Below are 57,671 nucleotides of genomic sequence, written 5' to 3' on the forward strand. Positions count from 1 at the left end.
ACCCCACCCCGCCCCGCCCCACCCCCACCCCACCCCGCCCCGCCCCGCCCCGCCCCGGCGATCTTGCACTTTCCGCCCCCGCCAACGCGACAAAAGCCGCATCCCCCGGGCCGCAACTGCAAGATCGCCCCGCCTCGGGCCCCCGGCCCCGGCGATCTTGCACTTACGGCCGGGGCGAATGGCGCGAAAGCCGCGGAGCGAGGGCCGAAAGTGCAAGATCCACGCGCCGAGGAGAGGGCCGGGGGCGGGGCGGGAGGGGGGCGAGGGCGGGGGCGGGGGCGGGGTGGGGGTGTCAGGCGGGGAGGGGGGTGCGGGGGGCCGGGGCGGTGGGGACGTTCTTGGCCTTCTGGGCGTACATGTCGACGTACTCGCGGCCGGAGAGCTCCATCAGCTCGTACATGATCTCGTCGGTGACGGCGCGCTCGACGAACCGGTCGCCGGCCATTCCGGCGTACCGGGAGAAGTCCAGCGGCGGGCCGAACCGGATCCGCACCCTGGCGATCTTGGGAATCAGCTTTCCGGGCGGCTGGATCTCGTCGGCGTTGAGCATCGCCGTCGGGACGACCGGGGCACCGCTCTCCAGCGCCAACCGGGCCACGCCCGTCTTGCCCCGGTAGAGCCGCCCGTCGGGCGAGCGGGTGCCCTCGGGGTAGATGCCGGCGACGCCGCCGCCGCGCAGCACCCGCAGCTGGGTGTCCAGGGCCGCCCTGGCCGCCCGGCCCCCCGAGCGGTCGACCGGGATCGTGCCGGCGCCGACGAAGAACATCTTGGTCAGCCAGCCCTTGAGCCCCTTGCCGGTGAAGTACTCGGCCTTGGCGATGAAGGTGACCCGGCGCCGCACCACCAGCGGTGTGAAGATCGAGTCGGAGAACGACAGGTGGTTGCTGGCGAGGATCACCGGCCCGGTCTCCGGCACGTGGTGCAGCCCTTCGACCTGCGGGCGGAAGACCAGCCTCAGCAGCGGGCCGAGGAGGACGTACTTCATCAGCCAGTACAGCACCGGCGTCCCTTCCAGAGGCGGTCGCGACGCCGCCGCGCGCGCCGCGGGTCCGTCGTGGCATGAGCCTACGAAGCCGGTGCCCGTCGCCACAACGTGAGCCCGCCCGTCGCGGCGGCGTCGCGCCACCCTCCATCCCGGACGGCGGGGCTAGCCGGCGGGGCGCGCCGGTCGGTGCTCCGGCGCCCCGGCAGGCAGGAACCGGTCCAGCAACCGGGGCAGCCACCAGGCACGCCGGCCGAGCAACTGCATCACGGCGGGCAGGATGAGACACCGGATGACCAGGGCGTCGACGACGATCGCCACGGCCAGCCCGAGGCCGAACTGCTGGAGCATCCGGGTGGGGCTGAGCATGAACGCGGCGAAGACCACCACCATGACGGCCCCCGCGGCGGTGACGACCCGACCGGTCGTCGCGATGCCCTCGCGTACGGCCACGGACGCGTCCCCGTCGGCGCGCCACACCTCCCGCATCCGGGCGAGCAGGAAGACCTCGTAGTCCATCGAGAGGCCGAAGGCGATGGCGAAGACCATGACCGGGACGTACGCCTCGACCGGTCCCGGTTGCACGCCCAGCGCGCCCCGCTGGAAGACCAGGGTCGTCACGCCCAGCGCCACGGCGACGCTGAGCAGGTTGAGCAGCGCGGCCTTCAGCGGGATGAGCAGGGACCGGAAGACGACCATCAGCAGCAGGGCGGAGAGCCCGACCACGACGAGCACGAACAGCGGCATCCTCGCCGCCACCGCCCCGGCGAAGTCCACCGTGGCGGCCGTGCCGCCGCCGAGCAGGAACCGGGCGCCGGTGTCCCGCGCCAGCGGCGGCAGCACGTCGTCGCGGAGCCGGTGGACGAGGTCCATCGTCGCCTCGTCCTGCGGCTTCGACTCCGGCAGCACGACGATGGTGGAGACGTCCGGGCCGACCGTCGAGGGTGCGGCGGCCTCGGCGACCCCCGCCGTGGCGGCGATGGCGTCCCGGGCCGCGGCGGCGCCGGCGGCGGGTCCCTCCACGACGACCACCAGGGGGCCGTTGAAGCCCGGGCCGAAGCCCTCCGCCAGCAGGTCGTAGGCCCGGCGGCTCGGCGTGGCGGCCGGGTCGTTGCCGGCGTCGGCGAAGCCGAGGTTCATCTCCAGCGCCGGGGCGGAGAGGGCGAGCAGCGCGACGACCGGGACGACGGCGTTCGGCCAGGGGCGGCGCTGCACCCAGGCGGCCCAGCGGCGCCACCACGTCCCCTCGGGACGGCCGCCGCGGGCCTGGCGCGCCCGTACCGAGCGTTCGATGCGCCGGCCGGTCAGCGACAGCAGTGCGGGAAGCAGGGTGAGGGAGGCGAGCATGGTCACCAGGACCGTCAACGCGACGGCGACGGCGACGCCCCGCAGCGAACCGAGGCCGAGGACGACAAGCCCCAGCAGGGCCACGATCACGGTGCAGCCGGCGAAGAGGACCGTCCGGCCGGCGGTCTCCTGCGCGATCCCCGCGGCCTGCCGGCGCGGCACGCCCCGGACGAGTTCCGAACGGTAGCGGGAGAAGATCAGCAGCGCGTAGTCGATGCCCACGCCGAGGCCGACGAGCATCATCAGCGGCGCGGTGAAGTCGGCGATCGTCGCGAGGTGCGAGGCGAGGGCGATCAGCCCGAGGGCGGTGCCCACGGCGAAGACCGCGATGACCACCGGCAGGCTGGCGGCGACGAGGGAACCGAAGAGCAGCACCATGATCACGAGTGCGGCGAGGAGACCGGTTCCCTCGGCGGCGCCCCCGCCGCCCTCCTGCACCGCCCGTACCGGCGCCCCGCCGACCTCGACGCGCAGCCCGTCGCCCGCCGCGCCGGTCGCGGCGGCCATGACGGCGCGGACGTCGTCGGCGGGCACGTCCGCCGAGGCGCCGTCGAGGGTCACGGTGGCGTAGCCGACGGTGCCGTCGGCCGAGACACCGGAGCCCCCGTACGGGCCCTGCACGGCGACCACGTGCGGCAGCCGGCCGACCTGCGCCAGCATCGACTCGACCCGGCTGCGGGTCACGCCGTCGCCCAGCCCGTCCTGGTCCCGCAGGACGATCTGGATCGTCTCGCCGGACGAGACCGGCGCGCGCTGCCGAAGCGTGTCGAGCGCCCGCTGGGACTCCGTCCCGGGCAGGGAGAAGTCATTGCGGTAGTCGTCGCCCACGGCCTGGGCGGCGACGCTCGCGCCGACCAGCACCACCACCCACAGCACGAGTGCCGTCCAGCGACACCGGTAGGCCCAGTCGCCCACCCGTCGGAACACGCTCGCCCGCCCGGTGGGCGGGTGGACGGTCTCGGTCGCCATGGTCGTACCTCCTGGATGCCGGGATCTGCTGCGCGCCCGCTCCGGGGCGGCGCGGGGCCGTCCGCCCGCCGCCGCGGCGGGCGCGGACACCGCCGACGAGCCGGTCGACGAGGCCGAGTGGCCGGCGGGGCGGTCGCCGCCCCTGGGCGCCGGCGACCACGCTACGAAGCGCGCCGGGCCCCGCCATCGGTCCGCGGGCGGCAACCGGTGTCGCCTGCCGACGTACCGCCCGTCGCCGGGGATACGGCCCGGGGCGACGGCCGGTGGGTACGCCGGCCGACTCCGACGGGGACCGGCGACACCTACCCTCGACAGCGTGCGGGTGGACGAGACGGAGCACGGGCCGGAGCTGGCCCCGCGGGGACCGGTCCGGCCGCCCCGGGCGGCCCTGCTGGACCTGCTCATCGGCGTCGCCGTCACGGCCGTCGTGGCCGTGGCGATCACGGCGAACCTGGGCGGCGACCGCGGCCGGGACATCGTGGCCTACCTCTTCGCCGGCTGGCTCGGCGCGCTCATGCTGCTCCGCCGCCGCGCGCCCACGGCGGTGCTGCTGGCCAGCGCCGCCGGCCTGGTGGCCTACTACGTGGCCGGCTACCCGCCGGTCGGGCTCGCCCTGCCCCTCGCCGCGGCGCTCTACTCGGCGGCCGAGGCGGGACGGCCGCGCTGGGCGGCGCTCGTGGGGCTCGGCCTGCTCGTCACGTCCACCGCGTTCCGCACGGCGCAGGGCGAGAGCGTGGCGTACCTCTTCGGCTTCGAACTCGCCTCCAGCGCCGCCAGCATGGCGGCGGCCGTCGCCCTCGGCGACGGGGTCCGGTCCCGGCGGCTGCGGCGCCGGGAGCAGCGGTGGCGGCTGCGGCAGCTGGAGCGCGAGCACGCCCGGGAGGCGGCGCGCCGGGTCGAGGAGGAACGGCTACGGATCGCCCGCGACCTGCACGACGCCGTCGCCCACCACATCTCCGTCATCTCGTTGCACGCCGGCGTCGCCGACGAGGCCCTCGACGACGATCCGCCCGCCGCCCGCGCCGCGCTGGGACACGTCCGGGCGGCCACCACCCAGGTCGCCCGGGAACTGCGCGCCGTCCTCGGGCTGCTCCGCGACCCGACCGTCGCCGGGCCCCGGCAACCGGTGGCGGGGCTGGCCGGGCTGGACGCCCTGGTCGCCGGCACCCGCGCCACCGGGCTGCGGGTCACGGTCCACCGGCGCGGCGAGCTGACCGGCCTGCCCGCGGCGGTCGACTCGACCGCGTACCGGCTCGTCCAGGAGGCGGTGACCAACGCCCTGCGGCACTCCGGGGCCACCACCATCGAGATCGACGTCGTCCGGGACTCGCGTACCGTCGCCCTCGCCGTCCGCGACGACGGCCGCGGGCGGCCCCGCGACGTCCCGGGCGGGCACGGGCTCGGCGGCATGCGGGAGCGCACCGCCCTGCTCGGGGGCACCGTCACCGCGGGCAACCGCCCCGGCGGCGGCTTCGAGGTACGCGCCGAACTACCCCTGGGAGGGGCCCCGTGATCCGAGTCGGACTCGTCGACGACCAGCACCTGGTCCGCGCCGGGCTGCGGGCCCTGCTGGACCGGGCGCCGGACATCGAGGTGGTCGGCGAGGCGGCCGACGGCGACGCGGCGTACCGGTTGGCGCGCACCGAGCGGCCGGACGTGCTGCTGATGGACGTCCGGATGCCGGGCACCGACGGCATCGAGGCCACCCGCCGGATCGTGGCCGACGACCGGCTCGCCGACGTACGGGTCGTCGTGCTCACCACGTTCGACACCGACGAGTACGTCTTCGAGGCGATCCGGGCCGGCGCGTCCGGTTTCCTGCTCAAGGACGCCGGCCCGGACGAGCTGCGGCAGGCGGTGCGGATCGTCCGGGCCGGGGAGGCGCTGCTCTCCCCCGCGGTGACCCGCCGGGTCATGGCCGCGGTGCGCGCCGGGGGTCGGCAGCCGGATCCGGGCCGGCTGCGCCCGCTGACCGTCCGCGAGCGGGAGGTGCTCGTCGAGGTCGCCGCCGGCCGGTCGAACGACGAGATCGGCGCGCTCCTGCACATCAGCCCGGCGACGGCCCGCACGTACGTCAGCCGGCTGCTGACCAAGCTCGCCGCCCGGGACCGGTCCCAACTCGTCGTGGCGGCGTACGAGAGCGGCCTGGTGCGGCCGGGGTCGCCGCCCGACCCCCGCTGACCCGGTTCCGGCGCCCGGCCCGGTTGAGAAGCATTCAGCAAGAACGGACATAGACCCCCGGTCCCGACCTGCGCCAGGTCTGGGACTTCGTACGCCGCGCCACAAGGCACTCCCGGAACCGGCCCCGGACGTGTCACGATTCAAGGCACGGCGCCCGGTCGGCGCCGAGGGGGCTCAGGCGGCCGCGCCGCGGGCGCGTGATGAGGAGGATGTCGGTGTCAGCGGGTGGTGCCCGCCGGGGACGGCGGGACAACGGGCTCGACGCGAGCGAGTACGCCGTCGCCGGCGACGTGGACCCGCGCGTCGGCGAGCACCTGCTCGACGTCCTCGCCGCCGGCGGGATCGCCGCATACCTCCAGCCCTCGGCCGACCTGAACCCGGTCACCCGCACCACCACCGTGCCCGCCCGCCCCGTCGACCGGCTCTACGTCGACCGGTCGCACCTGACCACCGCGCGTGACTACCTGACCCAGCTCGCCGACGAGACGGCCACCGAGCGGCCCCGGGAGGACGAGCCGGACATCGAGGCCGAGTGGGCCCGGATCGTGGCCGGCTTCCACACCGCGCCGCGTGGCGGCGACAATCCCTGGCCGGCCGCCGAGGACGTCGACGACGCACCCGGACCGGCCGGCGACCCGGTGGCCCTCGGCACCTCCGACGAGCCCGCCGGGCCGACCGCCACCGACGTGCGCCGGCTGCCGTACGCGGCGGACGTCTCGGGCGTCTCCCTCTCCCCCCGGGGCGGCACGACGGACGAGCCGTCGCTGCTCGACGGCCTGGACACCTTCGGGGCGGACCTGCCGGACGACGAGGGCGGGGACGAGCGCTACACCCCGCCGCCGCCCCCGCCCCTGCCCCGCTTCTCGAAGTACGCCGTGGTCGGGATGCTGGCCATCGTGGTCGGCTTCGTGCTCTTCCTCTTCCCCTCGGTCTTCCCGGTGGCCGACCCCTCGGTGGTCAACCTGTTCGGCTTCACCGGCATCCTCGCCGGCTTCGTCGCGCTGATCTGGCGGCTGCGGCCCGGCGGCGACGACGACGAGCGCGATCCGGACGACGGCGCGGTCGTCTGACCGCCCCCCCGACCGTCGGCGTCCGTCGTCCGCATCCCGGGACGGCGGCTCACCCATGCCCGGCGGGCAACACTGGTGTAACTTACTGTCAGTAGGAATACCGCCGTCCGTCACATCCCTCGCTGACTGCCCGGTTCTTCCTCCGCTGCGGCGGTCACTCCCTGCTGATCGGAATGCCCGAGATGCGACAGAGTTCCCTCGTGGTGGTCGCCAACCGCCTGCCCATCGACGACAGTGTGGCGCCCGACGGTGCCTGCGAGTGGCGCCGCAGCCCCGGCGGCCTCGTCAGCGCCCTGCACCCCCTGCTCCGGCACACCCCGGCGACCTGGGTCGGGTGGGCCGGCGGCACCGGCCCCGCGCCCAAACTTCCCGACGTGGACGGCGTCCGGATGCACACGGTCCCGCTGAGCGCCGAGGACCTGCGCGACCACTACGAGGGCTTCGCCAACGCCACCCTCTGGCCGCTCTACCACGACTCCGTCGAGCAGCCGGAGTACCACCGGCGCTGGTGGGAGTCCTACCAGCGGGTCAACCAGCGGTTCGCCCAGGCCACGGCCGACGTGGCGGAGCCCGGCGCGATGGTCTGGGTGCAGGACTACCACCTGCAACTCGTGCCCGGCCTGCTCCGGGCCCTGCGACCGGACCTGCGGATCGGCTTCTTCCTGCACGTGCCGTTCCCGCCGCCCGAGTTGTTCATGCAGCTCCCCCGCCGGGCCGAGCTGCTGCGCGGCATGCTCGGCGCCGACCTGATCGGCTTCCAGCGTTCCCAGGCCGCGCACAACTTCGCCCAACTGGTCGCGAAGGTGCTCGACCTGCCCGCCACCGACCGGCAGATCACCGTCGGCGACCGGGTGGTGCGCATCGGCGCCTTCCCCGTCTCCATCGACACCGTCGAGATGGCGGCGCTGGCCACCCGGCCCGACGTGGCCGACCGGGCCGACCGGCTGCGCCGCGACCTCGGCAGCCCCGAGCAGGTGATCCTCAGCGTCGACCGGATGGACTACACCAAGGGCATCGAGCAGCGACTCAAGGCGTACAGCGAGCTGATCGCCGGCGGGCACGTCAAGGTGCGCGACACGGTGCTCGTGCAGGTGGCGGTGCCCAGCCGGGAGCGCGTCGGGCAGTACCAGATCCTCCGCGAGCGGGTGGAACGAGAGGTCGGGCGGATCAACGGCGAGTTCGGCCGGGTCGGCGAGCCGGCGATCCACTACCTGACCCAGCCGTTCGACCGCGCCGAACTGGCCGCGCTCTACCGGGTCGCCGACGTGATGGCGGTGACCCCGCTGCGGGACGGGATGAACCTCGTCGCCAAGGAGTACGTCGCCGCCCGGGTCGACGACACGGGCGCGCTGCTGCTCAGCGAGTTCGCCGGCGCCGCCGCCGAACTGCCGCAGGCCTACCTGGTCAACCCGCACGACCTGGAGGGGCTCAAGCAGGGACTGCTCTCGGCGCTGCGGGCGGGCCCCGACGACCTCGGCGCACGGATGCGGGCCATGCGGGCACACCTGCACCGGCACGACATCCGGGCGTGGGCGCGCTCCTACCTGACCGCCCTCGACGAGAGCGGCTCCCTGCTGACCCGGCTCGGCACCGCCGGCTGACGCCGGGCCGGGCCCCGCCGGCAGGACCGGCCGCGCCACGGGGGCCCGCCCGTCGTCAGGGCCGGCCGCCCGGCGCCGGGTCCTTGCCCAGCCAGTCCAGGATCGCGTCGACCGGTTCCCGCCACCGGACGTCGAGCATCATGTCGTGCCCCATGCCGGGGAAGAGCAGCGGCGCCGAGCCGTGCCGCCGGGCCGCCCGGGTCAGCGCCGCCGCCGGGACGATCCGGTCGTCGGGGCTGCCGAGCACCAGCACCGGCGGGTCGCCGACGGCCGGCTCCGCGTCCCGCCCGGTCAGCAGCTGCCACTGGGCGCGCCGGCCGGCCCGGCCCAGCCGGCCCACGTACCGGCGGGCCTCCGGTTCCGGCAGCTCCCGGCTGAACAGCTGGCGGTGGCTCAACCGCAGCCGCCCGCCGAACACCGCCGGCAGCGTGCCGAATGGATTGCGGCGCAGCGCCGCGCCGAACGTCGCCCAGCCGCCGAGCACCGGCGCCACCAGCACCGCGGCCCGCGCCGGGTAGCGGGCCAGCGCGTGGGCCACGACGAGGGCCCCGGCGCCGTGCCCCACCAGCACCGCCTGCCGCGGCAGGCCCGCCGCCACCTGGGTCACGTCGTGGGCGTACGCGCGCAGCGTCGCCTCCGGCGCCGGGCCGCTGCCGCCGTGCCCGCGCAGGCTCAGCGCGTACGCCGGGAAACCCCGGGACGCGGCGTGGCCGAGCCAGTGCTCGGCGAACGCCCAGGCGCCGTGCCCGAAGCCCGGCACGAAGAGCAGCGGTGGACGCCCCTCCTCCACCTCCGGGGCGGCGACGAGCACCTCACGGCGCACCGGGCGGACCGGGCGGGCCCACTCCCGCCCCCGCATGATCCGCACCTGACTCACTGTTCCGGCCTTCCGTTCGCGACCGCGGGGCTCCGCTGCGCTGCACTCCTCGCGCTCACCGAACCCACCCTTCATTCGCGACTGCGGGGCTCCGCTGCGCTGCACTCCTCGCGCTCACCGGGAACCCTCCAGGTCGTGCAGGGCGCGCTGGACGGCGCGCAGGTAGTCGGCGTGACCGACCTCGAACCAGTGCCGGCTGCTCTCCTTGACCGGCCCGGCGTAGCGCTCCCCCGCCTTCGCCGACACCCGGGCCGCGAACGCCGCCGCCCGGTCGGGGCGGGTCACGCGCAGCCGCAGCAGCCGGGCGAAGAGCACCGTCTGCCAGTGCGACAGCGGGAAGATGCCCGAGTCGGGCTGCACCAGCCCGGCCACGGCCAGCGTGGGATGGCCGGGGACGAAGGCGTTGAGCCAGAGCCGGGGGCGGCCCTCCGCCGCCTCGTCGCCCAGGACCTTCGGGTCGAGGAACTCGAAGCGCGGCAGGTATCCGGTGGCGAAGACCACCAGCTCCGGGTCGATCTCCCGACCGTCGGAGAGCTCGACGGCGTACGGGTGGAAGCGGGCGACGTCGGGCACCGGCGCGATTTCGCCGTGGCCGACGTAGTAGACGAGCTGACTGTTGGCGATCGGGTGCGTCTCGTAGACCCGGTGGTCGGGCCTGGCCAGCCCGAAGCGGGTCAGGTCCCCGACGGTCAGCCGCAGCGTCCAGTGGTAGAGCCACTGCCGCACCCGCAGCGGCACGCGCAGCGCCAGCAGCGCGTCGTTGACCTGGTCGGCGGGGCGGCCGAGGACGTACTTCGGGGCGTACCAGTAGCCCCGGCGGGTGGAGTGCCAGCAGCGCGACGCCTGCTGGGCGGCCTCGACGGCGATGTCGCAGCCGGTGTTGCCGGCGCCCACCACGAGCACCCGCTTGCCGCGCAGCTGCGCCGGGTCCTTGTAGGACGAGGCGTGCATGACCTCGCCCCGGAACTCCTCCAGCCCCTCGTAGCGGGGCAGCTTCGGCGACCAGTTGTGCCCGTTGGCGACCACCACGGCCGCGTAGCGGGAGGTGCGTTCCGGGCCGTAGCCGCCGGTGCTGCGGGTGGTCACGTCCCAGCGGTCGCCCGCCACGGGCTCCACCCGGACCACCTCGGTGCCGAACCAGATGTGCCCGCGCAGGTCGAAGTGGTCGGCGTACCGCTCAAAGTAGGACAGCAGCCGGCTGTGGTGCGGGTAGTCCGGCCAGTCGTCCGGCATCGGGAAGTCGGGGAACTGGGTGAACGGCCGCGACGAGATCAGGTGCGTGCTCGCGTACACCGGGCTGCGGTCGTGCCGCCAGTTCCAGGCGCCGCCGACGCCCGTCTCGCGCTCGTAGCAGTCGACGCCGAACCCGTGCTCCTTCAGGTTCTTGATGGCGGTCAGGCCGCTGGCCCCCGCGCCGACGACGCAGACGGTGTCGCCCCGGTCGGAGACCGGCCGGCCGTCGCGGGTCAGGGCGAGCGTGCTCGCCTCCGGGTCGGGCCGGCCGTTGTCGGTGGAGGTGGACACCGGGGATCTCCTTTTGTGCGGCACGAGTGCCGGGTCGCGCAGCATCCTCTCCACTACGGAGCGGGTTGTCCACCCCGGACGCGGCGGACGGTCAGTCGGCGGCGGGCAGCAGCAGGTCGACCAGGACCGGGAAGTGGTCGCTGGCGCGGCGGGTCTGCGGGGTGTCCACCACGTCGTAGTCGGCCACCGTGATCCGCGGGTCGACGAAGAGGGCGTCGATGCGTCGTCGCGGGTTCGCGCAGGAGTAGGTGAGCCGGTCTGCCCGGTCCGCCGCCACGGCGGCGTCGGTCAGCCCGCGCGCCACGGTGGCCCAGGCCGGCCCGTCCGGCCCCTCGTTCAGGTCGGCCGCGGCGACCACCGGCGCGGTGGCGGCGTCCAGCTCGCGCTTGAACAGCGCGGCCTGCGCGGGCCGCTCGGCCGGGTCGGTGGAGAGGTGCGACCCCGCCAGGACGAACGGGGCGGCGCCGGCGACGACGCACTCGGCGTACGCGGCGCCGCGCAGGTGCCGGCCGGGGGTGAGCGGGAAGCGCTGGCACCTCTCGGCCACCACCCGCACCCGCAGGCTGGTCAGCAGCAGGTTGCCCAGCGCGGGCAGCCCACCGGCGGCCACGACCAGGCCGAACGACTCGGCCAGCGCCGCCGACTTCTGCCGCCACCGGAACCGGCGCGGCCCCTCCTGCACGATCACCACGTCCGGCCCGACCTCGCGGACCACCGCCGCCAGCGCGGCCGTGTCGTCCCGCTGGCTGTGGATGTTGTACGACACGACGCGCAGCGGCACGCCCGGGTTCTGCGTCACGGTCACCGCCTCAGATCCGTCGGGCCAGGTCGGCGGCGCCGATGACGCCGGCGGTGTTGCCCAGCTCCGCCGGGCGGATCTCGGCGACCGGGAGGCGGCTGCGCTGGGCGAGGGCGTCGGCGAACGACCGGCGGGTCGGGCCGAGCAGCAGGTCCCCGGCGTCGATCACCCCGCCGCCGACGACGAGCACCTGCGGGTCGAGGATCTGCGCCATGTCGGCGAGGCTGGTGCCGAGCCACCGGCCGACCTGCGCGAACGCCTCGGTGGAGACCGGGTCGCCGGCCTGCGCGGCGGCCGTGACCATGGGCCCGGTGACCGCCTCGGCGTCGCCGCCGGCCAGTTCCAGCAGTGCGGTGGCGCGGTGCGGCTCCTGCCGGGCGGCGGCGCGGGCGAACCGCACCAGGGCGCTGCCGCTGGCGTACTGCTCGATGCAGCCGAGGCGGCCGCAGCCGCACTGGTGGCCGTCCGGCACCGTCAGCATGTGGCCAAGCTCGGCGGCGATGCCGTTGGCGCCGCGCAGCAGCTCCCCGCCGAGCACGATGCCGCCGCCGACGCCGGTGCCGATGGTGAACATGACCATGGAGTCGTCGGCGTCGCGGGCCGCGCCGTGGCGGAACTCCGCCCAGGCGGCGACGTTCCCGTCGTTCTCCACGATCACCGGCAGGCCCGTCGCGGCGCTCACGTAGTCCCGCAGGGGTTCGTCCCGCCACGCCAGGTTCGGGGCGAACAGCACGGTGGAGCGGCTGGCGTCGATCCAGCCGGCCGCGCCGACGCCGACGGCCTCGACCGACCTCCCGCGGGCCAGCTCGGCGACCAGCTCGATGATGACGTCGCGGGTCTTGGCGACGTCGTCGGCGGGGGTGTCCCGTCGGGCCTGCACGAGGACCGTGCCGGCGGCGTCCACCACACCACCGGCCACCTTCGTGCCACCGACGTCGACTCCGATGGTCAGCGTCACCGCTGCCACTCCCCTCTGCTGTGCCGCCCGCACCGGCGCCGGCGGGCGGCCGGCGCGTGGTCGGGATGTGCGTTGGTCAGGCCCCGTCGCCCGGGGGTGGCCCGTCCGCGTCGCCGGGCGCCCGGGACGCGGGGACCGCGGGCCCGTCGGGCGACGTCGGGACGGTCACCGCGGCGGCCGGCCCGGCGACGTCGACGGGCGGTACGGCGGCCGGGACGACCTCGTCCTCCGCGCGGGTGGCGGCGGACCAGACGTCCCGCTCCGGTGCCGGCTGAGAATCATGCCCGCTACGGGTGGCATCGCGCCACACCTGGTCGTCCGCGCCACCGGGGCGGGGCGTCGCGGCCGGTGCGGCGGGCGCGTCGGCGGAGGGCTCGGGCGGGGTGAAGGCGCGCAGCAGGCTGGCCACCCCGGCGGCGAGGTCGCCCGCGCCGGTGGCGAGACGCTCGGCGAACTCGGGGCTCGGGTCGCGCAGCGCCGCGATCCCGCGACAGACCGGGCAGACACAGCACTCAGCCGTGCCGGTGGCGAAACCGCCCGCGGACGGCCCGGTCGACCCGCCCGGGCCGGCGCTGTGACCGAGGACACTCGTCACGATCCCACCGAGCGGACCCCACTGGCCGGCCTTCGAGCCGGCCGCGGCGAGGCGGGCGGCGGCCAGCGCCGTGGCGACCAGACGCTCCGCCTCTTCCCGGGCCGAACCCGGATCCGTTGCACCCATGGCCGGCTCCCCTAACCCGTCGGACGCGTCACTGCGCGGCACCGGACGCTTCTACCCGGAGCTTGAGCTGCTTCAACGCCGTATCCATGATCATCTTCTCGGCCTTGCGGCGGAACATGCCGAGCATCCCGACGGAGAGCTCGACCTCCAGGGTGTACGTCACCGTCGTGGTGCCGTCCGGGTTGCCCACCAGGTCGTACGAGCCCCGCTGGGACCTCTGCATCTTCGAGGGCGCCACCAGGTGCCACTCGATCCGGGAGAGGTCCTCGGCGTACTCGTAGGCCAGCACGTACTCGTCGGCCAGCACCCCGGCGTCGATGGTGAACCGGACCTGGCTGGCGTAGCCGTCCTCGTACTCCTCGATCACCTCCGCCCCCCGCATCGCCTCGGTCCACTCCGGGTAGCGCGGGAAGTCGCAGATGACCGCCGCCACCCGGTCCGGTGACGCGCCGATGATGATCGACTGGGTGGAGGAGTCCGCCATGGGGCGAGGCTACCCGGCGCCGGTGGCGCCCACGCCGCGCCGCCCCCGGCGCGCCGGTGCCCCGCCCCGCCCGACCCCGCGACGACTCCGGCGACCGCCCCCCGGGCAGGTGGACGACCTGCGTTTTCACCCCGCCGACCGGGGCGGGTAGGTTTCGACAGAGCCGCCCCGTGGCGGCCGGCCCGGCCAGTGTGAGCACGAGGGAGTGCAGGTGCGCGAGTTCTCCGTCCCGCCGATCGTCACCGTGGGCGACGCGGCCAACCTCACCGACCCCGTCTGGGACAACGCCGAGGTCGCCCCGGACACGATCCAGTTCGTCCGCCCCACCGGGGCGGCGGAGGGCACGGGGGCCACCTGGGCCGACGTCACCTGCCGGCAGTTCCGCGACGAGGTCGTCGCGGCCGCCAGGGGCCTCGTCGCCGCCGGCGTCCAGCCCGGCGACCGGATCGGCCTGATGAGCCGCACCCGCTACGAGTGGACCCTGCTGGACTACGCGATCTGGGCGGCCGGCGCGGTCACCGTGCCGATCTACGAGACCTCCAGCGCCGACCAGGCCGCCTGGATCCTCGCCGACTCCGGCGCCGTGGGCTGCGTGGTGGAGAGCAACTCGCACGCCACCCTGGTCGCCGGCGTCCGGGACCGGCTGCCCGACCTGCGCCACGTCTGGCAGATCGAGCTCGACGCCGTGCCCGAGCTGACCCGCGCCGGCGAGTCGGTCGACCCGGCGGAGATCGACCGGCGGCGCGGCGCCGTACGCGCCGACGACGTGGCCACCATCATCTACACCAGCGGCACCACCGGCCGCCCCAAGGGCTGCGTGCTGACCCACCGCAACATGTACGCCGACATCGCCAACGCGGTGCCGGTGCTGCCGAACCTGTTCCGGCCGGGCGCCTCGACCCTGCTCTTCCTCCCGCTGGCGCACGCCTTCGCCCGGCTCATCCAGATCGGCGTGGTGCAGGCCCGGGCCACCATGCGGCACTGCGCGGACCCCAAGAACCTGGTCGCCGACCTCCAGGAGTTCCGGCCCACCTTCGTGCTCTCGGTGCCCCGGGTCTTCGAGAAGGTCTACAACGGGGCCAAGCAGAAGGCCGAGGCCGACGGCAAGGGCAGGATCTTCGCCCGGGCGGAGCAGGTCGCCATCGCGTACAGCGAGGCGCTGGAGACCCGCGGCGGCCCCGGGCTGGCGCTGCGCGCCCAGCACGCGCTCTTCGACAAGCTGGTCTACCGCAAGCTGCGGGCGGCGCTCGGCGGCCGGTGCCGCGACGCCATCTCCGGCGGCGCCCCGCTCGGCGCGCGGCTGGGCCACTTCTTCCGCGGCATCGGCGTGAACGTGTGCGAGGGCTACGGCCTGACCGAGACCTCCCCGGCCGCCGCCGCGAACCTGCCCGACGCCACCCGCATCGGCTCGGTCGGCCGCCCCCTGCCGGGGGTCACCATCCGCATCGACGACGACGGCGAGATCCTGATCGCCGGCGACCTGATCTTCCAGGGCTACTGGCGCAACGAGGCGGCGACCGCCGAGGCGCTCAGCGCGGACGGCTGGTTCCGCACCGGCGACCTCGGCCGGCTCGACAACGACGGCTTCCTCAGCATCACCGGCCGGAAGAAGGAGATCATCGTGACGGCCGGCGGCAAGAACGTCGCCCCGGCCGTCCTGGAGGACCAGGTCCGCGCCCACCCGCTGGTCAGCCAGTGCGTGGTGGTCGGCGACCGGGCGCCGTTCATCGCCGCGCTGGTCACCATCGACGAGGAGGCGCTGCCGCGCTGGCTCGCCTCGGCCGGCCTGCCCGAGGACACCCCCGTCGAGAAACTGCGCGACCACGAGGGGCTGCGCGCCGAGATCCAGGGCGCCGTCGACACCGCCAACCAGGCGGTCTCCAAGGCCGAGGCGATCAAGGTCTTCCGGATCCTGCCCCACGACTTCACCGAGGCGACCGGCGAGCTGACCCCCTCACTGAAGGTCAAGCGGCAGGTCGTGCACAAGTCGTACGCGGCGGAGATCGCCGAGATCTACCGCGGCTGACTACCATCCGTCACGTGCCCGCCTCGACGACCACCCGCCCCCAGCCGCATCCCCTCGCCGCCGCCGCGCGCGTGGTCATGCTGGCGCTCGTCGCCGTCCTGACCCTGCTCGCCACGAACGACCCCGGCCAGCTCTGGTGGATCGCGCTGCTCACGGCCGCCGGGCTGCCCGCCCTGCTCGCGCCCGAGCACCGGCCGGTCGGCCCGCTCAGCCGGGTGGCCGAGGTGCTGGTGCTGGGGCTGGCCGCGAGCCAGGTGGCCGCGGTCGCCACCATCGGCGGGGACCTCGGCGGGCTCGGCGCCTCCGCCGTGCTGCCCTACCTGGCCGTACCGGTGACCGTGACCGCGCTGCGCCGCCGCTTCCGTGAGGGCGTCGCCCTGCTGGCGGTCGCCACGGCCACCCTGCTGGTGGCCGGTGCGCTCACCGAGGTCGACGGCGAGCGGCAGCTCGCCCAGCTCGGCTACCTGGCGGTCTGTGCCCAGTGGCTGATCCTGGCCGGGCTCGGCCTCGCCGCCGCCAGCGGCCTGCACCGGGTGATGCAGGTCCGCAACGAGGGAAAGCCCCAGCCGTACGCCGAGGCGACCCGCCTGCTCACCCAGCTGCGCACGGTGGCCCGGCAGCTGCCCGGGGCGACCCTGGACCCGGGGGGCATCTCCGAGCACCTGCTGGAGGAGCTGCGCACCGTGGCCCGCGCCGACCGGGCGGCCGTGCTCTCGGCCAGCGGCGGCGGCCGGCTGGTGGTGCTCGCCCAGGTGGGCGTGGACCGGGTCGACTGGGAGACGACGCTGGACGCGGACTCGGCCATCGCCGACGCGTGGGCCAGCCAGCAGCCGCACACCGCCGCCCGGTCGCAGGCCCGCTCGCACCGCGCCGGCGACGTCTCCGCCCTGATCGTGCCGCTGGTGGCCGGGGTACGCACGGTCGGCCTGGTGGTGCTGGAGGCGGACGCGGCGCAGGCGTACCCGAGCGAGGTGATGTACCGGGTGACCGGGCTGACCCGCCCGGCCGCGCTGCGGCTGGAGGCGGCGCTGCTCTTCGACGAGGTCCGCTCGCTGGCCACCAACGAGGAGCGGCAGCGGCTGGCCCGGGAGATCCACGACGGGGTGGCCCAGGAGCTGGTCATGGTCGGCTACGGCATCGACAACGCCCTGGCCACCGTCCACGACGACGCCGAGGAGACCGCCGAGAGCCTGCGTGCGCTGCGACACGAGGTGACCCGGGTGATCACGGAGCTGCGGTTGAGCCTGTTCGAGCTGCGCAGCGAGGTGGACCGGCACGGCGGCCTGACCGCCGCTATCGCCGAGTACGCCCGCACCGTCGGCGCCTCCGGCGGGCTGCGGGTGCACCTGTCGCTGGACGAGTCCACCGCCCGGCTGCCCGCCGCCACCGAGGCCGAGTTGCTGCGCATCGCCCAGGAGGCGGTCACCAACGCGCGCAAGCACGCCGGCGCGTCGAATCTCTGGGTCACCTGCGAGGTCGACCCGCCGTACGCGCAGATCGAAGTGTCGGATGACGGTCAGGGGATGGCTGACCAGCGCTCCGACGGGCACTACGGTCTTGCGATCATGGCCGAGAGGGCGGAACGTATCCGGGGCCGGTTGGAGATCAGGCCGCGGCAACCGAGCGGCACGACCGTCGCGGTGGTGCTCGGCTCGTCGCCCCGGCGCGATAACGTGCGCGGTAGCGCAGCCGTTGCAGAAGGGGAGTAACCCGAGGATGACCACAAGTCCGACACCGGCCACCCGTACCAAGGTTCTCCTTGTCGACGATCACGACCTCATCCGCAAGGGCCTGCGGCACGCGTTCGAGCGTGACCGCCAGTTCGAGGTCGTCGGGGAGGCGGCCACGGCGGCGGAGGGCGTACGCCAGGCCGGTGCGCTGCAGCCCGATGTGGTGATCATGGATCTGCGGCTGCCCGACGGCAGCGGCCTGGAGGCCACCCGGGCACTGCGCAAGTCGAGTGCCTCGATGGGCATCGTCGTGCTCACCATGTACGCCGGCGACGACCAGCTCTTCGGGGCCCTGGAGGCCGGGGCCAGCGCCTTCGTGCCCAAGACCGCGCCGGCCGACGAGGTGGTGGCCGCCGCCCGGCACGCCGCCTCCTCGCCCAGCGCCTTCACCGCGGCCGACCTGGCCGAGGCGATGAAGCGGCGGCTGGCGCCGTCCGGGCCGCAGCTCTCGCCGCGCGAGGGGCAGGTACTGCGGCTGCTCGCCGACGGGATGAGCGTGGCGGGCATCGCCAAGCAGCTCTTCGTCAGCGAGTCCACCGCCAAGACCCACATCTCGAAGCTCTACGAGAAGCTCGGCGCGGCCAACCGGGCGCAGGCGCTGATGACCGCGCTGCGGCTCGGCCTGCTCGAGGCCCCGGACGCGCCGAAGTTCTGACGCCCCCGGCGACGACGCACCACCGGCAGGCCCGCGCCCCCGACGGGGTCGACGCGGGCCTGCCGTCGTCGCATCGAGTGGCGTCGTCACGGGGCGGGGCGGCGCGCTATGGTCTCCCCGGCTATCAGCCGGCAGAATACCGGCGCGGGCAACGGGGTCCGCACGCGACAGGAGGGGCAAGCGCATGCAGCGGCCGGACTGGGCACCCGACGAGATCGACATCGAGCGCCCGAGCGTGGCCCGCATGTACGACTACTATCTGGGCGGCTCGCACAACTTCGCGGTCGACCGGGCCGCCGCCCAGAACATGGTGGCGGCGGTGCCGGAGGCCCCGCTGATGGCGCAGGCCAACCGGGCGTTCCTGCGTCGCGCGGTGCAGTTCCTCCTGGACGCCGGCGTGCGGCAGTTCCTGGACATCGGCTCGGGCATCCCGACCGTCGGCAACGTGCACGAGATCGCCCAGCGCGACGCCCCCGACGCCCGGGTGGTCTACGTCGACGTGGACCCGGTGGCGGTGGCCCACAGCCGGGAGATCCTGGAGGGCAACGACCGCGCCGTGGTGGTGCAGGAGGACCTGCGCCGACCCGAGCGCATCCTCGCCCACCCCGACGTACGCCGGCTGCTCGACTTCGACCAGCCGATCGCCGTGATGATCGTGGCGGTGCTGCACTTCGTGCCGGACGACGACCGGCCGGCCGAGCTGCTGCGGACGCTGCGGGAGGCGCTGGCGCCGGGCAGCCACCTGGTGCTCTCGCAGGCCAGCGGCGACGGCCGCGGCGACGACGAGCGCAGCGAGGCCGAGCGGGTCTACCGGCGGACCGACAACCCGCTGTGGATCCGCAGCCGGGCGGAGCTGACCGCCCTCTTCGACGGCTTCGAGCTGGTCGACCCCGGCGTGGTCTGGGTGCCGCAGTGGCGCCCGGAGTCGCCGGACAGCGCCGAGGACGCCGAGCGGGCCGCCTTCATCGGTGGCGTCGGGCGGCTCGGTGGGTGAGCCGCCGGGGGCGGCCGCCGTCGCCCCTCCCGCCCCCGCGCCGCGGCCCCCGTCCCGCCCGGGCGTCTTCGCCCGGGCGTGGGCCAAGGCCGTCTCCGGGACCAGCTACCTGCCGATGACCCAGGCGCAGCTCGAGGCGCTGCTGCAGGAGCACACCGAGCGGCTCGCGGCGGCGCTGCTGTCCGAGCCGATCGACCTGCGGGTCGGGCACCGGGTGGGCACGGAGCTGGTGGCCGCGCACATCGCCTCGGCCGAGGCGCTGGGTCGGACGATCGAGGTCGTCCAGCTCCGGCTGGCACGCGATCTCGGGCTGGTGGGCGAGGAGGTCGAGGACCGGCTCGCCCGGCTGCTGGCCGCCGTGGCGACCGGCTACGCCCGCGCGCTGCGGGACCGGACGCTGGACGAGCAGGAGTCGATCCGCCGGGCCGCGATGACCGCCCGGGCGGAGGCGGAGCGGGCGCTGCGCAGCAGCGAGGCGCGCTTCCGCCACCAGGCGACCCACGACCCGCTGACCGACCTGCCCAACCGCACCCTGTTGACCGAGCGCCTCAGCGCGGCGATCGACTCCCCCGCCGGGGGCGCGGAGCGCCTCGGCATCTGTTTCCTGGACCTCGACCGTTTCAAGGTCGTCAACGACTCGCACGGCCACCAGGTCGGCGACGGGCTGCTGGTGGCGGTGGCGGGCCGGCTCCGTCGGGCCCTCGACGGGCACCTGGTCGCCCGGCTCGGCGGGGACGAGTTCGTCGTCCTGGTCGAGGGCACCAGCGGCACCGGAGACGTCGTCGCCGTGGCCGAGGCCGCGCTCGCCGCGGTACGCGAGCCGGTGCTGGTGGACGGGCACGAGCTGAGCGTCTCGGCGAGCATCGGCATCGTCGAGCGGAAGGTCGCCGGCACCTCACCCGGGGACCTGATGCGGGCCGCCGACAGCACGCTGCACTGGGCGAAGGCCGCCGGCGGTGCCCGCTGGGCGCTCTACGACGCCGACCGGGACCGCCAGGACCTGGCCCGGTACGCGCTCTCCGCGGCGATCCCGGCCGCGCTGGAACGGGGCGAGTTCTACCTCGACTTCCAGCCGCTGACCTCGCTGCACGACGGCCGGGTGCTCGGCATGGAGGCGTTGGTGCGCTGGCGGCACCCGGAGCTGGGCGTCCTGCGTCCCGACAGCTTCATCGGGCTGGCCGAGGAGACCGGCCTGATCGTCCCGCTCGGCGGGTGGGTGCTGGCCGAGGCCTGCCGGCAGGCGGAGAGCTGGACCGCCGGCGACGGGCCGGCGCCGTTCGTCAGCGTCAACCTGGCCGTGCGGCAGGTACGCCGCCCCGGCCTGGTCCAGGAGGTGCTCGCCCTGCTGCGGCACACCGGCCTGTCGCCGGAGCGGCTGCAACTGGAGATCACCGAGAGCACCATGATGAGCACCGCCGAGGAGCCCGTACGCGCGCTGCGGGTGCTGGCCGACCTCGGGGTCCGCATCGCCATCGACGACTTCGGCACCGGCTACTGCAACCTGGCCTACCTGCGCGACCTGCCGGTGACCGAGCTCAAGGTGGCCGGACAGTTCGTGGCCGGGCTGCGGGCGCCGGAGCCCCGGGCCGACGAGCGGATCCTCGCCTCGCTGGTGTCGCTGGCGCACGCGCTGGACCTGACCGTCACCGCCGAGGGCGTCGAGACGGCCGAGCAGGCCGAGCGGCTGCGGGCGATCGACTGCGACGCCGGCCAGGGCTGGCACTTCGGCCGCCCGGGCTCCGCCGAGCGCGTCCTGGCCCGCCTGCGCTGACGGTCGCCACAGCGGGCGGCCCCGGCCACCTCCGGCGGCTGCCGGGCCGGCCACCCACGCCCCCTCGCGCGGGATGACGACGCCGGTCGGGTCCGGGGCGTCTCCGTCGCGGTCGACGCGCCCGGGACGCGTGGCCCGACCGCTCGACGCGCCGGAGCGCCGTCAGCCGGCGAGCAGGGCGGCCATCCGCTGCGCCTGCGCCTCCCAGCGCCACTCCCGCTCCACCCACGCGCGCCCGGCCGCGCCGAGCCGCCGGGCCAGGTCCCGGTCGGCGAGCAGGGTGGCCACCCGGTCGGCGAGCTGGGCCACGTCCCGGCCGCGGACCACGAACCCCGTCTCGCCCTCGCGGACCGCGTCCGGGGCGCCGCCGGAGTCCCCGGCGACCACCGGCAGGCCGGTGGCGGAGGCCTCCAGGTAGACGATCCCGAGCCCCTCGACGTCGAGACCGCGGTTGCGGGTGCGGCACGGCATCGCGTAGACGTCGCCGGCGGCGTAGTGGGCCGGCAACTCGGCCGACGGGACCGAACCGGTGAAGACCACGTCCCGCTCGACGCCCGTCTGGCGGGCCAGCTTCTCCAGCGTGGCCCGGTAGGGCCCGCCCCCGACCACCAGCAGCGCGACGTCGGGCACCCGGCGACGGATCTCGGGCAGCGCCCGGATCAGCATGTCCTGCCCCTTGCGCGGCACCAGCCGCGACACGCAGACCACCACCGGACGGTCGACCAGCCCGAGCCGGCGCCGCACCGGTTCGCCGTCGACCGACGGGTGGTAGGCGTCCACGTCCACCCCCGGCGCGAGCCGGCGCAGCTCGGTCACCCCGTGCAGCGCCCGCTCCAGCCGCACCCGGGTGTACTCGCCCAGGTAGGTCGTCACGTCGACCCCCCGCCCGATCCGGCGCAACGCGGCCCGCGCGGCCGGCAGCGCCGCCCAGCCGACCTCGTGCCCGTGGGTCTGTGCCACCGCCCGGCGGATGCCCGTGCGGCGGCGCAGGCCGGCCGCGAGCAGCCCGAGCGGGGCCGCCGCGCCGAACCACACCGTGTCGCAGTCGTACGCCCGCGCCAGCCGGGCGGCCCGGCGGGCGACCGACGGGGTGGGCAGCAGCACCCGCGTGCGGTCCCGGACCACCTCGAACGGCTGGTCGGCGTCGAACTTCTCCGCGCCCCGCCACGTCGAGGCGTAGACCACCACCGACCCGGGCGGCTGGCGCACCGCGAGGTTGTGCACGAAGGACTGGATCCCGCCGGGGCGGGGCGGGAAGTCGTTGGTGACCAGCAGCGTGCGGCTCATCGGCCGGCCTCCCTGGCGTGGGCGCGGGCGGCGGCGATCCGCTCGACCGTGGACGGGTGCGTGGCGGAGTAGAGGTATTCCCAGCGCGGCGGGTCGGGGTCGGCGAGGTTGATCCCGGCGAGCCGGCGCTGCATCGCCTCGAAGGCGGCCGGGTCGCCGGTCAGCGCGAGCGCGTGCGCGTCGGCGCGCGCCTCCACCCGCCGCGACATCAGCGCCTGCACCGGCGCGGAGACCAGCCCGGCCACCGTCACCAGGGCGAGCAGCATCGGGAACGCGCGCGGCTGGGCGACCGAGTCGACGCCGGCCAGGCGCAGCAGCGGGCCGGAGGAGCCGAGCAGGTAGAGCGCGACCACCGCGGCGGCGGCGCCCAGCGCCCCGGTCAGCGTGCCGACCGGGACGTCCCGGTCCTTGGCGTGCCCGAGCTCGTGCGCCACCACGGCGGTCACCTCGGCGGGCGTCGCCTCGCGCAGCAGCGTGTCGTAGACCACCACCCGCCGGGTCGGCCCGAGCCCCGAGACGTACGCGTTCACCGCCCGGGTCCGGCGGGAGGCGTCGGCGACCAGCACGTCGCGTACCGGGACGCCGTCGCGCGCCGCCAGCTGCATCAGCTGGGCGCGCAACGGACCCTGCTCCATCGGGGTGAACCTGTTGAACACGGGTTCCACCAGCACCGGCAGCACGAAGGAGAGCAGCACCACCAGGGTCGCCGCCCCGGCCGCGCCGAACGCCCACCACCAGCGCGGCGAGAGCCGGATGACGGTGTAGAAGCCGAGCAGCGCGAGCGCGCCGATGACCGCGCTGACCGCGTACGACTTGAGCAGGTCGGCCGCCCAGCCGCTCCAGCCGTTGGTGCTCAGCCCGTAGCGGGTGAGCACGCTCTGGCGCCAGGCGGCGAACGGGAGGGTGACCAGGTCGGCGACGAGTACCACGGCGAGCCCGCCGAGCACCGCCTGGGCGGCCCAGTGGCCGCCGAAGGGACGGCCCGCGAGCTCGACCAGCCGGCTGCCCAGCGGGGTCAGGCCGAGCGCCAGGGCCACCAACAGGCCGAGGGCGATCGCGGCCCAGCCGGCGGGGCGCAGCGCGGAGCGGAACTCCCGGCTGCGGGCCACCTGCTCGGCGGGGAGGTCGCCCAGCGCGGCGAGCTGGTCGGCCCGGGGGGCGGGCGGCCGGTGCCACGGGATCAGCAGCACCGCGGTCACCACCAGGGCCACGGTCAGCGCGACGAGCGACAGCACCGCCCAGCCGCGCGGGCTCACCGCCGTCCGCCCGAGGTCGCCCCGTGCCGGCGCCGACGGCCGGCGACGCCGCCGGTGGGGCCCGTCCGACGGCGGCCCGCGACGCCGCCGGTCGCGGCGGGGCTCTCGCCGTCGCGTCGTACCCGCGTCATGCCGCCGCTCCCTCCGCCGTGACCGCCCATCCTATTGCCCGCCCGACGGCCACCGCGCCGCGCCGGCACCGGCGTCGCGACCCCCTCCGCCGTGACCGCCCGGAAAGGCCGGACCGGCGGTCACGCGCGGGGGCACACCGCCGGACGACCTGAACGGCACGGCGCCCGACGGCACGAAGCCACGGCGGGCGCAGGGCGGCCGGGCGACGCCACGGCGGGCGCGGGGCGACGCGGCGGCCCGGCGACCGCCCGAAGGGCCGCCCGGCCGGCCAGGGACCCGCTAGGCGGCCCGGTGCCGCCGGGCGGGGCGTCGGACCGGCCGGGGGTCGGGCAGCACCTCCACCTCGAACCCCGCCCGGGCGAACACCTCGATCGCTCGGGCCTCGGGGCCACCGAGCCGGGCGGTCGGGGACGAATCGTCGAGCAGGGCGGTCACCAGACAGTCGGAGCAGCCGCTCCCCCGGATCCCGCACCCCGCGCAGTCGATGAGCATCTCGCCTCCTGGTGCGCTGCGGCGACCGGGCGGGGCGTCACCGTCGCCGCCCGGGCACCGTCGGTCACGACGACGCTAGGCGGGGGGTACGACAGAAAAGGGACAACGGGGTCGCGGAGGGCCCGAAAGCGATCAAGAGCGCCCGATCAGGACCGGGACAGCCGCCGCAGCAGCGAGTCGGCGCCGAGCGGGTACGCGCCGTGTCGGCGTACGCCGTCGGCGACCTCGCGGTCCGAGGAGACGACCACCACGGGACGGCCCGGCGGCTCGGCCCGGACGAGGCGCCGGATCAGCTCGTCGGCGGTCTCCCCCTTGCGGGAGAAGAGCACCCGCACGCCGCGCGGCGCGGGCGGCAGCCCGTGCATCCGCTCCGCGCCGTCGAAGACCACGGTGACCTCGTCGCCGGTCTGCGCGGCGATCCCGCCCAGGCCCGTGATCAGCCGCTTGCGCTGCTGCTCCAGCGACATCTCGCCGAAGCCACGCTTGGTCACGTTGTAGCCGTCGACGACCAGGTGGGCCCGGGGCAGGGCGAGCAGCTGGTCGAGGCGGGCCGGGTCGTCGGTGTCCCGGGCGCGGGTCGCGGCGCCGGCCGCCGTGCCGCCGGGCTGCTCGGCGAAGGCGTCGGCGACGAAGTCGGCGGGCAGCTTCTCGACCGGGTCGAGGGCCAGCTCGCGGCGGAGCCCGACGGCAGCCTGGCCGATGGTCTCCAGCAGCAGCCAGAGCCGCGCGTCGTCGACCGAGCGTGCCTCCTTGGCGCTGGCCCGGGCGACCCCGGCGGCCGACTCCGCCTCGGCCAGCCGGGCCCGGACCCGGCGCAGCTCCGCGTCGGCGTCCGCCGCCGCCCGGGCTGCCCGGCCCCGCTCGGTGGCGAGCAGCTCGGCGGCCTTGCGTTCGCGGGCCTGTGTCTCCCGCAGGGACCGGGTCAGCTGGCGGGACTCCTCGCGCAGCTGACCGAGCTCCTCGCGGACCCGGGCCAGCTCGTCGCGGAGCTTCTCCGCCTCGACCCGGGCCACCGCCCGGTCGTGCTCGGCGCGGCCGGCCCGCTGCTCGGCCTCGCGGACCAGCTCGGCGACGACGGCGCTGTCGGCCTCGGCGCGGACCGCCGCGCCGCTCGCCTCGATCAACTCCCGCCAGCCCCGCGGCCGGGCCAGGTAGGCCAGCGCCGCCACCTCGACCGGGTCGGCCGCGGCCGGCGCGGTGCCCTCCAGCACCGCCGTCCCCAGGTCGCCGGTGTCGGCGAGCACCCGGGCGGTGATCCGCTGCCGGAACAGCGGGTCGGCGGTCAGCTGGGCGGCGATCACCGGAGCACCGAGCCGGGCGCGGCGGTTGGGGGCGAACTTGGCGACCCGCCGCAGTGGCACCGGCACCTCGTCGGCCGGCAGCCCCGGCAGCACGGCCGCCGTGAGCGCCACGATGCGCTGCCGGACGGGCTCGGGCAGGACGGGCTCCGGCTCGGCGAGAGCCCGCTCGGCGGCCTGGCCGGTCTCCTCGGGGGCGGCCCCAGCACCGGCGTCACCCGCGGCGTCGACCGACTCCTCCCGGGGGAGGTGGTCGTCGTGCGGCTCGGTGAGGGGCATGTGGCAAGTCTCCCACCGCGACCGGGCCCACCGCCCGGTGAGTGAGCCGATCTCTCATCCTAGACCGGTGGTGACGCCTGGGACCGCAGGGACGGGAGTGTCGGACCGGAACGTTACGGTGCCGCCGATGGCACAGACCGAGTACGTCCAGGAGCCGCTGGCCGGTTTCGACCCGGGCGCGGGCGGGATCGACCCGGCGTTGCCGCTGTACGCGACGACGTTCGTGGTGGTCGACCTGGAGACCACCGGCGGCGCGCCGGACGGCGGCGGGATCACCGAGATCGGTGCGGTGAAGGTGCGCGGCGGCGAGGAGCTGGGCGTGCTGGCCACCCTGGTCAACCCCGGCGTGCCCATCCCGCCGTTCATCACCGTGCTCACCGGCATCACCCAGGCCATGCTGGTGCCGGCCCCGCCGATCGAGCAGGTGCTGCCGAGTTTCCTGGAGTTCATCGCCGACGCGGTGCTGGTCGCCCACAACGCCCCCTACGACGTGGGGTTCCTCAAGGCGGCGTGCGCGAAGCACGGCTACCGCTGGCCCAACCCGCGGGTGCTCGACACGGCCGCGCTGGCGCGCCGCGTGCTGACCCGCGACGAGGTGCCCAACCGCAAGCTCGGCACCCTGGCGGCCTTCTTCCACACCGCGACCCAGCCGACCCACCGGGCCCTCGACGACGCCAAGGCCACCGTCGACGTGCTGCACGGGCTGATCGCCCGCCTCGGCGGGCACCGGGTCGACACGGTGGGCGAGGCGATCGAGTTCGCCCGCGCCGTCACCCCGACCCAGCGGCGCAAGCGGCACCTGGCCGAGGGGCTGCCCAAGGCGCCGGGCGTCTACATCTTCCGCGCCGCGGACGACCGACCGCTCTACGTCGGCACCTCCGGCGACATCGCCACCCGGGTGCGCAGCTACTTCACGGCGGCGGAGAAGCGGGCCCGGATCTCCGAGATGCTCGCCGCGGCCGAGCGGGTGGAGGCGGTGGAGTGCGCCCACTCGCTGGAGGCGGAGGTCCGCGAGCTGCGGCTGATCGGGGCGCACGCCCCGCCGTACAACCGGCGGTCGAAGTTCCCCGAGCGGGTGCTGTGGCTGAAGCTGACCGACGGGCCCTACCCCCGGCTGTCGGTGGTCCGGGCCATCTCCCCCGGCGACGCCGCCTACCTCGGCCCGTTCAGCTCCCGCCGGGGGGCGGAGCTGGCCGCCGCCGGGTTCCACGACGCCGTGCCGCTGCGGCAGTGCACCCACCGGCTCTCGCTGCGCACGGTCACGCCGGCCTGCGCGCTGGCCGAGCTGGGACGCTGCCCGGCGCCCTGCGAGCACCGGATCACCCCGGAGGAGTACGACATCCGGGCGGTCGCGCCCTTCCGCACCGCGACCACCAGCGATCCCCAGCCGGTGGTCGACGCCCTCCTCGCCCGCATCGAGGCGCTCTCGGGCGCCCAGCGCTACGAGGAGGCGGCGGTGGTGCGGTCCCGGCTGGCGGCGGTGCTGCGGGCCACGGTGCGCATGCAGCGGCTGACGGCGCTGAGCGGGATCGCCGAGCTGGCCGCCGCGCGCCCGGCGGCCCGGGGCGGCTGGGAGCTGGCCCTGGTGCGCCACGGCCGGCTGGCCGGGGCCGGCGTCTCGCCGCCGGGCGTCCACCCCCGACCGACGATCGCCGCGATCCGGGCGACCGCCGAGACCGTCCCGCCCGGGCACGGCCCGGTGCCGCACGCCACGGCCGAGGAGACCGAGCGGATCCTGTCCTGGTTGGAGCGACCGGAGACCCGGTTGGTGGAGATGTCCTCGGCGTGGGCGTCCCCGGTGGCCGGTGCGGCCCGCTACCGCGACCTGCTGGGCAAGGCCGAGAACGCCGCGTCCCGTCAAGTCTCGACCGAACGCCCATGACCAAGTGACCGATCGGACTACGTCGGCTCCCTTACTCTGTTAGAGAAGTGCAGTCCTGCCCGTTTCGTGGGCCTGCTCCCGGTTGCCGGGATGTCGGCGGCCGCGAGCCGGGGTGAGGAGGTGTCCCAGGTGGACGTCGACGCCGGACACGGCGCCGCCCTGGGGGGCGCCCTTCCGACCCAACCGGGCGAGCTGCCCCTGGCCCGCCGGCTCCGGTCGTTGCTGAGCTGGCCCACCGCCGACAACGACCCGGTCAGCCACCTGGTCCGGACCCACCGGACCATCCACCCCGGCACCGAGCCCTCCGTGCTGCGTCGGGCCTACACCATCGCCGAGAACATGCACCGTGGGCAGTTCCGCAAGAGCGGCGAGCCCTACATCACCCATCCGCTGGCGGTGGCGCAGATCTGCGCCGAGATCGGCATGGACGCCATCACGCTGGTCGCCGCGCTGCTGCACGACACCGTGGAGGACACCCGCTACACCCTCCAGGCCCTCGCCGAGGACTTCGGCCCCGAGGTGGCGCACCTGGTCGACGGGGTCACCAAGTTCGACAAGGCCTTCTACGGCAAGGCGGCCGAGGCCGAGACGATCCGAAAAATGATCATCGCGGCCGGCAAGGACGTCCGGGTCCTGATCATCAAGCTGGCCGACCGGCTGCACAACATGCGTACCCTCGGCGTCCGCTCCGCCGCCTCCCGGGAGCGGATCGCCCGCAAGACGCAGGAGGTGCTCGTCCCGCTCTGTGACCGGCTCGGCATCCAGACGCTCAAGCGGGAGCTCGACGACGTGGTGCTGCTGCACCTGGAGCCCGAGGAGCACGCCCGGATGGCCCGGCACGTGCACGACCGGCCAGGGTGGGACGCGTACCTCGACGAGGTGGTCAGCCAGACGAGGTCCGCCCTGCGCCGCAGCCGGGTCGACGCGGCGGTGACGCCCCGACCCCGGCACCTCTACTCGATCTGGAAGGACACCGTGGCCGGGGGGCACAGCGCCCCCTACGACCTGCCCCGCATCGCGATCGTGGTCGACGGCCCGGCGACCGACTGCTACGCGGCGCTGGGCGCGGTCCACGGCCTGTGGCGGCCGGTGCCCGGCCGGTTCAAGGACTTCATCGCCTCCCCCAAGAACAACCTCTACCGCTCGCTGCACACCAGCGTCTGCGGGCCTAAGAACCGCACCGTGGAGGTGCTGATCCGCACCGAGGAGATGCACCGCTCGGCGGAGTACGGCGTGGCCGCCGGCTTCCGCTTCCCGCGTTCCGGCGGTGGGACCGGCGTGGCCTGCGCCGACCAGCTCGACTGGCTGCGGCGGGTGCTCGACTGGGAGCAGGACGCGGCCGACCCGGCCCAGTTCCTCGAGTCGCTGCGCTGTGACCTCGCCGAGGCGCAGATCCAGGTCTTCGCCGACGGGCGGCAGATCGTGCTGCCGGCCGGGGCGACCCCGGTCGACCTCGCGTACGAGTTGGGCACCGCGCGCGGCGACCACTGCCTGGCGGCACGGATCAACGGCCGGCTGGTCCCGCTCTCCTCGGAGCTGGACGAGGGCGACGTGGTGGAGATCTTCACCGAGAGCGACGCCGCGAACGGCTTCGACGCCGACGTCGCGCCGCGCGGCCCCCGCAAGGAGTGGCTCGGCTTCGTCAAGTCGCCGCACGCGCAGATGCAGATCAGCCGGTGGTTCGCCGACCACAGCGAGCCGGGCATCTCCATCACCGACAAGGTCCGCCTGGGCCGGGCCACCATCGGCCTCGCCCTGCGCAAGCACGACCGGGGCCTGGCCAGCGACCTGCCGCTGCTGCGCCTCTCCGAGGAGCTGGGCTACCCCGACCTGGAGACGCTGCTGGTCGCGGTCTTCGACCGGGTGATCGAGCCGGACGCGGTGGTGTGCCAGCTCATCGACCTGGTGGACCACCGGCAGTGAGGGCGTGGGCCCGGGTCGTCCGAACGTTCCTCGCGGCCACTAGCCTGGAGGCATGATCCCCCGCTCCCGCGCCACCGGTCGGGCCGTCGCCTACCAGGTCTTCTACCGGCTGCCGCTGCCGGTGCGCCGCCGCCTGGTCCGGCTGGCCGTGCCGAAGTACATCGTCGGCGCGGTCACCCTCGTGCGCGACAGCGAGGCCGCGGGAGCGGGCCGGCTGCTGCTGCTGCGCCAGCCGCCCGGCAAGGGTTGGGGGCTGCCCGCCGGCCTGTTGCAGAAGGGCGAGGCCCCGGTGGTGGGCGCTGCCCGGGAGCTGCACGAGGAGTCCGGCATCCGGCTCTCGCCCCGGCAGTTGCGCCCCGCCGTCCCGAACGCGGTGGTGCACGCCAAGGGCTGGGTGGACGTCGTGTTCACCGCCGAGGTGCCGGCGTCCACCACGGAGCTGAAGGTCGACGGCGCCGAGGTCTTCGAGGCCGCCTGGCACCCGCTGGACGACCTGCCCAAGCTGACCTGGCCCACGGCCCGGCTGCTCGCGTACTACGACATCGGGCCGCTGGCCGGGCAGTTCCCGCCGCCGGTACCCGACATCCGCCCGTGAACGCCGGCCGGGCCGAGCTCTGCGCGGTGGTGCTCGCCGCCGGCGAGGGCACCCGGCTGCGACCGCTGACCGAGCGACTGCCCAAGGCGCTCTGCCCGGTGGGCAACGTCCCGCTGCTCGACCGGGCGCTGGACCGGCTGGCCGGGCTCGGCCTCGTCGGGCCCGACCGGGTCGCGGTCAACGCCTGCTACCTCGGCGCGCAGGTCGTCGACCACGTCGGCAGGCGCGCCCACCTCTCGGTCGAGCCGGGCGACCCGCTCGGCACCGCCGGGGGCGTGGCGAACCTGCGGGACTGGATCGCCGGGCGCGGGGTGCTGGTGGGCAACGCCGACGCCTACCTCGCCGACCCCGGTCGTCGCCCGGGCCCCGACATCGCCGCGCTGCTGCACGGCTGGGACGGCGACTCCGTACGCCTGCTCGGCCAGCCCGCCCCCGACCCTACGGCGCCGGGCACCTTCGACGGCCACGTGTTCACCGGCTTCTCGCTGCTGCCGTGGCGGCTCGTACGGGAGCTGCCGCCCGGGTTCGGCGACCTCGTCCGGGCGGTCTGGCGCCCGGCGGAGGCGGCCGGCGCGCTGAGCGTCGTGCCCTACCCCGGCACGTTCTACGACACCGGCACCCCCGCCGACTACCTGGCGGCCAACCTGCACGCCGCCGACGGCGGCAACCTGGTGGACCCGACGGCGACGGTGACCGGCCGTTGCCGGACGGCGGTGGTAGGGGCGGGCGCGGTCGTGCGCGGCGACGTGGAACGCGCGGTCGTCTGGCCCGGCGCCACCGTCGGGCCCGACGAGCGGCTCCGCGACGTGGTGCGTGCCGGCACGGCCCTCACCGTCCCCGGCACACCGCCGTCCCCCGGCCGCGGGAGCATCTAGCATGGGCGACGACGCCGACGAACGGAGAAATGCCCCGTGATCACCGCGATCGTGCTGATCGACTGCGCCACCGACTCGATCCCCGAGGTGGCCGAGACCCTGGCCAACCTGCCCGGCGTCAGCGAGGTCTACTCGGTGGCCGGCCACGTCGACCTGATCGCGATGGTCCGGGTCCGGGAGTTCGACCAGATCGCCCAGGTGATCGCCGGCCACATCTCCAAGGTGCCGGGGGTGCTCAACACCGAGTCGCACATCGCCTTCCGGGCGTACTCGCAGCACGACCTGGAGTCGGCGTTCGCGATCGGCCTCGCGAACGCCGACTGACGCGCGCGCCCGACGGCCGGTCCACCCGTGGGGCGGACCGGCCGTCGTGTCACCCGCGCGACGTCAGCTCTGTGTGGGAGCCGGCGTCTCGAAGGTGCCGCCCGGAGCCGGCGACTCGGTGGTGCCGCCCGGAGCCGGGGTCCCGGTGGTGCCGCCCGGAGCCGGCGTCGTGCCGCCCGGGCCCGGGGTGCCGCTGGCGCTGGTCTGCGGCACCGGGATGCCCATCTGCTCCGCCAGCTGCACGAGCGCGTCGTAGTGCGCCTGCAGCGTCGGCAGCGCGGTCTGGGCCAACTGGACCACCGACGGTTCGGAGCCCTGCGAGATCTCCGTCTGGGTGGCCTGGATGGACTGGACGTGCCCGGCCAGCTCGCTGGTCACCCAGAGCCGGTCGAACTCCTCGCCGCTGGCGTTGTTCAGCTGGTCGATGACGGCCTGCTGATCCGCGGTGGGCTCGCTGGGCAGCTGCACACCGAGCTGTGACGCGGTCTGTTGCACCGTCTGGTCGAGCTGGGTGTGGTCCGTCTTGAACCGGGCGCCCAGGTCCTTGACCCCCTGGTTCTGGCCCTTCTGCTGCGCGAGGTCACCCGCGGTGATCTCGAACAGGTTGACCTGGTGCACGGCCTGCAGGTACTGGGTGTCCTGCTGTGACGGCTGCACGGCGGCCTGCGCCGCCGCGGCCGGCGCGAAGCCCACCAGCACCAGCGCGGCCAGCAGACCGAGGCGTTTGATTCCCAACATGCTTCCTCCCCCTGAGACGTTGGACCGCACGGATACCCGGCTGACCGGGGTTATTCCTGCGATCCCCCGTCCCGGGCGGCGACGGAGCCACCCGCCCGTGTCGACCCGTCGAGGGGCGGAAACGGACGTGGCGCCCGCCGGAGGACTCCGGCGGGCGCCACGTCGAGGTGTCGCGAGGTCAGCGGCGGCTTCCGCCGCTGCCGATCTCCTCCCGCTCCGGGCGGGAGGAGATCGGCGGGTGGCCGGGCGAGACCGGCGCCTCGGCCGGCCGCTCGATCGGGTAGAAGAAGCCCCGGATGGCCGGGCCGAGGGCGCCGAGCCGGTTCATCTTCTTCGGCACGACCCAGCCGGCGTACGGCAGCTCGCCGTGGCCGTCCGCGTGGCCGTCGACCGCCGCGAGCGGCTGGTGGACCTCCTCGAACCGACCGTCGGGCAGGCGCCGGATGATGCCGGTCTCGACACCGTGGGCGAGCACCTCCCGGTCGTGCTGCTGCAGGCCCAGGCAGAGCCGGTAGGTGACGTAGTACGCCAACGGCGGCACGAGGAGCAGGCCGATGCGGCCCGCCCAGGTCATCGCGTTCAGGCTGATCTGGAACTTGTCGGCGATGACGTCGTTGGCGCCGGAGAGGGTCAGCACGATGAAGAACGCGACCGCCATGGCGCCCAGGGCGGTCCGGGCCGGCACGTCCCGGGGCCGCTGGAGCAGGTTGTGGCTCCTGGTGTCCTTGAGGCGCCGGGCCTCCAGGAACGGGTAGAGCGTCGACAGGCCCACCAGGATGCCCGGCAGCACGACCGTCGGCCAGAACAGCGGCGGGATCACGTACCCGTCGCCGATCGGGATGTTGATCTCCCAGGCGGGCATCAGCCGGGTCGAGCCGTCGAGGAACATGACGTACCAGTCGGGCTGGCTGGCCGCGGAGACGACCCACGCCTCGTACGGGCCGAAGAGCCAGATCGGGTTGATCTGGAACAGGCCGCCCATCAGCGCGACCACGCCGAAGACGACCATGAAGAAGCCGCCCTGCTTGAGCGCGTAGCGGGGGAACATCCGCTCGCCGACCACGTTGCCGTTGGTCCGGCCGGGGCCGGGCCACTGGGTGTGCTTCTGCTTGAAGACCAGGCCCAGGTGGGCGCCGATCAGCGCGAGCAGCAGGCCCGGGACGAGCAGCACGTGGGCGATGTAGAACCGGCTGATGATGATGGTGCCGGGGAACTCCCCGCCGAAGACCGACGAGGTGACCCAGGAGCCGACCACCGGGATGGAGAGCATGATCGCCGAGGCGATCCGCAGGCCGGTGCCGGAGAGGCCGTCGTCCGGCAGCGAGTAGCCGGTGAAGCCGGCGAGGAAGCCGACCCAGAACAGCAGCGAACCGATGATCCAGTTGGTCTCGCGCGGCTTGCGGAACGCGCCGGTGAAGAAGACCCGGAGCATGTGCACCACGATGGCGGCCATGAAGAGCAGCGCCGACCAGTGGTGCATCTGCCGCATGATCAGGCCGCCCCGGACGTCGAACGAGATGTCCAGGCTGGAGGCGTACGCGGCCGACATCGGCGTGCCCCGCAGCGGGGCGTAGCTGCCGTTGTAGACCACCTCGGTCATCGCCGGCTCGTAGAAGAAGGTCAGGAAGACCCCCGTCAGCAGCAGGATGACGAACGAGAACAGCGCGATCTCGCCGAGCAGGAAGGACCAGTGGTCCGGGAAGACCTTGTTCAGCAGCCGGCGCAGCGGGGTGGCCACCTGGAAGCGGTCGTCCACTCCCCGGGCGGCGTTGCCCGGCACTGCTGCCATGTCAAACTTGCGCCGTTTCACGGCCGCTCCCAGAAGTCGGGCCCGACGGTCTCGGTGTAGTCGGACTTGGCCACGAAGTAGCCCTCGGAGTCCACCTCGATCGGCAGCTGCGGCAGCCGACGGCTGGCCGGGCCGAAGATGGGCCGGGCGTTGTCGGTGATCAGGAACTGCGACTGGTGGCACGGGCAGAGCAGCCGGTTGGTCTGCTGCTCGTACAGGCTCGCCGGGCAGCCGGCGTGCGTGCAGATCTTCGAGTAGGCGGCGTAGTTGCCCCACATGTAGTCGCCGTGCCCGACCCGCTCGTTGGCCCGGCGCGACTCCTGCGCGTCGGAGTCCCGAAGGTGGATCAGCAGGGTCGGCGAGTCCGCGTGCTGGTTGCTCACGCCGTGCTCGATGCCGGGGAAGACGGTGAGCTGGCCGCCGCTGCTGATGTCCGCGGGGCGCACCGGCCGGCCGTCCTCACGGACCAGCCGGATCTTCTGGCCGCCCTCCGCCGGGGCGAACCCGGTGGTGAACATCTGGTTGTTCTTGTGCGGCTGGGAGATCAGGCCGCCGACCAGGGGCGCCGCGGCGACCGCGCCGAACGGCGCGAGGCCGGCCAGCAGCGAGATGCCGAGCAGCGGCCGGCGCTTCACGCCCAGCTCGTCGGCCATGTAGAGCATCGTCTGGCCGGTGATGGTCCGGTCGTCCTCGGAGACGGCACCCTCGTGCCGGTCCTGGATCGAGACCTCCTTCGGCAACAGCTTCTTGCCCCAGGTCAGGATGCCGAAGCCGATGCCGAGCAGGGCCACGCCGAGGGTGAGGCCGAGCAGCGGGGTGTACCACTTGTCGCCACCGCTGCCCGGGGTGTACTTCCACGGCCACCAGATGTAGATCACCAGGAAGGCGGTCGCCGCGAGGCCGGTCAGCAGGAAGAACGACGCGACCGTACGGGTCAGCCGGCGCTCGGCCTTGCTGCCCGGCGCGACCTGCGGCTCGTAGTGGACAATCTCGATGTCGTCCCGGCGCGCGCCCTCCAGGACGATGTCGAACTGGCTGAGCCCGGGGGTGTTCACGTCGAGCGGTTCCCGGCTCTGCTGGGCCTGGTGCTCGGTGTGCGTGGTCATGCCGTCACCTCGCTACGCGCGGTGCCGGGCTGCGGCACCAGGGCACTGAATCGGATGAGTCGACCGGTCACGACTTGCCCGCGATCCACAGGCTCGCGAAGACGAGCGCGACGATACCCACCAGGAAGATCGCCAGTCCCTCGGTGGACGGCCCGTACCGACCGAGGTTGAAGCCACCCGGATCCCGGTCGTGCTTCAGGGTCTCCTGGATGTAGGCGATGATGTCCGCCTTCTGGTCCGGAGTGATCTGGTTGTCGCCGAAGACCGGCATGTTCTGCGGGCCGCTCAGCATCGCGGCGTAGATCTGCCGGTCGGTGGCCGGGCGCAGGCTCGGCGCGTACTTGCCGGAGGAGAGGGCGCCGCCGCCGCCGCCGAAGGCGTGGCACTGGGCGCAGTTGATCCGGAACAGCTCGCCACCGGCGGCGAGGTTGCCGTCCGCGTGCAGGTTGTCGCCCTCGGGCACCACCGGGCCGCCGCCGAGCTCCTGGACGTACTGGGCCAGCTGGCGGACCTCCTCGTCGGTGAAGAGCTCCGGCTTGCGCTGGGCCTGGGCCTCCTGCCGGGCCATCGGCATGCGGCCGGTGCCGACCTGGAACTCGACCGAGGCCCCGCCGACGCCCACCAGGCTCGGCCCGCGTCCCTCGACGCCCTGGGCGTTGCGACCGTGGCAGGTCACACAGCTCACGTCGAACAGCGCCTTGCCCTCCGCGGCGGCACCGGTGAGCGGGGTGTCCTGCGCCTGCGCGCCGGGGGCGAAGACGGTGTAGGCGCCGCCGGCCAGCATCAACGCGGCGAGCAGCCGGACCGCGGCGCCCAGCCGGCGGCGGCCCCTGCTGCGCGCCGCGGGCCGCTCACGCAGCCGCGCGAGCAGACCGCGTCGGCGGTCGTTGTCAGAAGTCATGACCTGTGTCCTTAACCGGGTTGGACCTTGTCTCAGGGGACGGAGCGGCGGCGCGGTTCGTGACGCGCCAAGATCACTGAAGCCAGTAGATCATGGCGTAGAGCCCGATCCACACGACGTCGACGAAGTGCCAGTAGTAGGACACGACGATCGCCGACGTGGCCTGCGCCGGCGTGAACCGGCCCATGGTGGTGCGGATCATGAAGATGACGAAGGCGACCAGACCGCCGGCGACGTGCAGGCCGTGGAAGCCGGTGGTGAGGTAGAACATCGACCCGTAGCCGTCTTCGTTGATCTTGATGCCCCCGTGCACCAGCTCGCGGTACTCGTTGAGCTGGCCGAGGACGAAGATCAGGCCCATCACGAAGGTGACCGTGAACCAGCGCCGCAGCGCGTGGACGTCACCCTTCTCGGCGGCGAAGACACCGAGCTGGCAGGTCACCGAGGACAACACCAGGATCACCGTGAAGGTGGTCGCGTAGGGGATGTTGAGGTGCTCGGTGTGCTTCGCCCACTGCTCCGGCGCCGCCGCGCGGATGGAGAAGTACATCGCGAACAGCGCCGCGAAGAACATGAGTTCACTGGAGAGCCACACGATCGTCCCGACGCTGACCATGTTGGGTCGGGTCAGGGAGTGGATCCGGCTCTTGTCAATGGCTGGGGCCGCAGTCACGCGGTCATTATTGCCCCTGACCGGGGCCCGCGATCAGCGGGGGGCCAAACCCGTGGCATCCGCAGCCCGATCGGGGCAGTCCGGTTCGCCTGACCTAGGCTGAAAAGCGTGCTGCACGCCGATCCGATCTCCGCCGCAGCCCCGCTCGCCGCGCCGGCGGTGAGCGCGGCCACCCCACCGCCGTTCACCGTCACCTCGGTGTTCACCGAAACCAGGCTGGACAGCTGGCTGGCCGTCGGCCTGGTGCTCGCCGCCGGCGTCTACCTCTACGGGGTGCACCGCCTGCGGGTGCGGGGCGACCGGTGGCCGGTCGCCCGGACGGTCTTCTTCCTCGGCCCCGGCCTCGGCGGCATCGCGGCGGTCACGGTCAGCGGGCTGCACGCGTACGACACGGCGCTGCTCTCGGTGCACATGGTCCAGCACATGGTGCTCTCCATGATCTCACCGATCTTCCTCGCGCTGGGCGCCCCGGTGACGCTGGCCCTGCGTACCCTGCCGCCGCGGCCCCGCAAGCGGCTGCTGGCGGTCGTGCACAGCCGGATCGCGCGGATCTACAGCTTCCCGCTGGTGGCGTTCGCCATCTTCGTGGTGAACCCGTTCGCGCTCTACTTCACCGACCTGTACCGCTACACCCTCGAACACGCGTGGGCGCACGAGCTCGTGCACGCGCACTTCATCATGACCGGCTGCGTGTTCTTCTGGCCGCTGCTCGGGCTCGACCCGCTGCCGGGCCGCTGGCCGTACCCGGCCCGGGCGCTGCTGATGCTGCTCTCCGTGCCGTTCCACACCGTGCTGGGGCTCACCATCATGCAGAGCAGCACGCTCTTCGGCGGGGACTGGTACCCCTCGCTCGGGCTGACCTGGTCGGACCCGTGGCAGGACCAGGTGGTCGCCGGCGGCATCCTCTGGGCGGGCGGGGAGTTCGTCAGCGTGACCATGCTCGCCGTGCTGGTCGTGCAGTGGATGCGGCACGCCGAGCGGGAGGCCCGCCGGGTCGACCGCGACCTCGACCGCCAGGAGGCCCGCCAGCGCGCCGCCGAGTCCGCCGCCTGAGCGGGTCGGGCGTACGCCCCGACGCGCCCCGGGCGGACGTCGCAGACCTCACACCGACCGGTACGATCAGCGGGCAGCTACGAGGTGGGAGCCTGTCCAGCCAATGAGTGAGCACAGCGAACGAATGATCAAGCGCAGTGCGATGGTGCCCGACGACGGCACGGAGCGAAGCGGAGTGCCGGCATGAGCGATCGTCTTTGCACCGTCCTGCTCTACAGCAACGAGGCGCAGGTCCGCGACGGCATGCGGCTCGCCGTGGGCCCGCGCCCCGCGCCCGGTCTGCGGGTCGAGTTCGTCGAGGCGTCCACCTACGCCGAGTGCGTCCGGCTCGTCGACGACTACGAGATCGACCTGCTGCTGCTCGACGGCGAGGCGAGCCCGGGCGGCGGCATCGGCATCGCCCGGCAGATCAAGGACGACCGGGCCGACGCTCCCCCGACCTGCGTGGTGATCGCCCGCGCCGCCGACCGGTGGCTCGCGGCCTACGCCGAGGTCGACGCCACCCTGGTGCACCCGCTCGACCCGGTGACCACCGGCACCACGGTGGCCGAGCTGCTGCGGACGCACGCACCCGCCTGACGTCCCCCCGCCCCGGCCCGCCACGGCGCCGGACCGACCGGCGCCGGTTCCATCCCACCCGCATCTCGTACGCTCGGGAGGCCCGCCATGGGCGATCGGACCTGGCCGCACCTGCTCAACGCGCTGCTGCGCGGCGAGGAGCTCACCGCCGCCGACACCGCGTGGGCGATGGGCGAGATCATGGCCGGCTCCGCCGCCCCGGCGCAGATGGCGGGCTTCGTCGTCGCGCTGCGCGCCAAGGGCGAGACCTCGGCCGAGCTGGCCGGCCTGGTGGAGACGATGCTCGGTCGGGCGGTCCCGGTCGAGCTGCCGGCCGGACTCCGCGACACCGCCCTCGACGTGGTCGGCACGGGTGGTGACCTCGCGCACACGGTCAACATCTCCACCATGGCCTCGCTGGTGGTGGCCGGGGCCGGCGTCCGCGTGGTCAAGCACGGCAACCGGGCGGCCTCCTCCTCGTGCGGCACCGCCGACGTGCTGGAGTTTCTCGGGGTGCCGCTCGACCTGGGTCCGGAGGGGGTGGCCCGCTGCGTGGCGGAGGCCGGCATCGGCTTCTGCTTCGCGGCCCGGTTCCATCCCGGGATGCGGCACACCGGCCCGGTGCGCCGGGAGCTGGGCGTGCCCACCGTCTTCAACTTCCTCGGCCCGCTGACCAACCCGGCCCGGCCGCGCGCCGCGGCGGTCGGCTGCTTCGACCGCCGGATGGCTCCGGTGATGGCCGGCGTCTTCGCCGCCCGGGGCGACTCGGTGCTGGTGATGCGCGGTGAGGACGGCCTGGACGAGTTCACCACCGCCGCACCCACCCGGGTCTGGGTGGCCCAGGGCGGCACCGTACGGGAGACGCTGCTGGACGCGACGGACCTCGGGGTGCCCCGGGCGACCCTGGCCGACCTGCGGGGCGGAGACGCGGCCTACAACGCCGCCGTGGTCCGCCGGCTGCTGGCCGGCGAGACCGGCCCGGTGCGCGACGCCGTCCTGGTCAACGCGGCGGCCGCGCTGGCCACCCAGGGGCCGCTGGACGGCGATCTCGCCGACGCGCTGCGGGCCGGGATGGACCGGGCGACCGAGGCCGTCGACTCCGGGGCCGCCGCCCGCGTCCTCGACCGCTGGATCGAGGTCGCCCGGGCGCTCTGAGGGCCGGGGCGGCTGGCGGCGCGGAAGTTGTCGGACCTCCGTGGGAAACTACAGCTGAGTGATTCCCACATCCGTCCTGCGCCGTGTGCGCGGCACTCCCGAGGACGTGCGTCGCACCCCGCGGGACCGCAACGAGAGGAGACGCCCGTGTCGGAGCGCGAGCTCTACTGCGACACCTGCGAGGGCGTCGAGCCGTTCGAGGCGCCGCCGTGCGCCGACGGCCACGACGCCGACTGCCCCGAGCTGGTCTGCACGGGCTGCGGCGCGGCCGTGCTCATCGCCACGTTCGCGTTCCGCCCGACGCGCCTGGCCGACCGGCGCCGCCGCCGCCCGCCGGCGCACCGGCGCGCCGCCTGACCCCTCGGTGCCGCGGCGTGGACCGCGCCACGCCGCGCCCCGGCCGCGCCGAACCGAGTTGGCCGCCCAACCGGTCTGGTGTCGGTCACCCACCCTCGCCGGCCGCGTCCGGCGAGGGCCCGGCCAGCAGCCACAGTCCGTGGACCCCGTCACGACCGAAGGCCCGCCTCCCGAGGGAGGCGGGCCTTCGACACGCTCGCGGGCCGCGCGCACGCGACCGCCGGGTCAGTGCTCGGCGGTGCGCCGCGTGCCGCTGTAATACTCGAAGAGCAGGCCGCAGACGGCGAACGTGACCGCCACCATGCCGAGGCCGAGCAGCCAGAACTGCCAGAACGCCAGGCCGAAGCCGGCGAGCGCGACGGCCACCGCCAGGCCGAGCGGCCAGTAGCTGCCCGGGCTGAAGAAGCCGATCTCGCCCGCGCCGTCGGCGATCTCACCGTCCGGCCGGTCCTCCGGGCGCAGATCGATGCGGCGGGAGACGAACCAGAAGAAGCCGCCGCACATGGAGCAGAGCAGGAAGCTCAGCAGCAGGGCGACCGTGCCGACCCACTCGACCTGGCCACCGGCGTCGGCGGCGGTCCACCCGCCGTAGAGGAAGGTGGCGAAGAGCAGGAACCCGGCGATGACCAGGAAGATACGCCACTCGGTCTTCATGCCCGATCCCTCAGCTTCCCGCGCCGGCCGGCGCGTCGTCGGGGTTGAAGTTCGCCTCGGTGCGGCGGGTCTCGAACGGCTTGGTGGTCTTCGCGTACGGGTCCTCGCCGATGGCCGTCAGCGCCTCCTGCGTGGAACGGCCGTCCCGCTTGGCCGCCAGGAACTGCTCGTACTTCTCCGGGGAGACGACCCGTAGCTCGAAGTTCATGAACGCGTGGTAGCTGCCGCAGAGCTCGGCGCAGCGGCCGACGTAGGCGCCCTCGGCCTCCAGCTTCGAGACCTCGAACACGTTGCGGATCTTGCCCGGCATCACGTCGCGCTTGAACAGCAGCTCCGGCACCCAGAACGAGTGGATGACGTCGCGGCTGGTCTGCTCGAAGCGGATGGAGCGGTCCGTCGGCAGCACCAGGATCGGGATGACCTCGCTGGTGCCCAGCACGGAGGCGACGGTGTTGGCGTCGCGGCCCTGGCCGTCGCGGTAGTTGAACTGCCAGTTCCACTTGAACGCGACCACCTCGACCGTGATGTCGGGGTTCTTGGTCGTCCGCACCACGTCGGTCTGCACGATCGCCGTGTAGTAGAAGAGCACGGAGACGATCAGGATCGGCGCGATGGTGTAGAGGAACTCCATCGGCATGTTGTAGCGGGTCTGCACCGGCAGCTCGTTGCCGCGCTTGCGGTAGCGCACGACGCACCAGAAGATCAGGCCCCACACGAAGACGCCGACGGCGAGCGCAGCGATGCACGAGGCGATCCACAGGTCGTACATCCGGTGCGATTCGGGCGTGATGCCGCCCTGCGGCCAGCCGAAGCCGCCGAACGCCTTGCCGACGTCGCAGCCCGAGAGCAGTACCAGCAGCGCCGCTCCGCCGAGACCGAGCCCGGCGATCCGACCGGCAGCACGTCCCCGGCGCCCACCGGCTCCGGGGGAAGCGCTGTGCCGTACGGCCGACGGCCGTACCTCCGAACTCCTTGCGACCACCTGGTCCTGCCTCCCTAGCGCGCCGCGGTGTGTTGTCCCTGCCCTCCGCCTGCGGAGCGACAGCACCAGCGGCAAAGGCGTCACCGACGGTCGCAGATTACTCGACCATGGCGGGCTGGACCGTGTTGGGGTCACTCTCCGCCCCCATCGGGGGGATCTTGGGCATACCGGCGCGATACGTTGGCGTGCGTGAGCGCATCCCCGGTCTACCTGGACGCGGCCACCGCCGCGCCGCTGCACCCGGTCGCCCGGCAGGCGCTGCTGGCCGCCCTCGACGACGGCTGGGCCGACCCCGGCCGGCTCTACGCCCAGGCCCGCCGCGCCCGCCAACTCCTCGACGCCGCCCGCGAGGCCGCCGCGCAGACCCTCGGCGTCCGCGCCGACGAACTCTCCTTCACCCCCAGCGGTACGACGGCGGCGCACTCCGCCGTCCTGGGCGGCCTCTCCGGCCGGCGGCGGTCCGGCCGGACGCTGGTGCACTCCGCGATCGAGCACTCGGCGGTGCTGCACGCGGCCGAGTGGCACGTCGCGGCCGGCGGCACGGCGACCTCCGTACCGGTGGACCGGCTGGGCGGGCTCGACCTGGACGCCTGGGCCTCGGCGGTGCGGGCGCCCGGGGTGGCGCTGGCCGCACTGATCGCCGCCAGCCACGAGGTCGGCACGCTCCAGCCGGTCGGCGGGGCGGCGCGGGAGTGCGCGGCGGCCGGGGTGCCGCTGTACGTGGACGCCGCCCAGGTGGTGGGCAGGGCGGCGGTGCCGGCGGGCTGGTCGGTGCTGACCGCCAGCGCGCACAAGTGGGGCGGGCCGCCCGGGGTGGGGCTGCTGGTGGTGCGCAAGGGCACCCGCTGGGAGTCGCCCTGGCCGGCCGACGACCGGGAGGCGGGGCGTACGCCCGGCACACTCAACCTGCCGGCGGTGGTGGCGGCGGCGGCGAGCCTGCGCGCGGCGGCGGCCGACGCCGCGGCCGAGGCGTCCCGGCTGACGCCGCTGGTGGCCCGGATCCGGGCCCGGGTGGCGGCGGAGGTGCCCGACGTCGAGGTGGTGGGTGATCCCGACCACCGCCTGCCGCACCTGGTGACCTTCTCCTGCCTCTACGTCGACGGCGAGGCCCTGCTGCACGCCCTCGACCGACGCGGGTTCGCCGTCTCCTCGGGCTCCTCGTGCACCTCGTCGACGCTGCGCCCGTCGCACGTGCTGGAGGCGATGGGGGTGCTCTCGCACGGCAACGTGCGGGTCTCGCTGCACCGGGAGACGACGGAGGCCGACGTCGAGCGCTTCCTCGGCGAGCTGCCCGGCGTCGTGGCGGAGCTGCGCGCCGAGGCGGGGGTGGTGGGGCTGTGACCGCGCCGACCGAGATCCTCGACTGCCGGGGCCAGCGCTGCCCGCTGCCCGTGATCGCGGCGGCCCGGCGCCTGCCCGAGCTGCCCGTCGGCGCGGTGGTCCGGGTGCTCGCCGACGATCCGGCGGCGGCGGTGGACATCCCGGCCTGGTGCCGGATGCGCGGCCACGAGTTCCTCGGCACCCTCACGGGCCCCGACGGCCCCGCCTTCGACATCCGCCGCCGCCACTGACCCTCCCCCATTCCCGCCAGCCCCGCGCTCCCGCCGCCCCGCTCCCGCCGCCCCGCTCCCGCCCCGCGCCCGCCACCCTCGGCGATCTTGCACTTTCCGCCCCGACGTCTCGGACAAACAGCGCGAAGCGGGGGGCCGCAACTGCAAGATCGCGGAAGCGGGGCGGGGGCGGGGGCGGGGCGGGTTAGGGCAGTAGGTGCGGGCGGACGTCCTCGGCGGCGGCGTCGCCGTACGACTCGGCCAGGCGCTTGACGAAGAGGTCGCGCCGGACCTCGTACTCCTGCGTGCCGACGGTCTCCAAGACCAGCGTGGCGAGCAGGGAGCCGACCTGGGCGGCCCGTTCCAGGCCGAGACCCCAGGAGAGCGCGGTGAAGAAGCCGGCCCGGAAGCCGTCGCCGACCCCCGTCGGGTCGACCGCCCGGGTCTCCCGGGCGATCGGCACGTGGATCGGGTCGATGTCCCGCCCGGCGATCTCCACCCCGTGCTTGCCCAGTGTGGTGACCCGGATCTTCACCCGGTCGAGCAGCTGCGCGTCGCTCAGCCCGGCCTTGCTCTGCAGCAGCGACTTCTCGTAGTCGTTGGTCATCAGGTAGTCGGCGCCCTCGATCAGCGCGACGACGTCGTCGCCCTCCATCCGGGCGAGCTGCTGCGACGGGTCGGCGGCGAACGGGAAGCCCCGCTCCCGGCACTCGGTGGAGTGCCGGAGCATCGCCTCGGGGTCGTTCGCGCCCACCAGGACCAGGTCCAAGCCGCCGAGGCGGCGGGCCACCGGCGCCAGCTCGATGTTGCGGGCCTCACTCATCGCCCCGGCGTAGAACGAGGCGATCTGGCACATGTCGGTGTCGGTGGTGCAGACGAAGCGGGCGGTGTGCGCCACCTCGCTGACGTGCACCGAGTCGCAGTCGACCCCGTGCCGCTCCAGCCAGGAGCGGTAGTCGGCGAAGTCCGCGCCGACCGCGCCGACCAGAAGCGGGCGGAGGCCGAGCTGCCCCATGCCGAAGGCGATGTTGGCCGCCACCCCGCCGCGCCGCAGCACCAGGTCGTCCACGAGGAAGGAGAGCGAGACCTTGTGCAGCTGGTCGGCCAGGAACTGGTCGGCGAAGCGACCGGGGAAGCTCATCAGGTGATCGGTGGCGATCGAGCCGGTCACGGCGATCTTCATGTCAACCTCGGGGTCGGGAGCAGGGCGCCGGTCAGCCTACCGGCCCGGCCCTCTCAAGATGACCGGTCGAACGGCCCGGAGGCATCTTCTCGACGGCGCATCCGGGCCTGCCGCCCCGTCGATCCGGCCACCCGCCGACACCGGAGAACGACGGCGGGGCCGCCCCCGAAGGGACGGCCCCGCCGTCATCGACGCTGGTCAGCTCAGTTGAACGAGTCGCCGCAGGCACAGGAGTTGCCCGCGTTGGGGTTGTCGATGGTGAAGCCCTGTGCGTCGATCCGGTCGGCGAAGTCGATGGTGGCGCCGGTCAGGTAGGGGGCGCTCATCCGGTCGACGACGACCTCGACACCGTCGTAGTCGGTGACGACGTCACCGTCGAGCGACCGCTCGTCGAAGAAGAGCTGGTACCGCAGGCCGGAGCAGCCACCCGGCTGCACGGCGACCCGGAGCCGCAGGTCGTCGCGGCCCTCCTGCTCGATCAGGGCCTTGACCTTCTGCGCCGCGACGTCGGTGAGGACGACGGACGTGGGGGCCTTGGCCTCGGTCGACTCGGTCTGCGCTGGCGTGGTCACGTGAAATCTCCCTGCGCGGTTGGGTCCGGACGCACTGGCCAACATCTCGTGTCGCCCAGCCATTCCCGGTGTGGTCCGGATCCGATGGTACGCCGCTACGGCCGACCTCACCCCTCCGGCGTGAGCAGGGCCGCCGTCCCGACCGGCGGGCGTGCCGGGCGACCGCCGTCCCGACCGGCGCGGACGGGTGGCCGGGTGGGCGCGGGCCGGATCAGCGACTCCACTGCCGGGCCAGCCGGGCGCCGAGCGCCCGCAACCCCTCGGCCGGGCGCTCCAGCGCGGCGGCCAGCCCGCCGCCCTCCTCGCCCTCGAAGTGCTCCACCAGGCTGTACGCGTCGGTCACCCCGGCCGCCGCGGCCTCCCGCCGGCCGGTGCTCACCTGGCCGGCGAGCACCACGCAGGGCAGGCCCCGGTCGCGGGCCGCCCCGGCCACCCCGGCCACCACCTTGCCGCGCAGCGACTGGTGGTCGAAGGACCCCTCCCCGGTGATCACCAGGTCGACCGCGTCCAGCACGGTCTCCAGCCCGATCGCCCGGGTGACCAGGCCGATGCCCGACTCGCAGTGCCCGCCCAGCGCCAGGACGGCCGCGCCCAGCCCGCCGGCCGCGCCACCGCCGGGCAGGGCGCCCAGCCGCTCGGGGCAGCCCGGCAGGTCCCGCTCCAGCACACTGGCGAAGCGCTCCAGGGCGGCGTCGAGCAGCAGCACGTCGGCCCGGTCTGCGCCCTTCTGCGGGCCGAACACGCTGCTGGCCCCGTGCAGCCCGAGCAGCGGGTTGTCCACGTCCGTGGCGGCCACCAGCCGGACGTCGCGCAGCCGGGGCGCGCCGTCGAGGGCGTCCGCCGCCGCCAGCGCCGCGCCGCCGTACGGCAGGGCCCGGCCGGTGGCGTCCAGCGGGCTCGCGCCGAGCGCGGCGAGCATGCCGGCGCCGCCGTCGTTGGTGCCGGAGCCGCCCAGCCCGATCACGACCGTGCGGGCGCCGGCCTCCACGGCGGCGGCGACCAGCACCCCGAGCCCGTACGAGGTGGTGGACTTCGGGTCGCGCTCGCCCGCGTCGAGCAGGTGCAGCCCGCACGCCTGGGCGCTCTCCAGCCAGGCGGTCGCCCCGTCGTCGGTGAGCAGGATCTCACCGGCCGTGGGGCGGCCCAGCGGGTCGACGGTCGGCACCGCGACCCGGCGCCCGCCGAGCGCGTCGGCGAGCACGTCGAGGAAGCCGGGGCCGCCGTCGGAGAGGGGCCGGACGAGCAGGTCGTCGGCGGGGGCGACCTGCCGCCAGCCGGTGGCCACGGCGTCGGCGACCTGGGGGGCCGGCAGGGTACCGGCGAACTTGTCCGGGCAGAGCAGTACGCGCATGCGCAGCAGTGTGGCAGCACACACCGCTGGAGGCTGCGGCCAGGCCGCACTGTGGGACCATGGGGTACGTGACTTCGACCTGGGTGGAACCCTCCAACACCGCGACGGCACTGCTGCTGCTCGGCCGGGGCAGCGATCCCGCCACCGAGCGGGGCGTCGAGTGTCCGGGTGACCTGCCGGCGCCCAGCGACCCCGATCTGGTGGCCCGGGCGACAGCGGCGAAGGCGAAGCTGGGCAGCAGGGTCTTCGTGCTGGGGCACCACTACCAGCGCGACGAGGTGATCCAGTTCGCCGACGTCACCGGCGACTCGTTCAAGCTGGCCCGGGAGGCGGCGGCCCGGCCCGACGCGGAGTACATCGTCTTCTGCGGCGTGCACTTCATGGCCGAGAGCGCCGACATCCTCACCTCGGACGCGCAGAAGGTGGTCCTGCCGGACCTGGCCGCCGGCTGCTCGATGGCGGACATGGCCGTGCTGTCGCAGGTCGAGACGGCCTGGGACGTCCTCACCGAGCTGGGGATCGCGGCGGAGACCGTCCCGGTGACGTACATGAACTCCTCGGCGGACATCAAGGGCTTCGTGGGGCGCAACGGCGGCGTGGTCTGCACCTCGTCGAACGCGAAGCGGGCGCTGGAGTGGGCGTACCAGCAGGGGTCGAAGGTCTTCTTCTTCCCCGACCAGCATCTGGGCCGCAACACGGCGGTGCTGGAGATGGGCTTCTCGCTGGACGACTGCGTCCTCTACGACCCGCACAAGCCGAACGGCGGGCTCACCCCGGGGCAGCTGCGCGACGCGCGGATGATCCTGTGGCGCGGGCACTGCTCGGTGCACGGCCGGTTCACCCTCGACAGCGTCGAGGACGTGCGGGCGCGGGTGCCCGGGGTGAACGTGCTGGTCCACCCGGAGTGCCGGCACGAGGTGGTGACCGCCGCCGACCTCGTCGGCTCGACGGAATACATCATCAAGGCCATCGAGGCCGCCCCGGCCGGCTCGGCCTGGGCCGTCGGCACCGAGCTGAACCTGGTGCGCCGGCTCGCGCTGGCCCACCCGGACAAGCAGATCATGTTCCTGGACAAGGCGGTCTGCTACTGCTCGACCATGAACCGCATCGACCTCCCCCACCTGGTCTGGGCGCTGGAGGAGCTGGTGGCGGGCCGCGTGGTCAACCAGATCACCGTCGACCCGGACACCGCCCACCACGCCCGGGTGGCGCTGGACCAGATGCTCGCCCTGCCCGGGGCCGACACCCCGCCGCCGACGACGGCACTCTGATCACCGTCGGTAGCGGGCCTGGCACGGAAAAGGGTCCGATCACCGATAAATGCCCCCAGGGGCGATGTGCCCGGGTCCGTACTCGTCACCGAGGGCTATGCTGCCCGTGCGACGACTCACGCGGGCCGTTTCGACATGGCCGCATTCCGGGTAGCGATGACAATCGCTGGCCCACCATCCACACGGCAGCACCGACGCGCTGGAGGTTGCGTTGACCGACGACGTCCTGGTCGTACACGGAGGCACTCCGCTTGAAGGGCGGATCCGCGTGCGCGGCGCGAAGAATCTGGTCTCGAAGGCGATGGTCGCCGCCCTGCTGGGCGACAGCCCGAGCCGGTTGTTCGACGTGCCGAAGATCCGCGACGTCGAGGTGGTCCGCGGTCTGCTCGGCCTGCACGGCGTGAAGGTCACCGACGGCCAGGAGGACGGCGAACTCGTCTTCGACCCGGCGAACGTGGAGAGCGCCAGCACCGACCAGATCAACGTGCACGCGGGCTCCAGCCGGATCCCGATCCTGTTCTGCGGTCCGCTGCTGCACCGCCTCGGCCACGCCTTCATCCCCGACCTGGGCGGCTGCCACATCGGGCCGCGCCCGATCGACTTCCACCTCCAGGCACTGCGGGAGTTCGGGGCGACGGTCGAGAAGACCCCCGAGGGGCTGCACCTGTCGGCGCCGAACGGGCTGCACGGCACCAAGTTCTCGCTGCCGTACCCGAGCGTCGGCGCGACCGAGCAGGTGCTGCTGACTGCCGTGATGGCCGAGGGGGTCACCGAGCTGCGCAACGCCGCGGTGGAGCCGGAGATCATCGACCTGATCTGCATCCTGCAGAAGATGGGCGCGATCATCAAGGTGCACACCGACCGGGTCATCGAGATCCAGGGTGTGCCGAGGCTGCACGGCTACACGCACCGGCCGATCCCGGACCGGATCGAGGCGGCGAGCTGGGCGGCGGCGGCGCTGGCCACCCGCGGCCACGTCGAGGTGCTCGGCGCGCAGCAGGCCGACATGATGACCTTCCTGAACATCTTCCGCTCCGTCGGCGGCGAGTACGAGGTCACCGACGCCCGCCCGCCGAAGCTCGGCGACCCGGGCCAGGAGGGCGGCATCCGGTTCTGGCACCCGGGCGGCGAGCTGAACGCCGTGGCGCTGGAGACCGACGTGCACCCCGGCTTCATGACCGACTGGCAGCAGCCCCTGGTGGTGGCGCTGACCCAGGCCCGGGGCCTGTCCATCGTCCACGAGACGGTCTACGAGCAGCGGCTGGGCTACACCGAGGCGCTGAACTCGATGGGCGCCAACATCCAGGTCTACCGGGACTGCCTGGGCGGCACCCCGTGCCGCTTCGGCCGGCGCAACTTCAAGCACTCCGCGGTCATCGCGGGGCCCAGCAAGCTGCACGCCGCCGACCTCGTCATCCCCGACCTGCGGGCCGGCTTCAGCCACCTGATCGCCGCGCTGGCCGCCGAGGGCACGTCCCGGGTCTACGGCGTCGACCTGATCAACCGGGGCTACGAGGACTTCGAGGCGAAGCTCGCCGACCTGGGCGCGCACGTCGAGCGTCCGTAACGCCCACCACTCCCGGCCGCGCCCGGTGCACCGCGATGTGCACCGGGCGCCGGCGTTTGGCTACCCTTTCCGCGTGCCGTCGCTGTTTCGCCGCAAGCCCACCGACCTCGCCGACGAGGCCGTCACCTCGGTGACCCCCGACGAGGAGTCCACGGCCGCCCAGCCCCGGGCCTACACCCCGAGCAAGAAGGAACTGGGCAAGGTCACCCCCAAGCGGCCGACCGCCGGCCGTCGGCCGGCCGCGGCCACCAAGCCGTTGACCAAGGAGGAGCAGCGGGAGCGCAAGCGCGAGCTGCGCGCCGAGGCGGCGGCCGAGTTCCGCCGCGAGGGCGGTCCCCGCGACCGCGGCCCGGAGCGGCTGCTGGCCCGCAACGTGGTCGACTCCCGGCGTACGGTCGGCACCTGGTTCTTCGGCGGCGCGCTGATCGTGCTGATCGGCTCGAACGCCGCGATGCCCCCGATCGTCCGCCTGGTCTCCAACGTCCTCTGGGGGGCGCTCGCCCTGGGCGTGGTGGTCGACTCGCTGCTGATCTCCCGCAAGATCGGCAAGCTGGTCCGGGAGCGCTTCCCCAAGACCGGGCAGCGGATGGGCTCGCTCTACCTCTACGCCATCATGCGGTCGATCACGTTCCGGCGGATGCGCGCCCCCGCGCCCCGGGTGAACATCGGCGACCCGGTCTGACCCCGCCGCGCCGACGGCCCCTCCCGCCCGGCGGCGAGGGGCCGTCGCCGTCGTGCGGGGCGGGCGCGCCCGCCGGTCGTCGGCGGCCTCAGCGGCCCCGGTAGAGCCGGGCCACCACGTCCTCGATGTCCGGCTCGACGATCGAGACGTCCCGCAGCGCGCCCAGGCGGGCCAGGGCCGCCACCACGTCCGGCACCGCCGCCGACTCCAGCGCGAAGACCAGCCGGTGCCCGTCGGCCTCCTGGCGGTGCAGCGGCGCGCCAGGCAGCACCGGCGGCGCGGGGAGCGGCGCCTCCAGGTCGGCGACGAGCAGGCGGCGTGAGCCGTACCGCTCGTGCAGTTCGGCGATCGACCCGTCGTGCACCACCCGCCCGTGGTCGACCACCACCAGGCGCCGGCAGAGCCGCTCGATGTCGGCCAGGTCGTGCGTGGTGAGCACCAGCGTCGTGTCGCCGGCCCGGCCCAGCTCGCCGAGGAAGCCACGGACGGCCTGCTTGCTGACCACGTCGAGGCCGATGGTGGGCTCGTCGAGGAAGAGCACCTCCGGGCCGTGCAGCAGCGCGGCGGTCAGCTCGCCGCGCATCCGCTGCCCGAGGGAGAGCTGCCGGACCGGGGTGTCCAGGAAGGGGTCCAGGTCGAGCAGGCTCCGGCAGCGGCGCAGCCGGGCGGCGTGCGCGTCGGCGGGCACCCGGTAGACGTGCCGCAGCAGCGCGAACGAGTCCCGCAGCGGCAGGTCCCACCAGAGCTGCGAGCGCTGACCGAAGACCACGCCGACGCGCAGCGCGAGCCGGGTCCGCTGGGCCACCGGGCGCAGGCCGCAGACGCGTACCTCGCCGGCCGAGGGCGTCAGGACGCCGGTGAACATCTTGAGCGTCGTCGACTTGCCGGCGCCGTTGGGCCCGATGTAGCCGAGCATCTCGCCGCGGGCCACCCGCAGGTCGATCCCGTCGACCGCGGTGACCCGCCGCTTCTCCCGCCGCAGCCGGCCGGCCCGCACCCGCACGGTGAAGTCCTTGCGCAGCCCGTCGGCCACGATCACGTCGTCGCTCACGACCCCGTACTCCGGTAGTGGCGGACCCCGGTGCGCCAGGCCGCCGCCGCCCCGCCGGCCGCGACCAGCGCGACGGCCGGCGCGGCCCAGCCGACCCATGCCGGCAGGCCGAGCGGGTCGGCGCGGCCGAGCAGCGCCAGCGCCGGGTGGTAGCTGACGAAGGCGAAGCCCAGGCCGTACGCGAACAGCGCGCGGAACCAGCCCTCGAAGACCGTGATCGGGTACGAGGTGAAGTCCCGGCCGCCGTAGGTGACCGAGTTGGCCAGCTCGCCGGAGTCGACCCACCAGAACGAGACGGTGGCGGTGGCCACGAAGACGGACCCGAAGAAGACCACGCCGGCCAGCGGGGCGAGGACCACCAGCAGCGCCCGCGCCGGGGTCCACTGGACGCCCGCCGAGCCGACGGCGACGACGAGCACGGCGAGCCCGAAGAGCGCGCGGGAGACCTTGCGCAGCGGCAGGTCCATCAGCAGCAGCTGCGGCAGGGCACCCAGCGGACGGACCAGCACGGCGTCGAAGAGCCCGGTGCGCACGTACCGGGGCAGCCGCTCGATGTTGCCCACCAGCAGGTCGGCGACGGCGAACGCGCACGTCGAGAGGCCGACGATCACCAGCGTCTCGCGCAGCGTGAAGCCGCCCAGCTCGCTGGTGACCCCGAAGATGACCAGCACGGTGAGCACGTCGAGGACGGTGGAGCCGACGTTGCCGGCCAGGTCGATCGCGAACGAGGCGCGGTACGCCGTCTGGGCGCGGGCCTGGGCGCCGAGCAGCGCCCGGTACGCCGCCAGCGTGCCGGCGGGCGCGTCAGCCACCCTGCACCACCAGGCGGCGCTCGGCGCGGCGCTGCACCAGCCGGCAGGCGGCCAGGACCAGGGCCGCCCAGGCGAGCTGGAGGCCGACCAGCCCGACCTGGACGCCGGTCGGGTCCCGTTCGACGAGCACGTCGAGCGGGGTCTGGAGCAGGCTCGGGAAGGGGGTGCCCAGCCACAGGACGAGTTGGAGCCACTCCGGCAGGAAGCGCAGCGGGAAGTAGAGCCCGGCGAGCACGCCCGAGGCCAGGGTCCACAGGATCACCGGCCCCCGGACGTCGTGCAGCCAGTACGCGGTCGCGTTGACCAGGAAGCGGCAGCCGAAGCAGAGGACCACGGCGGCCACGGCCGAGAGCGCGAAGATCGGCGGGGTGGACCAGCGTCGGGGCACGTACACCTCGAAGAAGAGCGGCCCGACCAGCACCGGCGGGAGGAGTCGGACCAGCGCGGCGTAGCCGGCGCGGCCCAGGTCGGCGGCGAGGTAGCCGGTCACGGGGTGCACCGGTCGGAGCAGGTCGCTGGCGACGTCGCCGGTGCGGATCCGGTCGGCCAGCTCGCTCCACCCCCAGAGCAGCACGACCGCCAGCAGGCCCTGGCCCACCCAGACGAAGGTGGCGAGCTGACCCCGGTCGTACCCGGCCACGGTGCCGGCGGCGCCGGTCGCCGCGAGCAGGACGTAGCACCGCAGGAAGCCGAAGACCGTGTTCGTCACGACGCCGGCCAGGGCCGCCTGCCGGTACGTGGCGTAACGCCGGAAGCCTGATCCGGTTATAGCCCTAAATGTCCGGAACCATGGGATAACGTTTGAGGTGGTGGGCGGTGCCACAGTGGCGGTGAGCGAGCCCACGCCGCTACCCTCCTTCCGCAGCCACGCCATGCCGGACCGGGCGACTCTACCGGCACGTGGGGCGCCCAGCGCGACAATTCTCAACGAGGTGACATCGCCGTGAGCGAGCGGACGCGGGCCGGCCACCGGGGCTCCGCCGTGAGCGAGCGGACGCGGACCGGTCGCCCGTACGCGCTCCCGCGCCGACGGCGCGCCGCGGCCGCCCCGCCTACCCTCCGTGTCGACGGGGCACCCGGATGAGCCGCTACGCCGACCACTGGCACGACTCCGCCGAACCGGCCTGGATGATCGAGCCCACCACCGAGTGGCACCCGCAGTTCCCCGGTCAGCGCTACGCGGGCGACATCGGCGAGCAGCACCCCTCCCCGGCCGCTCCCCGGGGACGCGCGGCCGTCGGTCGGGCCGAGGTGCCCCCGCTCGCGCCCACCCGGCCCGACGGGACGTACATCGGCCGCTCGTGGGACGACCTGCCCGACGGCTGGGCCGGGCGGCAGGACGGCTGGAACGGCCGCCCGGAGGGCGGCGACGCCCGGCGGTACGGCGACGAGCCGTACCGGCGCCCGCACGCCGAGCCGAACCCGCTGGACGACCGGCAGTGGCCGCCCCGGCAGGAGCCGCCGCACCGCAACGCCGGAGGCGGGTTCGACGCCCCCGGCCGGCCCGTGGACTCGCCCCGCCAGCGCGAGCACGCCGGCCAGGACCGCTACGACACCCGCGCCCCCCGGTACGAGCCGGCGGGGCGGGACCGCCCCGTCTCCCCCGCCGGCCGGGCCGAGCCGGGCTGGCTCCTCGAGCCGGACGAGGACGGGCCCCGCCGGTCGCCCGCGTACGAGCGGCCCGACCCCGGCTACGACCACCGACCCGGTTCCCGCCCCGACCACGGGCCCCCGCCCGGCCACGACCCCCAGGCCGATCGCGCCCACGACCGCCGGACGGAGCCGGGACACGGCCGCCGGGTCGACCCGGGCCACGACCGACGGGCGGCACCGGGACACGACCGCCGGACGGAGTCCGTCGACGATCGCCAGGCGGCCGACGGCGGGCACCGCCCGCGCTACCAGTGGGGCACCCCCGCCCCGGAGCCCCGGCCCTCGGAGGGGCGGTGGGAACGCGGAACTGGCGGGCAGTGGGACCGTCCCGGCGACGGGCAGCGCGACCAGCCCTCCGACGGACGGTGGACCCGGTCGCCGGACGTGCAGCGGGACCGCCCCTCCGACGGACAGTGGACCCGGTCGCCCGACGCGCACGGGGAGCGCGGCTCGGGCGGGTGGGGCCGTGAGCCGGGCGTACCCGCCGACGGGTGGCGGCGCCCCGACCAGGGCCCCGTCGGGCAGCAGCCGCGCCCCGACGGACAACGGCGGCAACCGGAGCCCGACGAGCGCTGGCGGACGCGCGAGGCGTCGGCGCGCGCCGAGACGTACCCGGAGCGTGGTCCGCACGACGCGGCCGCGCGTGCCCAGACGTACCCCGAACACGGTCCGCGCCCAGACGCCCGGCCGGACGCCCGCCGGGAGGCGGAGGCGTACCGGGAGCCCCGCGGAGACCAGCGCCAGGACGGCGGCCTGCCCTGGCCACCGCCCGCCCCGCTGCGACCCGGTGCCGCGCAGGACGCGGCGCGCCCCGCGGGGCCGCGCCCCGAGCACGGGCGCCCGGCCGACCACGCCCAGCCGGGACACCCGCGCGAGGCCACGGCACGGCCGGTCCCGCCCGGGTACGACGTACCGCGACCGTCGCCCACCTCCGGCGCACCGTTCTCTGGCGCACCGACCTCGGGGGCACCGACCTCGGGGGCACCGACCTCGGGGGCACCCACCTTCGGGCCGCGGGTTGCCGGACCGGGCGGGTTCGGGGCGCACGGCGGGGACGTTCCGGTCGCCGCGCGCCCGGTCTCCCCCGCGCCCGCCGGCGACCTGTCGCGCTCCGACCGGCCCGGCCCGGCCGCGCCGCCCCCCGGCCGGCCGGTGCCGCCCGCCGGCCCCGTCTCCTCGGTGCCCGCCTCGCCCGCGGGCCCGGTCACCGGGCCGAGGTCACCCGGCGGCCCTCCCGCCGGGCGGGCCACGCGGTTCGGCCCGCCCTCCGAGCCGACGTCACCGGCTGGCCCTGTCTCCGCGCCCGCACCGGTCGGCGGAGCGCCGGTGCCCGCACCCACCAGCGGAGCGCCCGTCGGCGGCGCCCCGCTCACGCCGGCCACCGGGGAGCCCCTCGCCGCCCGTCGCCAGCCGCATCCCGCCGCCGAGGACGACGTCGCCCCGGTCTCGGCGCCACCCGCCGCCCGGCTTCGCCTGGAGTTCCTGCCCGCTCCGGAGGCGACAGCCAGCCGGGTCGTCGGACCTGAACCGACGTCGCCAGGGCCGTCCCCGGCGCCCCACCCCGGCGCGCCCACCCCGCGCCCGACGGCAGCCGCGCCCGACGGGCTCCGGCCCGTGCCCGAGGCCCCGGCTGCCACGTCGACCGGCCGGCCGCCGGAGGCCCACCCCGGCGAGACACCTCGCGCCCGCGAGGACCCCACGGTGCCGACCGGGCGGAGCACCGCGCCACCGCCCATCGCCCCTGACCGGCCCAGGCGGTACGTCCCGCCACCGCCGAGCACTCCCGAGACGCCGGTGGGCCCGCGACGTCCCGAGCCCGCCTCGGGCGGGGCGGACGCCTGGTTCCGGCCCTCCCGGCCCACGCCGCCCCTGCCCACGCCGGAGGAGACGCCTCCCGCCGGCCGGGCCGACGCGCCCCCGACCGCCACCGACACGACGAGCACCGCCGCGACCCCGGCTGCCACGCCGACCCCGAGGACCGCCCCCGACGTCGCCGACGATCCCCACCTCGCCCCGAACACGGCCGACGTCCCCAGCGCCGCGCCGGACACGGTCGACGGTCCCCGTGCCGCGTCGGCCCCCGGTGCCGCGCCGGGACCGAACGCCACGGGAGCCGCGGGCGCTGCCGCCAACGCGGGCGGGAACCCCGATACCGCCCCGGCTCCGAAAGCCACGCCGCCGCCGAACGTCGCGCCGCCGCCGAACGTCGCGCCACCGCCGGCACCGCCGGCACCGACGCCGAGTGTCGCGTTCGCTCCGGCCGCCGAGCGGGTCCCGGGGGTCGGGCCGACGCCGACCGGCACCGACGCCCGGAGCCCCGCCCTGGCCCCGAACGCCGCCGACCCCACCTCCGGGCGCACGCAGGCCCCGCCGGCCACGGACACGTCGCAAGCCGCGGAATCCCCGCTCGCCACCGACGCCCCGGGGTCGTCCAAGGACGCCCCGTGGTCCACCGACACCCCGGGGTCCACCGAAGTCTCGCGGGCCACGGAGGCACCGGACGCGGCCCCGGCGCCGATCGTCGCCCCGATCCCCGCTGCCGCACCGGCACGGGCCGGCGCGCCGGACGTGACACTCGACGCGCCTCCGACGGCCGCCGCCGACAGCTCCGCATCGCCCCGGCCGGAGTACGGCGGCCCGAAGTCGCCCACCGACACCGACCGCATCACGGCCGCACCGGCGACCCCACCCGCCGCTCCCCCGCTGGTACCGGCCACCCCGGCGATGACCGATCCGCCGGCCGCCCCGGCGGTAGCGGCCCCGCCGGTCACGCCGGTGGTAGCGGCCCCACCGGTCACGCCGGTGGTAGCGGCTCCCCCGGCCACGCCGACGCTGTCCATGGCGCCGGCGCCCGCCGTCCCTGAACCCGGGACCGGTCCGACCACCACTCCGGCCCCGGCACCCGCGTCACCGACCCCCGCGACCACCAAGGCACCCGCGCTCCCCATGCCCGCGGCACCCGCGCCGCACGCGCCCGGGACCGCACCGTCCGGACCACCCAGCGCCACGCCGTCGGACACCGGGTCGCCCACGCCGCCGGACACCACGCCGGCCACGCCGTCGGACACCACACCCCCTGACACCGCGCCGGCCACGCCGTCGGACACCACGCCGCCGGGCCCCGTACCAGCCACGCCACCGGTGGTCGCGGGGCCGGTCGCCGACCCGCCCGCGACACCACCCGTCGGCACGCCACCGATCGCGGAACCGATCACCCCGGTCGCCGCGCCGCCCGCCCGCCCGGTGTCGGCGCCGCCGTCCGTACGGCCGGCGACGGCGCCGGTGCTCGGCCCGGGGTCCGGGCCGTCGGCGGAAACCGCCGCGCCCGTCGACGCCGCCACCGAGGGCACAGGAGCGGCGGTACGCGACGAGGACGCGCCCTCCGCCGCGGCGGCGCTCGACGTACCGCCGCCCGTCAGCCCGGCCACCGCCGCCGCCGATCACGACGCCCGTGTGCCGCACGTCCCCCTGGAGTGGACACCCGCACCGCCCCTCCCGGACGCGGGTGCCCCGGCGCCTCGCACCGTCGACTCGGAGACTTCCGATCCGTACGCGATCGACACCGGCGCTCCCCGCGAGGCGATGGGCGGCCCGGACACCCCGACTTCGTCCGCGGTCGACCGCGCCCCCGATCCGGCGTCCGGGTCGGCCGGCGGAATGCCGGACGCCCCTGCCGCGCCCGCCGGTGCAACACCATGGCTGTCACCGAGCGACTTCGACACCCGTGGTGTTTCACTCGACGCCGATCCGCGCCCTGGTTTCGCTCCGCCTGCCGGCTCCTCGGCGGCATCGGCGTCGGCGTCGGCGGTAGCCCCCGGGGTCGCCTCGCCGTCGAGCGGCGCGGACGCGCCGCGGACAGGTCCCGCCGCGCCCTCTTCGGCGACGGCGACGGCGCCGAGCGAGCCGGCTTCAGGAGCGCCACCAGCCCAACCCACCGCCACGCCACCGGCCCAACCCACCGCCCCACCGGCCCAAGCCGCCACGCCACCGGTTCGACCCACCACGCCACCGGCCGACGCTGCCGCGCCAGCGGCACGCCCCATGTCCGGGCCGCGCGACGCACCGCCGCCGAACGGGCCACGCAACGCCCCGCCGGCCGAGCCGCGCGACGCACCGCCACCGGACGGGCCGCGCGACGCCTCGTCGCCGGACGGGCCGCGGGAGCACGTTCGGCTGAGCGCCGCGCAGGACGATCCGGAGCAGGTGCTGGCGAGCCATCGCTGGCGGCTCGATCCGGCGACGCTGCGGGAGGTGGTGGAGGAGCCGGGTGAGTTCCGGACGATCCGGCGGCGGCTGACCGAGAAGCTGGGATCGGCCGTGGACAACCGCTCGCGCGCCCGACTGCTGAGCCTGCGGGCGGTGGTCTCCCGGCTCCTCGGCGAGCTGGACGACGCGCTCGCCGACGGCCGGCTCGCGCTCACGTACGCCGAGGCCACCGGGGAGTTGCGGCGCACGGCGGTGGCCCAGGCACGGCTGGCGCACGTGTTGCGCTGGCGCGGCGAGTTCGTCGAGGCCGACCGGCTCTTCGCCGAGGCGAACTCCACCGAGCTGCCCGAGCGGCTGCGCGCGGTGCTGCACGAGCACGCCGGCCGGTCCTGCTACGACCAGGGTCGGCTGATGGAGGCCTGTCACCACTTCGAGCGGGCGCTGGACCTGCGCGGCACCGAGGACGCCGAGTTGCAGGCGCGGATCCGGCTGAGCCTGGACGCGGTGGCGCGGCGGGTCGCGGAGACGGGCTTCGGGCCGTACCCCCGCAGCCGCGAGGAGGTTCTGGAGCGTGACCGACCCCCGGTGCCGGCGCGCGACGGCGACCTGTGGGGTTTCGCCGACCCGGACGGCGACATGGTCATCGCGGCCGAGTACGCGGAGGCGCAGGCGTTCCGCGAGGGCCTGGCCTGGGTACGGCGCCCGGCCGCCGAGTGCTGGTCGTTGGTCGACCTGGCCGGCGGCACGGTGCTCGATCCGTCGTACCCGGTGGTCC

At 74.9% G+C, this 57,671-nt stretch carries 48 protein-coding genes and 1 pseudogene (1 of these 49 running past the window's edge); 24 read left to right on the top strand and 25 right to left on the bottom strand.

Annotated elements, in window-relative coordinates; translation table 11 throughout:
- Positions 1-292: 292 nt before the first annotated feature.
- Together V6V16_RS18915 and V6V16_RS18920 are read right to left on the bottom strand one after the other, a co-directional pair.
- Complete coding sequence (locus V6V16_RS18915; RefSeq protein WP_334563831.1) at positions 293-1,000, bottom strand: lysophospholipid acyltransferase family protein; 708 nt, start codon at positions 998-1,000, stop codon at positions 293-295.
- A gap of 147 nt (positions 1,001-1,147) precedes the next feature.
- Positions 1,148-3,298 (bottom strand): MMPL family transporter, encoded by a 2,151-nt coding sequence (locus V6V16_RS18920; RefSeq protein ID WP_334563833.1) that lies wholly within the window; start codon positions 3,296-3,298, stop codon positions 1,148-1,150.
- A gap of 316 nt (positions 3,299-3,614) precedes the next feature.
- Between V6V16_RS18920 and V6V16_RS18925 the strand changes: the two genes are divergently transcribed.
- The 4 genes from V6V16_RS18925 to V6V16_RS18940 all read left to right on the top strand — a co-directional run bounded on the left by V6V16_RS18925 (position 3,615) and on the right by V6V16_RS18940 (position 8,150).
- Positions 3,615-4,811, top strand: coding sequence for a sensor histidine kinase (locus V6V16_RS18925; RefSeq protein WP_334563835.1), 1,197 nt, complete (start codon positions 3,615-3,617; stop codon positions 4,809-4,811).
- Positions 4,808-5,479: a response regulator transcription factor gene (locus V6V16_RS18930; RefSeq protein WP_334563837.1), complete on the top strand. Its 672-nt coding sequence runs from the start codon at positions 4,808-4,810 to the stop codon at positions 5,477-5,479. Before V6V16_RS18925 ends, V6V16_RS18930 begins: the two co-directional genes overlap by 4 nt.
- A gap of 215 nt (positions 5,480-5,694) precedes the next feature.
- Positions 5,695-6,549 carry a DUF308 domain-containing protein gene (locus tag V6V16_RS18935; protein ID WP_334563839.1) on the top strand — a complete coding sequence of 285 codons (855 nt, stop codon included), beginning with the start codon at positions 5,695-5,697 and terminating at the stop codon, positions 6,547-6,549.
- A 182-nt stretch (positions 6,550-6,731) separates the two neighbouring features.
- Complete coding sequence (locus V6V16_RS18940; protein WP_334563841.1) at positions 6,732-8,150, top strand: alpha,alpha-trehalose-phosphate synthase (UDP-forming); 1,419 nt, start codon at positions 6,732-6,734, stop codon at positions 8,148-8,150.
- 55 nt (positions 8,151-8,205) lie between these two features.
- On the opposite strand, the gene V6V16_RS18945 is transcribed toward V6V16_RS18940, so the two are convergent.
- The 6 genes from V6V16_RS18945 to V6V16_RS18970 form a co-directional block, all read right to left on the bottom strand.
- A complete protein-coding gene (locus V6V16_RS18945) occupies positions 8,206-9,009 on the bottom strand; it encodes an alpha/beta hydrolase (RefSeq protein WP_334563929.1) in 804 nt (267 codons plus the stop codon).
- Between the two features lie 132 nt (positions 9,010-9,141).
- Positions 9,142-10,551: a flavin-containing monooxygenase gene (locus V6V16_RS18950; protein ID WP_334563842.1), complete on the bottom strand. Its 1,410-nt coding sequence runs from the start codon at positions 10,549-10,551 to the stop codon at positions 9,142-9,144.
- Between the two features lie 91 nt (positions 10,552-10,642).
- Positions 10,643-11,350 (bottom strand): endonuclease/exonuclease/phosphatase family protein, encoded by a 708-nt coding sequence (locus V6V16_RS18955; protein ID WP_334563931.1) that lies wholly within the window; start codon positions 11,348-11,350, stop codon positions 10,643-10,645.
- A gap of 10 nt (positions 11,351-11,360) precedes the next feature.
- Positions 11,361-12,308 (bottom strand): ROK family glucokinase, encoded by a 948-nt coding sequence (locus tag V6V16_RS18960; RefSeq protein ID WP_334563844.1) that lies wholly within the window; start codon positions 12,306-12,308, stop codon positions 11,361-11,363.
- 76 nt (positions 12,309-12,384) lie between these two features.
- Positions 12,385-13,029 carry a hypothetical protein gene (locus V6V16_RS18965; RefSeq protein WP_334563845.1) on the bottom strand — a complete coding sequence of 215 codons (645 nt, stop codon included), beginning with the start codon at positions 13,027-13,029 and terminating at the stop codon, positions 12,385-12,387.
- Positions 13,030-13,057: 28 nt separating this feature from the next.
- Positions 13,058-13,513: an SRPBCC family protein gene (locus V6V16_RS18970; protein WP_334563847.1), complete on the bottom strand. Its 456-nt coding sequence runs from the start codon at positions 13,511-13,513 to the stop codon at positions 13,058-13,060.
- Positions 13,514-13,724: 211 nt separating this feature from the next.
- Here V6V16_RS18970 and V6V16_RS18975 point away from each other — a divergent pair, with 211 nt between their 5' ends.
- The 5 genes from V6V16_RS18975 to V6V16_RS18995 all read left to right on the top strand — a co-directional run bounded on the left by V6V16_RS18975 (position 13,725) and on the right by V6V16_RS18995 (position 20,689).
- A complete protein-coding gene (locus V6V16_RS18975; protein ID WP_334563849.1) occupies positions 13,725-15,539 on the top strand; it encodes an AMP-dependent synthetase/ligase in 1,815 nt (604 codons plus the stop codon).
- A gap of 14 nt (positions 15,540-15,553) precedes the next feature.
- Entirely contained in the window at positions 15,554-17,248 is a 1,695-nt protein-coding gene (locus tag V6V16_RS18980; RefSeq protein ID WP_334563850.1) for a sensor histidine kinase, read from the top strand.
- Positions 17,249-17,255: 7 nt separating this feature from the next.
- Entirely contained in the window at positions 17,256-17,924 is a 669-nt protein-coding gene (locus V6V16_RS18985; RefSeq protein ID WP_007072219.1) for a response regulator transcription factor, read from the top strand.
- Positions 17,925-18,108: 184 nt separating this feature from the next.
- Positions 18,109-18,918: an SAM-dependent methyltransferase gene (locus tag V6V16_RS18990; RefSeq protein ID WP_334563852.1), complete on the top strand. Its 810-nt coding sequence runs from the start codon at positions 18,109-18,111 to the stop codon at positions 18,916-18,918.
- A gap of 115 nt (positions 18,919-19,033) precedes the next feature.
- Positions 19,034-20,689, top strand: a complete 1,656-nt coding sequence (locus V6V16_RS18995; protein ID WP_334563933.1) for a putative bifunctional diguanylate cyclase/phosphodiesterase — start codon at positions 19,034-19,036, stop codon at positions 20,687-20,689.
- A 162-nt stretch (positions 20,690-20,851) separates the two neighbouring features.
- Here the strand turns inward: V6V16_RS18995 and V6V16_RS19000 are convergent, their stop codons facing one another.
- The 4 genes from V6V16_RS19000 to V6V16_RS19015 form a co-directional block, all read right to left on the bottom strand.
- Entirely contained in the window at positions 20,852-21,976 is a 1,125-nt protein-coding gene (locus tag V6V16_RS19000; RefSeq protein ID WP_334563854.1) for a glycosyltransferase family 4 protein, read from the bottom strand.
- Positions 21,973-23,232, bottom strand: a complete 1,260-nt coding sequence (locus V6V16_RS19005; protein ID WP_334563856.1) for a M48 family metallopeptidase — start codon at positions 23,230-23,232, stop codon at positions 21,973-21,975. Before V6V16_RS19005 ends, V6V16_RS19000 begins: the two co-directional genes overlap by 4 nt.
- Before the next feature lie 411 nt (positions 23,233-23,643).
- The gene (locus tag V6V16_RS19010) at positions 23,644-23,856 is read right to left on the bottom strand and encodes a hypothetical protein (RefSeq protein WP_334563858.1); all 213 of its coding nucleotides are present in this window, start codon (positions 23,854-23,856) and stop codon (positions 23,644-23,646) included.
- 146 nt (positions 23,857-24,002) lie between these two features.
- On the bottom strand, positions 24,003-25,433 hold the full coding sequence (locus tag V6V16_RS19015; RefSeq protein ID WP_334563860.1) for an NYN domain-containing protein: 1,431 nt from the start codon (positions 25,431-25,433) through the stop codon (positions 24,003-24,005).
- A gap of 127 nt (positions 25,434-25,560) precedes the next feature.
- On the opposite strand from V6V16_RS19015, the gene V6V16_RS19020 reads away from it, so the two are divergent.
- The 5 genes from V6V16_RS19020 to V6V16_RS19040 all read left to right on the top strand — a co-directional run bounded on the left by V6V16_RS19020 (position 25,561) and on the right by V6V16_RS19040 (position 31,032).
- Positions 25,561-27,315, top strand: a complete 1,755-nt coding sequence (locus tag V6V16_RS19020; RefSeq protein WP_334563862.1) for a DEDD exonuclease domain-containing protein — start codon at positions 25,561-25,563, stop codon at positions 27,313-27,315.
- A 129-nt stretch (positions 27,316-27,444) separates the two neighbouring features.
- Positions 27,445-29,238, top strand: coding sequence for a RelA/SpoT family protein (locus V6V16_RS19025; RefSeq protein ID WP_334563935.1), 1,794 nt, complete (start codon positions 27,445-27,447; stop codon positions 29,236-29,238).
- Between the two features lie 52 nt (positions 29,239-29,290).
- Positions 29,291-29,833 carry an NUDIX domain-containing protein gene (locus V6V16_RS19030; protein WP_334563864.1) on the top strand — a complete coding sequence of 181 codons (543 nt, stop codon included), beginning with the start codon at positions 29,291-29,293 and terminating at the stop codon, positions 29,831-29,833.
- Positions 29,830-30,708, top strand: coding sequence for a nucleotidyltransferase family protein (locus tag V6V16_RS19035; protein ID WP_334563866.1), 879 nt, complete (start codon positions 29,830-29,832; stop codon positions 30,706-30,708). Before V6V16_RS19030 ends, V6V16_RS19035 begins: the two co-directional genes overlap by 4 nt.
- Positions 30,709-30,744: 36 nt before the next feature.
- Positions 30,745-31,032, top strand: a complete 288-nt coding sequence (locus V6V16_RS19040; RefSeq protein WP_334563868.1) for an Lrp/AsnC family transcriptional regulator — start codon at positions 30,745-30,747, stop codon at positions 31,030-31,032.
- A gap of 63 nt (positions 31,033-31,095) precedes the next feature.
- On the opposite strand, the gene V6V16_RS19045 is transcribed toward V6V16_RS19040, so the two are convergent.
- From V6V16_RS19045 to ctaE, 5 genes are all read right to left on the bottom strand, one after another.
- Entirely contained in the window at positions 31,096-31,770 is a 675-nt protein-coding gene (locus tag V6V16_RS19045) for a DUF4142 domain-containing protein (protein WP_334563870.1), read from the bottom strand.
- Between the two features lie 178 nt (positions 31,771-31,948).
- A complete protein-coding gene (qcrB, locus tag V6V16_RS19050; RefSeq protein ID WP_334563872.1) occupies positions 31,949-33,580 on the bottom strand; it encodes a cytochrome bc1 complex cytochrome b subunit in 1,632 nt (543 codons plus the stop codon).
- Complete coding sequence (qcrA, locus tag V6V16_RS19055; RefSeq protein ID WP_334563874.1) at positions 33,577-34,665, bottom strand: cytochrome bc1 complex Rieske iron-sulfur subunit; 1,089 nt, start codon at positions 34,663-34,665, stop codon at positions 33,577-33,579. Before qcrA ends, qcrB begins: the two co-directional genes overlap by 4 nt.
- A 67-nt stretch (positions 34,666-34,732) precedes the next feature.
- Positions 34,733-35,566: a cytochrome bc1 complex diheme cytochrome c subunit gene (qcrC, locus tag V6V16_RS19060; RefSeq protein WP_334563876.1), complete on the bottom strand. Its 834-nt coding sequence runs from the start codon at positions 35,564-35,566 to the stop codon at positions 34,733-34,735.
- A 73-nt stretch (positions 35,567-35,639) separates the two neighbouring features.
- Entirely contained in the window at positions 35,640-36,239 is a 600-nt protein-coding gene (ctaE, locus tag V6V16_RS19065; RefSeq protein WP_334563879.1) for an aa3-type cytochrome oxidase subunit III, read from the bottom strand.
- Positions 36,240-36,347: 108 nt separating this feature from the next.
- On the opposite strand from ctaE, the gene V6V16_RS19070 reads away from it, so the two are divergent.
- The 4 genes from V6V16_RS19070 (at position 36,348) to V6V16_RS19085 (ending at position 39,362) form a co-directional block, all read left to right on the top strand.
- The gene (locus V6V16_RS19070; protein WP_334563881.1) at positions 36,348-37,292 is read left to right on the top strand and encodes a cytochrome c oxidase assembly protein; all 945 of its coding nucleotides are present in this window, start codon (positions 36,348-36,350) and stop codon (positions 37,290-37,292) included.
- Positions 37,293-37,475: 183 nt separating this feature from the next.
- Positions 37,476-37,871: a hypothetical protein gene (locus V6V16_RS19075; RefSeq protein ID WP_334563882.1), complete on the top strand. Its 396-nt coding sequence runs from the start codon at positions 37,476-37,478 to the stop codon at positions 37,869-37,871.
- A gap of 87 nt (positions 37,872-37,958) precedes the next feature.
- On the top strand, positions 37,959-39,005 hold the full coding sequence (gene trpD, locus V6V16_RS19080) for an anthranilate phosphoribosyltransferase (protein WP_334563883.1): 1,047 nt from the start codon (positions 37,959-37,961) through the stop codon (positions 39,003-39,005).
- A gap of 147 nt (positions 39,006-39,152) precedes the next feature.
- Entirely contained in the window at positions 39,153-39,362 is a 210-nt protein-coding gene (locus V6V16_RS19085) for a hypothetical protein (protein WP_334563885.1), read from the top strand.
- A gap of 225 nt (positions 39,363-39,587) precedes the next feature.
- On the opposite strand, the gene V6V16_RS19090 is transcribed toward V6V16_RS19085, so the two are convergent.
- Together V6V16_RS19090 and ctaC are read right to left on the bottom strand one after the other, a co-directional pair.
- Entirely contained in the window at positions 39,588-40,016 is a 429-nt protein-coding gene (locus V6V16_RS19090; RefSeq protein ID WP_334563887.1) for a cytochrome c oxidase subunit 4, read from the bottom strand.
- A gap of 10 nt (positions 40,017-40,026) precedes the next feature.
- Positions 40,027-40,998 carry an aa3-type cytochrome oxidase subunit II gene (gene ctaC / locus V6V16_RS19095; protein ID WP_334563889.1) on the bottom strand — a complete coding sequence of 324 codons (972 nt, stop codon included), beginning with the start codon at positions 40,996-40,998 and terminating at the stop codon, positions 40,027-40,029.
- A 189-nt stretch (positions 40,999-41,187) separates the two neighbouring features.
- Here ctaC and V6V16_RS19100 point away from each other — a divergent pair, with 189 nt between their 5' ends.
- The gene (locus tag V6V16_RS19100) at positions 41,188-42,339 is read left to right on the top strand and encodes a cysteine desulfurase family protein (protein WP_334563891.1); all 1,152 of its coding nucleotides are present in this window, start codon (positions 41,188-41,190) and stop codon (positions 42,337-42,339) included.
- Positions 42,336-42,569, top strand: a complete 234-nt coding sequence (locus V6V16_RS19105) for a sulfurtransferase TusA family protein (protein ID WP_334563893.1) — start codon at positions 42,336-42,338, stop codon at positions 42,567-42,569. The genes V6V16_RS19100 and V6V16_RS19105 overlap by 4 nt, the downstream gene beginning before the upstream one ends.
- Before the next feature lie 184 nt (positions 42,570-42,753).
- On the opposite strand, the gene V6V16_RS19110 is transcribed toward V6V16_RS19105, so the two are convergent.
- From V6V16_RS19110 to V6V16_RS19120, 3 genes are all read right to left on the bottom strand, one after another.
- Complete coding sequence (locus V6V16_RS19110; protein WP_334563895.1) at positions 42,754-43,731, bottom strand: carbohydrate kinase family protein; 978 nt, start codon at positions 43,729-43,731, stop codon at positions 42,754-42,756.
- A 203-nt stretch (positions 43,732-43,934) separates the two neighbouring features.
- Positions 43,935-44,303: an iron-sulfur cluster insertion protein ErpA gene (erpA, locus tag V6V16_RS19115; RefSeq protein ID WP_334563897.1), complete on the bottom strand. Its 369-nt coding sequence runs from the start codon at positions 44,301-44,303 to the stop codon at positions 43,935-43,937.
- A gap of 211 nt (positions 44,304-44,514) precedes the next feature.
- Positions 44,515-45,654, bottom strand: a complete 1,140-nt coding sequence (locus V6V16_RS19120) for a glycerate kinase family protein (RefSeq protein ID WP_334563899.1) — start codon at positions 45,652-45,654, stop codon at positions 44,515-44,517.
- Positions 45,655-45,722: 68 nt separating this feature from the next.
- Between V6V16_RS19120 and nadA the strand changes: the two genes are divergently transcribed.
- From nadA to V6V16_RS19135, 3 genes are all read left to right on the top strand, one after another.
- Complete coding sequence (nadA, locus tag V6V16_RS19125; protein ID WP_334563901.1) at positions 45,723-46,925, top strand: quinolinate synthase NadA; 1,203 nt, start codon at positions 45,723-45,725, stop codon at positions 46,923-46,925.
- A 211-nt stretch (positions 46,926-47,136) separates the two neighbouring features.
- A complete protein-coding gene (murA, locus tag V6V16_RS19130) occupies positions 47,137-48,492 on the top strand; it encodes a UDP-N-acetylglucosamine 1-carboxyvinyltransferase (protein ID WP_334563902.1) in 1,356 nt (451 codons plus the stop codon).
- Positions 48,493-48,565: 73 nt separating this feature from the next.
- On the top strand, positions 48,566-49,174 hold the full coding sequence (locus V6V16_RS19135; RefSeq protein ID WP_334563904.1) for a DUF3043 domain-containing protein: 609 nt from the start codon (positions 48,566-48,568) through the stop codon (positions 49,172-49,174).
- 88 nt (positions 49,175-49,262) lie between these two features.
- Here the strand turns inward: V6V16_RS19135 and V6V16_RS19140 are convergent, their stop codons facing one another.
- The 3 genes from V6V16_RS19140 to V6V16_RS19150 are packed head-to-tail and all read right to left on the bottom strand — an operon-like array spanning position 49,263 to position 51,881.
- Positions 49,263-50,225 (bottom strand): ABC transporter ATP-binding protein, encoded by a 963-nt coding sequence (locus V6V16_RS19140; RefSeq protein ID WP_334563906.1) that lies wholly within the window; start codon positions 50,223-50,225, stop codon positions 49,263-49,265.
- On the bottom strand, positions 50,222-51,037 hold the full coding sequence (locus tag V6V16_RS19145; RefSeq protein ID WP_334563909.1) for an ABC transporter permease: 816 nt from the start codon (positions 51,035-51,037) through the stop codon (positions 50,222-50,224). Before V6V16_RS19145 ends, V6V16_RS19140 begins: the two co-directional genes overlap by 4 nt.
- Positions 51,030-51,881, bottom strand: coding sequence for an ABC transporter permease (locus tag V6V16_RS19150; protein WP_334563936.1), 852 nt, complete (start codon positions 51,879-51,881; stop codon positions 51,030-51,032). Before V6V16_RS19150 ends, V6V16_RS19145 begins: the two co-directional genes overlap by 8 nt.
- A gap of 4,553 nt (positions 51,882-56,434) precedes the next feature.
- On the opposite strand from V6V16_RS19150, the pseudogene V6V16_RS19155 reads away from it, so the two are divergent.
- Positions 56,435-57,671, top strand: a pseudogene (locus V6V16_RS19155) (WG repeat-containing protein); its annotated part runs 500 nt beyond the window's last position; the annotation flags it as partial.

It is taken from the genome of Micromonospora sp. CPCC 205561 (assembly GCF_036906775.1).
GTDB lineage: Bacteria > Actinomycetota > Actinomycetes > Mycobacteriales > Micromonosporaceae > Micromonospora.

Bases quoted from the DNA above. Each gene is read 5' to 3' on its own strand.
- V6V16_RS19015 (WP_334563860.1), bottom strand. From the start codon at position 25,433: ATGCCCCTCACCGAGCCGCACGACGACCACCTCCCCCGGGAGGAGTCG.
- V6V16_RS18995 (WP_334563933.1), top strand. From the start codon at position 19,034: ATGACCCAGGCGCAGCTCGAGGCGCTGCTGCAGGAGCACACCGAGCGG.
- V6V16_RS18920 (WP_334563833.1), bottom strand. From the start codon at position 3,298: ATGGCGACCGAGACCGTCCACCCGCCCACCGGGCGGGCGAGCGTGTTC.
- V6V16_RS19020 (WP_334563862.1), top strand. From the start codon at position 25,561: ATGGCACAGACCGAGTACGTCCAGGAGCCGCTGGCCGGTTTCGACCCG.
- V6V16_RS19030 (WP_334563864.1), top strand. From the start codon at position 29,291: ATGATCCCCCGCTCCCGCGCCACCGGTCGGGCCGTCGCCTACCAGGTC.
- V6V16_RS19120 (WP_334563899.1), bottom strand. From the start codon at position 45,654: ATGCGCGTACTGCTCTGCCCGGACAAGTTCGCCGGTACCCTGCCGGCC.
- V6V16_RS18970 (WP_334563847.1), bottom strand. From the start codon at position 13,513: ATGGCGGACTCCTCCACCCAGTCGATCATCATCGGCGCGTCACCGGAC.
- V6V16_RS19045 (WP_334563870.1), bottom strand. From the start codon at position 31,770: ATGTTGGGAATCAAACGCCTCGGTCTGCTGGCCGCGCTGGTGCTGGTG.
- V6V16_RS18985 (WP_007072219.1), top strand. From the start codon at position 17,256: ATGACCACAAGTCCGACACCGGCCACCCGTACCAAGGTTCTCCTTGTC.
- qcrA (WP_334563874.1), bottom strand. From the start codon at position 34,665: ATGACCACGCACACCGAGCACCAGGCCCAGCAGAGCCGGGAACCGCTC.
- V6V16_RS18990 (WP_334563852.1), top strand. From the start codon at position 18,109: ATGCAGCGGCCGGACTGGGCACCCGACGAGATCGACATCGAGCGCCCG.
- V6V16_RS19075 (WP_334563882.1), top strand. From the start codon at position 37,476: ATGAGCGATCGTCTTTGCACCGTCCTGCTCTACAGCAACGAGGCGCAG.
- V6V16_RS18940 (WP_334563841.1), top strand. From the start codon at position 6,732: ATGCGACAGAGTTCCCTCGTGGTGGTCGCCAACCGCCTGCCCATCGAC.
- V6V16_RS19090 (WP_334563887.1), bottom strand. From the start codon at position 40,016: ATGAAGACCGAGTGGCGTATCTTCCTGGTCATCGCCGGGTTCCTGCTC.
- trpD (WP_334563883.1), top strand. From the start codon at position 37,959: ATGGGCGATCGGACCTGGCCGCACCTGCTCAACGCGCTGCTGCGCGGC.
- V6V16_RS18965 (WP_334563845.1), bottom strand. From the start codon at position 13,029: ATGGGTGCAACGGATCCGGGTTCGGCCCGGGAAGAGGCGGAGCGTCTG.
- V6V16_RS19000 (WP_334563854.1), bottom strand. From the start codon at position 21,976: ATGAGCCGCACGCTGCTGGTCACCAACGACTTCCCGCCCCGCCCCGGC.
- V6V16_RS19010 (WP_334563858.1), bottom strand. From the start codon at position 23,856: ATGCTCATCGACTGCGCGGGGTGCGGGATCCGGGGGAGCGGCTGCTCC.
- qcrC (WP_334563876.1), bottom strand. From the start codon at position 35,566: ATGACTTCTGACAACGACCGCCGACGCGGTCTGCTCGCGCGGCTGCGT.
- V6V16_RS19110 (WP_334563895.1), bottom strand. From the start codon at position 43,731: ATGAAGATCGCCGTGACCGGCTCGATCGCCACCGATCACCTGATGAGC.
- V6V16_RS18945 (WP_334563929.1), bottom strand. From the start codon at position 9,009: ATGCGGGGGCGGGAGTGGGCCCGCCCGGTCCGCCCGGTGCGCCGTGAG.